The organism is Bradyrhizobium sp. LeoB3, assembly GCF_055456055.1.
The window spans coordinates 1-57,671 of the sequence record NZ_JBVBEF010000045.1 but is presented as its reverse complement, the minus strand read 5'-3'; the positions used below and the strand labels follow the sequence as shown (position 1 = coordinate 57,671).

51 protein-coding genes and 1 tRNA gene (1 of these 52 running past the window's edge) are annotated in these 57,671 nt (G+C 63.1%); 32 read left to right on the top strand and 20 right to left on the bottom strand.

Features of this window, described 5'->3' with window-relative positions; all coding sequences use genetic code 11:
* A protein-coding gene (locus tag ACZXDY_RS25910) for a winged helix-turn-helix transcriptional regulator (protein WP_464347462.1) crosses the window boundary here: on the top strand, positions 1-239 show its 3' portion. Its footprint begins 199 nt before the window's first position; 239 of the gene's 438 nt are visible here — the last part of the coding sequence; its start codon lies off the left edge, out of view; it ends in the stop codon at positions 237-239.
* A gap of 13 nt (positions 240-252) precedes the next feature.
* On the opposite strand, the gene ACZXDY_RS25905 is transcribed toward ACZXDY_RS25910, so the two are convergent.
* The 11 genes from ACZXDY_RS25905 to ACZXDY_RS25855 form a co-directional block, all read right to left on the bottom strand.
* Positions 253-918: an energy transducer TonB gene (locus ACZXDY_RS25905; protein ID WP_464347461.1), complete on the bottom strand. Its 666-nt coding sequence runs from the start codon at positions 916-918 to the stop codon at positions 253-255.
* Positions 919-1,230: 312 nt separating this feature from the next.
* Positions 1,231-2,967 carry a chemotaxis protein gene (locus tag ACZXDY_RS25900; RefSeq protein WP_464347460.1) on the bottom strand — a complete coding sequence of 579 codons (1,737 nt, stop codon included), beginning with the start codon at positions 2,965-2,967 and terminating at the stop codon, positions 1,231-1,233.
* 4 nt (positions 2,968-2,971) lie between these two features.
* Positions 2,972-4,063 carry a protein-glutamate methylesterase/protein-glutamine glutaminase gene (locus tag ACZXDY_RS25895; protein ID WP_464347459.1) on the bottom strand — a complete coding sequence of 364 codons (1,092 nt, stop codon included), beginning with the start codon at positions 4,061-4,063 and terminating at the stop codon, positions 2,972-2,974.
* A 19-nt stretch (positions 4,064-4,082) separates the two neighbouring features.
* Positions 4,083-4,925, bottom strand: coding sequence for a CheR family methyltransferase (locus ACZXDY_RS25890; RefSeq protein ID WP_464347458.1), 843 nt, complete (start codon positions 4,923-4,925; stop codon positions 4,083-4,085).
* Between the two features lie 16 nt (positions 4,926-4,941).
* Positions 4,942-5,427 (bottom strand): chemotaxis protein CheW, encoded by a 486-nt coding sequence (locus ACZXDY_RS25885; protein WP_028167208.1) that lies wholly within the window; start codon positions 5,425-5,427, stop codon positions 4,942-4,944.
* A gap of 117 nt (positions 5,428-5,544) precedes the next feature.
* A complete protein-coding gene (locus ACZXDY_RS25880) occupies positions 5,545-7,338 on the bottom strand; it encodes a methyl-accepting chemotaxis protein (RefSeq protein ID WP_464347457.1) in 1,794 nt (597 codons plus the stop codon).
* A 79-nt stretch (positions 7,339-7,417) separates the two neighbouring features.
* Positions 7,418-9,115 carry a methyl-accepting chemotaxis protein gene (locus tag ACZXDY_RS25875; protein WP_464347456.1) on the bottom strand — a complete coding sequence of 566 codons (1,698 nt, stop codon included), beginning with the start codon at positions 9,113-9,115 and terminating at the stop codon, positions 7,418-7,420.
* A gap of 34 nt (positions 9,116-9,149) precedes the next feature.
* On the bottom strand, positions 9,150-9,620 hold the full coding sequence (locus ACZXDY_RS25870) for a chemotaxis protein CheW (RefSeq protein WP_130577808.1): 471 nt from the start codon (positions 9,618-9,620) through the stop codon (positions 9,150-9,152).
* Entirely contained in the window at positions 9,621-11,657 is a 2,037-nt protein-coding gene (locus tag ACZXDY_RS25865; RefSeq protein WP_464347455.1) for a chemotaxis protein CheA, read from the bottom strand.
* On the bottom strand, positions 11,654-12,019 hold the full coding sequence (locus ACZXDY_RS25860) for a response regulator (RefSeq protein WP_027580048.1): 366 nt from the start codon (positions 12,017-12,019) through the stop codon (positions 11,654-11,656). The genes ACZXDY_RS25865 and ACZXDY_RS25860 overlap by 4 nt, the downstream gene beginning before the upstream one ends.
* Positions 12,019-12,336 (bottom strand): STAS domain-containing protein, encoded by a 318-nt coding sequence (locus ACZXDY_RS25855; RefSeq protein ID WP_028167213.1) that lies wholly within the window; start codon positions 12,334-12,336, stop codon positions 12,019-12,021. Before ACZXDY_RS25855 ends, ACZXDY_RS25860 begins: the two co-directional genes overlap by 1 nt.
* A 289-nt stretch (positions 12,337-12,625) precedes the next feature.
* Here ACZXDY_RS25855 and ACZXDY_RS25850 point away from each other — a divergent pair, with 289 nt between their 5' ends.
* Together ACZXDY_RS25850 and ACZXDY_RS25845 are read left to right on the top strand one after the other, a co-directional pair.
* Entirely contained in the window at positions 12,626-13,708 is a 1,083-nt protein-coding gene (locus ACZXDY_RS25850; protein ID WP_464347454.1) for an HD domain-containing phosphohydrolase, read from the top strand.
* Between the two features lie 319 nt (positions 13,709-14,027).
* A complete protein-coding gene (locus tag ACZXDY_RS25845) occupies positions 14,028-14,288 on the top strand; it encodes a hypothetical protein (protein WP_028167214.1) in 261 nt (86 codons plus the stop codon).
* Between the two features lie 327 nt (positions 14,289-14,615).
* On the opposite strand, the gene ACZXDY_RS25840 is transcribed toward ACZXDY_RS25845, so the two are convergent.
* Positions 14,616-15,362, bottom strand: a complete 747-nt coding sequence (locus ACZXDY_RS25840) for a hypothetical protein (RefSeq protein WP_464347453.1) — start codon at positions 15,360-15,362, stop codon at positions 14,616-14,618.
* A gap of 125 nt (positions 15,363-15,487) precedes the next feature.
* On the opposite strand from ACZXDY_RS25840, the gene ACZXDY_RS25835 reads away from it, so the two are divergent.
* The 9 genes from ACZXDY_RS25835 to ACZXDY_RS25795 all read left to right on the top strand — a co-directional run bounded on the left by ACZXDY_RS25835 (position 15,488) and on the right by ACZXDY_RS25795 (position 30,157).
* Positions 15,488-16,672 (top strand): efflux RND transporter periplasmic adaptor subunit, encoded by a 1,185-nt coding sequence (locus ACZXDY_RS25835; RefSeq protein ID WP_464347452.1) that lies wholly within the window; start codon positions 15,488-15,490, stop codon positions 16,670-16,672.
* On the top strand, positions 16,669-19,782 hold the full coding sequence (locus ACZXDY_RS25830) for an efflux RND transporter permease subunit (protein WP_464347451.1): 3,114 nt from the start codon (positions 16,669-16,671) through the stop codon (positions 19,780-19,782). The genes ACZXDY_RS25835 and ACZXDY_RS25830 overlap by 4 nt, the downstream gene beginning before the upstream one ends.
* Before the next feature lie 129 nt (positions 19,783-19,911).
* Positions 19,912-20,067, top strand: a complete 156-nt coding sequence (locus ACZXDY_RS25825; protein ID WP_165435208.1) for a hypothetical protein — start codon at positions 19,912-19,914, stop codon at positions 20,065-20,067.
* Between the two features lie 244 nt (positions 20,068-20,311).
* A complete protein-coding gene (locus ACZXDY_RS25820; protein ID WP_464347450.1) occupies positions 20,312-21,535 on the top strand; it encodes an MdtA/MuxA family multidrug efflux RND transporter periplasmic adaptor subunit in 1,224 nt (407 codons plus the stop codon).
* Entirely contained in the window at positions 21,532-24,639 is a 3,108-nt protein-coding gene (locus ACZXDY_RS25815) for an MdtB/MuxB family multidrug efflux RND transporter permease subunit (protein ID WP_464347449.1), read from the top strand. The genes ACZXDY_RS25820 and ACZXDY_RS25815 overlap by 4 nt, the downstream gene beginning before the upstream one ends.
* A gap of 3 nt (positions 24,640-24,642) precedes the next feature.
* Positions 24,643-27,930: an efflux RND transporter permease subunit gene (locus ACZXDY_RS25810; RefSeq protein WP_464347448.1), complete on the top strand. Its 3,288-nt coding sequence runs from the start codon at positions 24,643-24,645 to the stop codon at positions 27,928-27,930.
* 85 nt (positions 27,931-28,015) lie between these two features.
* Positions 28,016-29,479: an efflux transporter outer membrane subunit gene (locus tag ACZXDY_RS25805; protein ID WP_464347447.1), complete on the top strand. Its 1,464-nt coding sequence runs from the start codon at positions 28,016-28,018 to the stop codon at positions 29,477-29,479.
* A 55-nt stretch (positions 29,480-29,534) separates the two neighbouring features.
* Complete coding sequence (locus ACZXDY_RS25800; RefSeq protein WP_464347446.1) at positions 29,535-29,831, top strand: hypothetical protein; 297 nt, start codon at positions 29,535-29,537, stop codon at positions 29,829-29,831.
* A gap of 8 nt (positions 29,832-29,839) precedes the next feature.
* The gene (locus tag ACZXDY_RS25795) at positions 29,840-30,157 is read left to right on the top strand and encodes a BA14K family protein (protein ID WP_464347445.1); all 318 of its coding nucleotides are present in this window, start codon (positions 29,840-29,842) and stop codon (positions 30,155-30,157) included.
* A gap of 124 nt (positions 30,158-30,281) precedes the next feature.
* On the opposite strand, the gene ACZXDY_RS25790 is transcribed toward ACZXDY_RS25795, so the two are convergent.
* The gene (locus ACZXDY_RS25790) at positions 30,282-30,527 is read right to left on the bottom strand and encodes a hypothetical protein (RefSeq protein WP_464347444.1); all 246 of its coding nucleotides are present in this window, start codon (positions 30,525-30,527) and stop codon (positions 30,282-30,284) included.
* A 415-nt stretch (positions 30,528-30,942) separates the two neighbouring features.
* Between ACZXDY_RS25790 and ACZXDY_RS25785 the strand changes: the two genes are divergently transcribed.
* The 3 genes from ACZXDY_RS25785 (at position 30,943) to ACZXDY_RS25775 (ending at position 34,307) form a co-directional block, all read left to right on the top strand.
* Entirely contained in the window at positions 30,943-31,245 is a 303-nt protein-coding gene (locus ACZXDY_RS25785) for a BA14K family protein (protein WP_464347443.1), read from the top strand.
* 228 nt (positions 31,246-31,473) lie between these two features.
* Positions 31,474-32,538, top strand: coding sequence for a ketopantoate reductase family protein (locus ACZXDY_RS25780; protein WP_028167223.1), 1,065 nt, complete (start codon positions 31,474-31,476; stop codon positions 32,536-32,538).
* Positions 32,539-33,104: 566 nt separating this feature from the next.
* Positions 33,105-34,307 carry an MFS transporter gene (locus ACZXDY_RS25775; protein WP_464347442.1) on the top strand — a complete coding sequence of 401 codons (1,203 nt, stop codon included), beginning with the start codon at positions 33,105-33,107 and terminating at the stop codon, positions 34,305-34,307.
* Here the strand turns inward: ACZXDY_RS25775 and ACZXDY_RS25770 are convergent.
* Complete coding sequence (locus tag ACZXDY_RS25770; RefSeq protein ID WP_464347441.1) at positions 34,304-34,438, bottom strand: hypothetical protein; 135 nt, start codon at positions 34,436-34,438, stop codon at positions 34,304-34,306. The two genes, ACZXDY_RS25775 and ACZXDY_RS25770, sit on opposite strands and share 4 nt — an antisense overlap.
* Before the next feature lie 179 nt (positions 34,439-34,617).
* Between ACZXDY_RS25770 and ACZXDY_RS25765 the strand changes: the two genes are divergently transcribed.
* From ACZXDY_RS25765 to ACZXDY_RS25750, 4 genes are all read left to right on the top strand, one after another.
* Positions 34,618-35,394 carry an alpha/beta fold hydrolase gene (locus ACZXDY_RS25765; protein ID WP_464347469.1) on the top strand — a complete coding sequence of 259 codons (777 nt, stop codon included), beginning with the start codon at positions 34,618-34,620 and terminating at the stop codon, positions 35,392-35,394.
* Positions 35,395-35,513: 119 nt separating this feature from the next.
* The gene (locus ACZXDY_RS25760; protein ID WP_464347440.1) at positions 35,514-35,939 is read left to right on the top strand and encodes an OsmC family protein; all 426 of its coding nucleotides are present in this window, start codon (positions 35,514-35,516) and stop codon (positions 35,937-35,939) included.
* A 770-nt stretch (positions 35,940-36,709) separates the two neighbouring features.
* On the top strand, positions 36,710-37,606 hold the full coding sequence (locus ACZXDY_RS25755; RefSeq protein WP_464347439.1) for a HamA C-terminal domain-containing protein: 897 nt from the start codon (positions 36,710-36,712) through the stop codon (positions 37,604-37,606).
* Positions 37,603-39,729, top strand: a complete 2,127-nt coding sequence (locus ACZXDY_RS25750; protein ID WP_464347438.1) for a DEAD/DEAH box helicase — start codon at positions 37,603-37,605, stop codon at positions 39,727-39,729. Before ACZXDY_RS25755 ends, ACZXDY_RS25750 begins: the two co-directional genes overlap by 4 nt.
* 427 nt (positions 39,730-40,156) lie before the next feature.
* On the opposite strand, the gene ACZXDY_RS25745 is transcribed toward ACZXDY_RS25750, so the two are convergent.
* Positions 40,157-40,233, bottom strand: a tRNA-Arg gene (locus tag ACZXDY_RS25745).
* A 188-nt stretch (positions 40,234-40,421) separates the two neighbouring features.
* Entirely contained in the window at positions 40,422-41,900 is a 1,479-nt protein-coding gene (locus tag ACZXDY_RS25740; protein WP_130226089.1) for a sensor histidine kinase, read from the bottom strand.
* Between the two features lie 372 nt (positions 41,901-42,272).
* On the opposite strand from ACZXDY_RS25740, the gene rpmH reads away from it, so the two are divergent.
* From rpmH to dapE, 10 genes are all read left to right on the top strand, one after another.
* Entirely contained in the window at positions 42,273-42,407 is a 135-nt protein-coding gene (rpmH, locus tag ACZXDY_RS25735) for a 50S ribosomal protein L34 (protein WP_008542748.1), read from the top strand.
* Positions 42,408-42,433: 26 nt separating this feature from the next.
* Entirely contained in the window at positions 42,434-42,814 is a 381-nt protein-coding gene (gene rnpA / locus ACZXDY_RS25730; protein WP_464347437.1) for a ribonuclease P protein component, read from the top strand.
* 19 nt (positions 42,815-42,833) lie between these two features.
* Positions 42,834-44,681, top strand: coding sequence for a membrane protein insertase YidC (gene yidC / locus ACZXDY_RS25725; protein ID WP_464347436.1), 1,848 nt, complete (start codon positions 42,834-42,836; stop codon positions 44,679-44,681).
* Positions 44,682-44,820: 139 nt separating this feature from the next.
* Complete coding sequence (gene yihA, locus ACZXDY_RS25720; RefSeq protein WP_464347435.1) at positions 44,821-45,474, top strand: ribosome biogenesis GTP-binding protein YihA/YsxC; 654 nt, start codon at positions 44,821-44,823, stop codon at positions 45,472-45,474.
* On the top strand, positions 45,471-45,842 hold the full coding sequence (locus ACZXDY_RS25715) for a DUF423 domain-containing protein (protein WP_464347434.1): 372 nt from the start codon (positions 45,471-45,473) through the stop codon (positions 45,840-45,842). Before yihA ends, ACZXDY_RS25715 begins: the two co-directional genes overlap by 4 nt.
* Positions 45,843-46,059: 217 nt before the next feature.
* Positions 46,060-46,953, top strand: a complete 894-nt coding sequence (gene argB, locus ACZXDY_RS25710) for an acetylglutamate kinase (RefSeq protein WP_028167331.1) — start codon at positions 46,060-46,062, stop codon at positions 46,951-46,953.
* A 152-nt stretch (positions 46,954-47,105) separates the two neighbouring features.
* Entirely contained in the window at positions 47,106-48,098 is a 993-nt protein-coding gene (locus tag ACZXDY_RS25705) for a DUF1036 domain-containing protein (RefSeq protein ID WP_456646638.1), read from the top strand.
* A 142-nt stretch (positions 48,099-48,240) separates the two neighbouring features.
* Complete coding sequence (locus ACZXDY_RS25700) at positions 48,241-48,933, top strand: pyrimidine 5'-nucleotidase (protein ID WP_464347433.1); 693 nt, start codon at positions 48,241-48,243, stop codon at positions 48,931-48,933.
* 170 nt (positions 48,934-49,103) lie between these two features.
* Entirely contained in the window at positions 49,104-49,949 is an 846-nt protein-coding gene (gene dapD / locus ACZXDY_RS25695) for a 2,3,4,5-tetrahydropyridine-2,6-dicarboxylate N-succinyltransferase (protein ID WP_130229722.1), read from the top strand.
* A 204-nt stretch (positions 49,950-50,153) separates the two neighbouring features.
* A complete protein-coding gene (gene dapE, locus ACZXDY_RS25690) occupies positions 50,154-51,308 on the top strand; it encodes a succinyl-diaminopimelate desuccinylase (protein ID WP_464347432.1) in 1,155 nt (384 codons plus the stop codon).
* A gap of 251 nt (positions 51,309-51,559) precedes the next feature.
* Here the strand turns inward: dapE and ACZXDY_RS25685 are convergent, their stop codons facing one another.
* From ACZXDY_RS25685 to def, 4 genes are all read right to left on the bottom strand, one after another.
* Positions 51,560-51,895: a GIY-YIG nuclease family protein gene (locus ACZXDY_RS25685; RefSeq protein WP_464347431.1), complete on the bottom strand. Its 336-nt coding sequence runs from the start codon at positions 51,893-51,895 to the stop codon at positions 51,560-51,562.
* Positions 51,896-51,916: 21 nt separating this feature from the next.
* Entirely contained in the window at positions 51,917-52,654 is a 738-nt protein-coding gene (gene truA, locus ACZXDY_RS25680; RefSeq protein ID WP_464347430.1) for a tRNA pseudouridine(38-40) synthase TruA, read from the bottom strand.
* Between the two features lie 6 nt (positions 52,655-52,660).
* A complete protein-coding gene (fmt, locus tag ACZXDY_RS25675; protein WP_464347429.1) occupies positions 52,661-53,596 on the bottom strand; it encodes a methionyl-tRNA formyltransferase in 936 nt (311 codons plus the stop codon).
* A gap of 141 nt (positions 53,597-53,737) precedes the next feature.
* Positions 53,738-54,265: a peptide deformylase gene (def, locus tag ACZXDY_RS25670; protein ID WP_456646631.1), complete on the bottom strand. Its 528-nt coding sequence runs from the start codon at positions 54,263-54,265 to the stop codon at positions 53,738-53,740.
* A gap of 170 nt (positions 54,266-54,435) precedes the next feature.
* Here def and ACZXDY_RS25665 point away from each other — a divergent pair, with 170 nt between their 5' ends.
* The 3 genes from ACZXDY_RS25665 to ACZXDY_RS25655 all read left to right on the top strand — a co-directional run bounded on the left by ACZXDY_RS25665 (position 54,436) and on the right by ACZXDY_RS25655 (position 57,462).
* Entirely contained in the window at positions 54,436-55,644 is a 1,209-nt protein-coding gene (locus ACZXDY_RS25665; RefSeq protein ID WP_464347428.1) for a DNA recombination protein RmuC, read from the top strand.
* Between the two features lie 56 nt (positions 55,645-55,700).
* The gene (locus tag ACZXDY_RS25660) at positions 55,701-56,000 is read left to right on the top strand and encodes a GIY-YIG nuclease family protein (protein ID WP_456646633.1); all 300 of its coding nucleotides are present in this window, start codon (positions 55,701-55,703) and stop codon (positions 55,998-56,000) included.
* Between the two features lie 91 nt (positions 56,001-56,091).
* Complete coding sequence (locus ACZXDY_RS25655; RefSeq protein WP_464347427.1) at positions 56,092-57,462, top strand: AmpG family muropeptide MFS transporter; 1,371 nt, start codon at positions 56,092-56,094, stop codon at positions 57,460-57,462.
* The last annotated feature ends 209 nt before the right edge of the window (positions 57,463-57,671 follow it).

Genomic DNA, 57,671 nt, shown 5'->3' with positions numbered 1-57,671 from the left:
CGATCCCCGACATCTCCAAGCGCATGCTGACGCAAACGCTTCGCGACCTCGAGCGCGACGGCATGATCACGCGCCGCGTGTTCCCGACCAAGCCGCCGAGCGTGGAGTACGGATTGACAGAGCTCGGCGAATCCCTGCTCGAACCCGTGGCCCAACTCGTCACTTGGGCGGAGACAAGCCAGACCAAGATCGCGATGGCGAGATCGGCGTTCGATGCGGCGGAAGCGTCACGGGGCTAGGTAGCCCCGGATCTCACGACGGATCGAAGCCGAGCGCGACTTCCACTGTCATGGAATCGGGAAGAGCCGGCGGTATCTGCGGCAGCGGCTGGGCGCGGCGAATGGTATCGATTGCGGCCTGATCGAGCACGGCTTGACCGGAGCTGGTCTTGACCCAGGCGCCGAGCAATTTCCCATCGCGGCCGACCGAGAAGACCGCAAGCACCGTTCCCTGCAGATGCTGCCGCTTGGCGGCCCGCGGATAGCGCTGGAATTTGTCGATATGACGCACCAGGATGTCTCTGAACTGCAGCTTCGCGGGGGTTGGCACGGCGTCCGCGGAACGCAGCGGGATCCTGCTCGAAACGGCCGCTTCGGAAGACGACGTCTCTTCGACCGGGAGTGCCGCGAGATTGTTGCGCGACATCTCGGCCGGCGTCTCAGTCGGAGCCTTGCCCGGGTTTGCTGCGTTCACGGCCGTTGACTGCGAAGCTTGGTTCACGGGAATCGGCAGCGGATCCGGACGCGGCAACAGCCGGACCTCGACGACTGCCGTCGGCTCGGCCTGCCCGCCAGCCCTGTGGAGCTGAAGGTGAAGCCAATACACGCCGCCCACGAAAAGTAACCCGACGATCGCCGGAAACAGCATCAGCCGAAAGCCCTGCCCGAACAGCGAGGCATCCGGATCGTCATCGGTCACGAAGGATTTCATCGCGCAGTGCTTACCGTGACGATCGCGCGCACGGGCTGAGGGGCTTCAGCGCCGACATGCGCGCCCAATAGCGAACCCCGCGCCAGCATCCGGTCATCTCGTTCGTGCCTGTCTTCCGTGGAATCATCCGGCCCGCAAAGCGGCTCGCAAGCGGGCGCGGCTTCGGCCGGAAGCTAGCTCATATAGCCTCTTTGTGACAGAAATCTATTCCTGCCAAGCTCCCGGCGAGGCCTATTCGAGCGTGATGAGATGGCTAGAGCATGATCCGGAAAACCGCTTCACGCTTTTCCGGATCATGCTCTAGAACAGCAGCACGCCGTCGTCGTGCACCTCCGGCTCGGGCCGGTGCGGCGTGGATTTTGACATCACACCGAGGCGCTGCAGGACGTCCCGATGGACCTGCCGCTCCCGTTCCATCGTGTACTGCGCGAACAGATCGTCCAGCACCGCCTCATCGCTCGAAGTCAGCGACAGCTTTCCGACCGTTGCGCTCGAGGCCTCAAGGCGCGAGGCAGCAGCCGGGAGGGACGCGGATGCCTCGCCGAGCGTGGTCATCAGATCGTGGGCACCACCCATCAAGGCCTCGAATTCGGCACCCTCGTGGACGAGCCGGTCCATCAACCGATCGAGCCGCGCGTTGCCGGCCTCGATCTCCTGCAGCGTTTGCAGAATCGACGGCTCGAGCCTGGCCAATTGCGCGGGATTTCCATGAGCGCGCAACTCCTTGAGATCGCCGGCAGCGCGCTCGATGCGGTCGAGGATCGGCTTCAGCCTGGAAGCGCCGGCGGAGACCTGATCCGCGGTCATCTTGAGCTCGTTGGCGATCACGACGAACGCATTGCCCTTCACGCCCAGATGGCCGGCCTTGAGGCTGGCATTCATGCCGATCAGGATGATGTCGACGACGGCCTCGCCAAGGCCCGCGATCGCCAGACGAAACTTGCCGAGCGTATCCTCGACGACGGAGAGGGCAGCATCGACCGATCTGCCCGAATTCTCGCAGGTCGCAATCAGCTCCGAGGCCTGCGCCAGCGTTTGCTTGATGACGGCAAGGAATGACGGGGCCTCGCCGTCATGGCCGCCATATACCGAGCGACCTTGCGCAACCACGCCGGTCGCATCGGCAAGGATGGCATTCAGCGAACGGACGATCGCGCCGATATCATCGCCGAACTCGCGATCCGCATCCTTGAGTTGCGCGGCCTGGAGCTGGCAGATGATCTGGGCTCTTCGCGCACTGGCATCCGCTTCGAGCGCCGGAACGGTGCTTACCGCTGCGACAGCGACACGACGCAAGCCGCCGCAGACATGTTCGAGACGTTGCCGCGTGCTGTCGCCCGACTGCAGCGAGATGATCGCGCTGCCGACGGCATCGGCGATCTTCTTGGTGCTCCTGCCCGCCAGCTCGACAAGATGGACGCTCTTGTCCTGCTGCTCGCGCATCCCGCTATAGGCCGAGATCAGACCGGCGCTCGCCGAGAGAAGCTGCCCCCGATAGAGCTTCTCGAATTCCTTCTGCCTGTTGAGCGCAGTTTCGACCGCTACCGAGAGCAGCTTCTGATCGCGCGCGCAGCCTTCGATCGAATGCTGCACCGATTGCCCGAGCTCGAATACCTCCTTTGTGAAATCAAGGAAGCTGTCGCGCTCGCCGTCCAGCGACGCCGCCTCGATGCGCGCGCTCCGCGCGATGATGGAGATCATCTGGATATGCTTGAAGAGCGGCGCGATCTGCGCGGATGCCGCCTCGGCATCCTCGCCGATCCGGCCGAGAAGCGCGCTTTCCGCCGGCAGTGCCTCGGCCAGCGCGTTCAAGCAGCCGGCGATATCCTGAAGCGCGGTCGAGGCGCCTTCGATCTCCGCGCCCGACATTTCGCGCGAGAGGCCGGTGAGCGCGCCCTCGAGCTCCTTGAACAGGGCGTGACCGCGCCCGAGATGATTGCCGACCTTGGCAAAACTATCCTCGATGCGGGACGACACCTCCTCGATGGAGGCAACTGCCGCAGTAACCGTGTCGGTCTGGATGTCGGGAGAGATCATTGCATCATTCCGTCAGGGCAGGTTGTCCGGCCTGGTGCCAGAGCATGATCTCGCGCGCGATGTGGTTGAGCGAAACCACCTTCTCCACGGCGCCGTGCGCGATCGCCTCTTTCGGCATGCCGAACACCACGCAGCTCTCTTCGTCCTGCGCGCGCGTCGCCGCGCCAAGCTTGCGCATCTCCAAAAGGCCCCTCGCGCCGTCGTCGCCCATTCCCGTCATGATGATGCCGAGCGCATTGCGGCCGGCATATTGGGCCGCCGAACGGAACAGGACGTCGGCCGAGGGCCGATGCCGCGACACCGGCGGGCCGTCCTTGATGGCGATGCTGTAACGCAGGCCGGTTCGTTGCAGCAGCATGTGGCGCGCGCCGGGCGCGATATAGGCGCAGCCCGGCTGCACCGGCTCGCCATCCTCCGCCTCTTTCACCGTGATCTGACAGGCGACGTTGAGACGCCGCGCGAACGCCGCGGTGAAGCCCTGCGGCATGTGCTGAACGATCAGGATCCCTGGGCAACTCGGCGGCAGCGCCTCCAGCACGTCGAGCAGCGCCTCGGTGCCACCGGTCGAGACGCCGATGCAGACGATCCGTTCGGTGGTGGGGCGCGAGCGTCCCTGGATCGGCGGCGGCATGATGGCATCCGCGGTCAGCTTCTTTTCGATGCTGCGCCGCTGCTGGCGTGGGCGCACGCGTGCACGCGCGGCCGATTTCACGGCTTCGCGCAGCCGGTTTGAACATTCCAGCAGCGCCTGCCGGGTATCGATCCGCGGCTTGGGAACGATATCGACGGCGCCGGCCTCGAAGGCTTCGAACATCTGGTCCGAGCCCTCTTCGGTGAGCGAGGAGCAGATGATCACCGGGATCGGGCGCTGCGCCATGATCTTGCGCAGGAACGTGATCCCATCCATGCGCGGCATCTCGATGTCGAGGATGATCACGTCGGGCAATTCGTTCTGCAGCCGCCGCGCCGCAGCGAACGGATCGGAGGCGGTCGCCATCACCTCGATATCCGGATCCTCGCTCAGGATGGTCGTGAGAATTTGGCGTACCGACGCCGAATCGTCCACGATCAGCACGCGAAGTTTCTGCTTTGGCATTGCCGTGCGCTCCACGTCGCTAGACTCTAAAAACTGTCGGCTGAACCTGCTTCAACGTCGGCACCGTGTTGTGGATCATCGATTCGGAATGCCCCACCAGCAGATAGCCTCCCGGCCGTAAGTGCGAGCAAAGCTGATCGACGACCTTGCGCTGCGTCTTCCTGTCGAAATAGATCAGGACGTTCCGGCAGAAGATGATGTCGACGTCACGGTCCACAGGATAGCTGGAATCCATTAAATTCATCCGCATGAAATTCGTCAGTCGCCGCAATTCCGGCACCACGCGGACTTCGTTGCTCGATCGGTCCTTCGACGACAGGAAGTAGCGCTTCACGAACTCGGAAGGGACCGGCGCGATGACGTCGCGCGTGTAGATGGCGGCTTTGGCAAGCCGCAGCACCGCAGTCGAGATGTCCGTTCCGAGGATGCGAAACTGGAACCTTGTGCCAGACCTCGTCATGTCGTCGAGAACCATCGCGGTCGTATAGGCTTCCATGCCGGTCGAGCAGGCCGCGCTCCATATCTTCAACCCGTGCGAGCCGCGACCGCGGGGCTTCAGGAGCGCCGGCACCGCGACCTCCTTCAAGAAGGTGAAATGCGCCGGCTCGCGGAAGAAATCCGTCTTGTTGGTCGTGACCACATCGATCAGATGGGTCAGCTCGTTGTCGGGCAGGCCATTGTCGAACAGATGCTCGACATATTCGTTGAGCCCGGAATAGTTGAGCGCGCGGACGCGCTTGTGCAGCCGCCCTTCCAGCATCAGGCGCTTGCCAGCAGGCAGCTTGATGCCGACCTGCCCCTCGATCAATTCAGCGATCGTGCGGAATTGACGATCGGATAAATGTACCCCGGCTCCCAGCATCGCCGATGTCGCAAGTCTAGGCTGCGGCTGATGCGTCGACGCGGGCCTCGTCGGCGGACACTTCCGCGTCGGCCATCAGTCGTGCGAGATCGAAGATGATGACGAACTTTTCTCCCTTGCGTCCGATGCCCGCGATGTAGTCGGATTGCCAGCGTCCGCCGACCGAGGGCACGGGACCGATCGAGTCCTCGTCGATGTCGGTGACCTCGAACACGCAGTCCGCCACGAAGCCGACGCCAACCAGGCGGTCGTTCATCGGCACGTCCAGGATGATGATGCGCGTCGCCTCCGTCGCCGGCACGCTCGGCAGATCGAGCTTCAGGCGGAGGTCGACGATCGGATAACCGCTGCCGCGCACGTCGATCATGCCGAGCATGAAATGCGGCGCGTGCGGCAGACGCGAAATCGGCCGCATGTCGAGGATTTCGCGGACATTGCAGATGCTGATGCCGAAGGTCTCCCCGGCGAGACCGAGCGTCAGATATTGAGCGGTGCCGGCCATGTTGCGTCCTTCCGGTCAGAGATCGCGGGGACTCGCCTCGAAGGCCGGGCCCCGCGTGTTTCTTTTCTGAGCATGATCTTTTCGGAAAACCGGTTCCCCACTTTTCCGGATCATGCTCTAGCGCTGAAAATCGGCGTCGCGATCGTCGCTGTCTTCCATCGCGAAGGCGAAGCCACCGCCGGCGGCGGCCTTGAGCGCACGTGCCGGCTTGGCGACGGGCTTGCGCTCGGCGGCTGCCATGCTCGCGGCTTTCGCGCGGAGCTGGCCGACGGCCCGGTCGATCGGCATCGCAGCCGCGGGCCTGTCCTTTGCCTGGTCGATACGGAAATAGGCGATCGTCGACTGCAACTGTTCGGCCTGGGAGGCCAGTTCTTCCGAGGTCGAGGAGACCTGCTCGGATGCGCTGGCGTTCTGCTGGCCGACCTTGTCGAGCTGCTGGATCGCCTGGTTGATCTGCGCCGAGCCGACATCCTGCTCGCGGCAGGCCGCCGTGATCTCTTCCACCAGCTCCGCCGTCCTCTTGATATCAGGCACCAGCTTGGCCAGCATGCTGCCCGCTTCCTGTGCCACCTTCACGCTCTCCGCCGACAGCGTGCCGATCTCGGCTGCGGCCGCCTGGCTGCGCTCGGCGAGCTTGCGGACTTCGGAGGCGACGACTGCAAAGCCCTTGCCATGCTCGCCGGCGCGCGCGGCCTCGACCGCCGCGTTCAGGGCGAGCAAGTCGGTCTGCCGCGCGATCTCCTGCACAATGGTGATCTTCTCGGCGATCGTCTGCATTGCCTCGACGGCGCGGCCGACCGCGGCGCCGCTGGCTTCGGCATCCTTCGCCGACTGCCCTGCGATCTTCTCGGTCTGGTTGGCGTTCTCGGCGTTCTGCTTCACGTTGGCCGCCATTTCCTCCATCGAGGAGGAGGCTTCTTCGGCCGAGGAGGCCTGCTCGGTCGCGCCTTGCGAGAGCTGTTCGGCGCTGGCCGAGAGCTCCTGGCTGCCGGCCGAGACGTTCTGCGCCGCCGTCAGCGCTTCCGCGACGATCGTGCGGAGCTTCTCGACCATGCGCTCCAGGGCCATGCCGAGCGTATCCTTGTCCGACAGGCGCTTGGCGTCGACGGTGAGATTGCCCTGCGCGATCTCGTTGGCGACAGCCGCCGTTCCGTTCAGGTTCACGGTCATCGCATTCAGCGACTTGACGAGGTCGCCGATCTCGTCGTTGCTGACAACGTCGATCTTCTGGCTGAGATCACCGATCGCAACCGCATCGGCAAGGTTTACGGCACGGCTGAGTCCGCGGCTGATATTGAGCGCAATCCAGGTCGCCGCCACCACCGCGATCACGAGCGAGGTGAGCACCAGGATGACCAACAGCATCTCGGCGCGCGCCCCGTCCTGCCTTGCCTGCTCGGTCTGCTCGGCCATCGCCGACTTGACGAGCGAGATGTAGGCGTTTGCGGCTTCCAGCGCATCGGCCACTACCTTGCGACCTTCGTTCATCGAACGATCAGTCGCCGCCGCCTTGTCGACCTTGGCGAGGCGGACCGTCTCATCCTGATAGGCATTCATCTTGACGTAGGCGGCCGAGAAAGCATCGATCAGCCTTTTGCCCCGGTCGGTCGCTCCGGCATAGATCTCGTCCCTGGTCTTGAGCAGCGGCTCGCGAATCTTCGCCAGGTCGGCAACGAACTGGTCATAGTTCTTTTCCGAAGCGATGATGGAGTTCTTCTCGGCCCGCAGCTGAAGCAGGATGCCCTTTTCGAGTTCGGCGGCCTTGTCCATGCGTCCGGCCCGCGAAACGAGACTCTCGGCCGTGCCGACCATGTCGCTGAGCTTCACGTAGCCCACCGCGCCCGCGACCATGGACAACAGGATGACGAGGCCAAAGGCGCCGGCCAATTTTGCTTTTACGGTAAGTCTCATTTCAGCCCCCAAGAGAATGCTCGAATTGTTGGTCGGACCGCAATCAATCCAACCTGCCAGCCCACCAACGCTTCACTCCTCAGCGCTGAAAATCAGCGTCGCGGTCGTCCCCGTCTTCATCCAGCTCGAAAGCGAAGCCGCCGCCATTGGCAACCTTGAGGGCGCGACGGCCCTGCGGCTTCGCCGCGGCGGCCGACGGCTTCCTGGCGCCGCGATCGGCGGCCGCCATTGTCGCAGCCTTCGAGCGCAGTTGGCTGACCGCCTTGTCGATCGGCGCGGCGGCGGCCTTGCGACCCTGGTCGATGCGGAAGAAGGCGATCGTCGACTGCAACTGCTCGGCCTGGGAGGCCAGCTCTTCCGAGGTCGAGGAAACCTGTTCGGATGCGCTGGCGTTCTGCTGGCCGACCTTGTCGAGCTGCTGGATCGCCTGGTTGATCTGGGCCGAGCCGACATCCTGCTCGCGGCAGGCCGCCGTGATTTCCTGGACCAGGTCCGCGGTTTTCTTGATGTCGGGCACGAGCTTCGCGAGCATGCTGCCCGCCTCTTGCGCGACCTTCACGCTCTCCGTTGACAGCGTGCCGATCTCGGCGGCGGCCGCCTGGCTGAGTTCGGCGAGCTTGCGCACTTCGGAGGCGACCACGGCAAAGCCCCTGCCATGCTCGCCGGCGCGCGCCGCTTCGACCGCGGCATTGAGCGCCAACAGATCGGTCTGCCGCGCGATCTCCTGCACGATCGTGATCTTTTCGGCGATCGTCTGCATCGCTTCGACGGCGCGGCCGACGGCGGCGCCGCTGGCTTCGGCATCCTTGGCCGATTGCGCCGCGATCTTCTCGGTCTGGTTGGCGTTGTCGGCGTTCTGCTTCACATTGGCCGCCATCTCCTCCATCGAGGAGGAGGCTTCTTCAGCCGAGGATGCCTGCTCGGTCGCGCCCTGCGAGAGCTGCTCGGCGCTGGCCGAAAGCTCCTGGCTGCCGGCCGAGACGTTCTGCGCCGCGGTCAGGGCTTCCGACACGATCTGCCGCAGTTTCTCGACCATCACGTTCAGCGACTTGACGAGATCTCCGATCTCGTCGTTGCTGACTACGTCGATTTTCTGGCTGAGATCGCCGTCGGCGACTGCGCCTGCCAGGCCGACTGCACGTCCCAGCGAGCGGCCGATGCTGAATGCGATCCAGAGCGCCGCGCCGAGCCCGACAACGAGCGACGCGATAACCAGGCTTGCCAGCATGACGGTCGCGCGGCGGCCTTCTTCCTTGGCCTGCTCGGCCTGCATAGCCATGGCTTTCTTCGCGTAGCCGATATAGGCATCGGCCGCCTCCATGGACTCAACAACCGCCTGGCGGACAACGGTCATCGATCGCTCGGCGGCCTTGGCCTTGTCGGTTCTTGCGAGTTTGAGCGTCTCGTCCTGCACCGAATTCATCTTGGCGTAGGCGGTGCTGAAGTTCTCGATCAGCCGCTTGCCCTGTTCGCTCGCGCCGGACTGAATCTCGTCCTTGAGCTTCAAGGTGGATCCACGAGTCCTGTCGATCTCGGACAAGAACCGGTCCATGTCGCCTTCGGGCACCAGGATCGCGTTCTTCTCGGCCCGGACCTGAAACAGGACATCCTTCTCGAGCTCGGCTGCCTTTTCCATCCGGCCGGCGCGGGCGACAAGGCTGTCCGTCGTCTCCACCATGTCGTTGAGCTTCATATAGGCCACGGCGCCGCTCACCGCGGACAGCAGGATGATCGCGCCGAAGGCACAGGCCAACTTCGCCTTGACAGTAAATCTCATTTTCAGCCCCTCAAGTCTCGCCCCCGAGACGTCCTCAATTCAGGATACGTTCCATATTCGGTACGATGACGAACTCTTCACGCCACTTGGTGATGAAGCGGATGAACTCCGGCTTCCAATGCATGCCGACGCGCGGCGTCTGCTGCACGTCGGTCCGCGAGATCTCGGTGACCTCGTAGACCTTGTCGGCGGTGACGCCGACCAGGACCGGCTCATTGTCGATGCCGACCTCGATCACGACGATCCGTGTCTCCGTGGAGGCTTCGGTCTGCGGCATCCCGAAACGGATGCGCAGGTCGGCCAGCGGAATGACATTGCCGCGCACATTGATCACGCTGGGCACGAACGAGCGCGAGCCGGCCACTTTCGTCGCGGGAACCGGATCGATGATCTCGCGCACCAGGCCGGCATCGAGCGCGAATTTCTCGTCGCCGAGCCCGATCATGACCACCTGCATCGAACCGTCCTGGACGGTCCCGGCGTCCTGCTGCCGATCTGTCGCCATCTATGCCGCCTCGCTCATCTGCTGCTTCTCCGCACGCGACTGCGCCAGCGCGACGAGCTGCGCCACGTCGAGAATAAGCGCGGCCGTGCCGTCACCAAGGATGGTCGCGCCGGAAAAGATCGTGACGTCGGAATGCAATTTCGAAAGCGACTTGATGACGGTCTGATGATTGCCGATGATCTGGTCGGCAACCAGCCCGACGCGCGTCTCGCCGGTCGAGATGATGATCGTCTTCTGATGCTGTCCGGGCATACCCGACACATCGAGAATGTCGCGGAGCCGCAGGAAGGGCACGAGGTTGCCGCGCACGTTGAGGAAATTGCGCCCACGCGAACGCTCGTCGTCCGCCGTGAGCTCGACGCACTCCTCGACCGCCGGGAGCGGAATGATGTAGCGGCCCTCGCCGACCCGGATCAGCAATCCCTCGATGATTGCAAGCGTCAGCGGCAGGCGCAGCGTGACGCACGTTCCCGCGCCGGGTTTCGTCGACAGATCGATCGAGCCGCGCATGTTCTCGATGGTGCGCTTGACCACGTCCATGCCGACACCGCGGCCGGACAGCGCGGAGATGGTCTGGGCGGTCGAGAACCCCGGATGGAACAGGAATTGATGGATCTCATGATCCGACATCGCGGCACCGGGCGCGATCAGCCCCTGCTCTTCCGCCTTGGCGCGAATGCGCGCGGTGTTGAGCCCGCCGCCATTGTCCTTGACGGTGACGAGAACCTGTGCGCCGGAATGGATCGCATAGAGCTCGATCCGCCCCTGCTCGGTCTTGCCGGCCGCCGCGCGCGTCGCGGAATCCTCGATGCCGTGATCGATCGCATTGCGGATCAGGTGCACGAGCGGATCGGCGAGACATTCGATCATGGTCTTGTCGAGCTCGGTATCCTCGCCCGAGGTGACGAATTCGACCGGCTTGCCGAGGTCGCGGGACAGATCGTGGACCAACCTTCGGAAGCGTCCGAACAGCGAGCCGATCGGGACCATCCGTGCGCCCATGGTGGTGTCGCGCAGGCTTGCCGCCAGCCGCTCGATCTCCTCGGCGATCATCTTGATCGAGAGATCGGAGCCGGCTGCGGCCAACTGGCTGAGCCGCGCCTGGGCGATGACGAGCTCTCCAACCCGGTCCATCAACTCATCGAGCCGTTCGGCCTGGACGCGGACGGTGGCGATGCCGCGCTCTTCTGTCCGCTTCGGCTCCTCGCGCTTCCGTTCCGGCGGCGTCGTCGGCTCCGCCGCAGCGGGGACCGAGGAAGCGGTCGGCGCCGGGGCCGGAGGAGCCACCGGCTCGGCTTCCGCCATTGCGAACGTCGGCGCCGCGCGCTCGACCTGCGCCAGCGGCACCAGCGTCAGCTTCATCTCGTCCTGCACGAACATGAAGACGTCGTCGATAGCGTCCTTGTCGCAACCGCTATGCAGCGTGACGTCCCATTTCAGGTAGCAGTCCTCGGGCTCCAGCTCGTCCAATAGCGGCACGCCATCGGTGACCGGCACGACGAAGCAGGGACCGAGCTTGCAGAGATCATCCAGGAGGTCGAGCGGATTGGAGCCGTTGCGGAGAATATGTGACTCGAATTCGAGGCGCAGTTGCCAGCCCGCCGGTCGGCTCTCGCTTGCCGGCGGGGTGTCGATCTCAGACTCGACCGGCAGGACCTGCTCGACAGATGAAACGAAGCGCTTCAGATCATCCAGGATGGCGTCGCCGATGATCGAATCAACGTCATCGGGCGCTTCGATCAGGGCACGGATATAGTCCTTCGCCGCCAGCGCGACCGCGATCAGCTCCTGGGTCGGCTTGATCTCGCCTTTGCGGACCAGCTCGAAGGCGGTCTCGAATTCGTGGGTGAACGCGGCGACCTTGTCGAAGCCGAACATGGCGCCGGAGCCTTTGATGGTGTGCAGGGCGCGAAACGCCGAGTCGACCAGTTCGCGGTCATCGGGACGCAGGCCAAGATCAAGCAGGGCGCCTTCGAGGGTTTCGAAAAGCTCGCTCGCCTCCTGACGGAATATCTCCGTCGGGTCCATGCTGCTCATGACCGCACCAGCTTGTTGACCACCGCGAGCAATTGCTCAGGCTTGAAGGGCTTGGTGATCCATCCGGTGGCGCCGGCGCTCTTGGCTTCCTGCTTCACCGCGTCGTTGGACTCGGTGGTGAGGAAAACGATCGGCAGGCCGACCTGCGACGGCAGCTTGCGCAGGGCCCTTATCAGTTCGAGGCCGTTCATGACGGGCATGTTGAGGTCGGTGATCACGAGATCAAGCTTGCCCGCCTGCGCCTTCGCCAGGCCCTGCGCGCCGTCGCCCGCCTCGATCACGTTGTGACCGGCCGGCTCGAGCACGACCTTGATCATCTGGCGGATGCTGGGGGAATCATCGACCGTCAGGACCGTAGCCATCACGCGCCATCCTTGTTGTGAAAATGTTGGTCGATCATCGCATCGCTGGAGAAGCCTGCGCGGCGAAGGGTATTGCGGAGGCTTTGCGAGAATGCAGTCAGGACGACCGGGCGGCCCTGCGCCTTGCCGGTCTCCGCGGTGGAAAGCAAAAGCTGGATCGAGGTGACGTCGGCCTTGTCGACAGCGGAGCAGTCGATCTCGAGCCGATCATTGCGGCTGAAGGCCTCGCGGATCGTGTCGTAGACCTGGCGGATCGACGCGATGCTGCAGTCCGGTGGCAACTGCAGCCACCGTTTGGACTCTGTCACGTCAGCCATTCACCGCCCCCGCATTCCCAGAGATTCGCTTTAGCCGGAATGCGAATCTCTTTCGGCCGAAGTATCGGCAGAGATGGTGATTAAGATGTTAATCAACCGCGATTCCGTGCAAGATGACCGTAGGATTACGGTGCGCAGGATTCGACGGGTAGCCTGGTAGGATTCGCGCCTGCATTCACGCGCATCGAACAGGCGGTGCAATCGGCGATTGTCTGGCTTAGGTCGACGTTAAGAGCCTGCACAGTAGCTCTTGGTCTCGTACAACCGACCGTGCGTACCAGGACGTCAGATGCTTACACAAGCGCTTCTCGTTGACGACAGTCGTTCTGTCCTCGACTTCCTCACGCGGCTCCTGGAGGCCGACGGTACCGTGCAGGTCACGGCGTACACCTGTCCGCTGCAGGCGATGACATCGGCGATGCAGCGCCAATATGACATCGTCCTCGTTGACTACGAGATGCCGAGAATGGACGGCGTCACATTCATCCGCGAACTCCGTGCGATCGAGAACTTCGGCAATATTCCGATCGTGATGATCACCTCGGTACAGACGGACGACGTGCGCATGCAGGCGCTCGAGGCCGGCGCCACCGATTTCCTGCCGAAACATCCGCAAACTCTGGAGACCAGGGTCCGGCTGAGAAATCTCATCCGGCTCGGCATTGCCGTTCGGCAACTGAACGACCGCGCAGCCGATCTCGTCCGGGAAGTTGCCAGTGCCACGCAGAAGCTGCAGGAGCGCGAGGAGGAGATCATCCTTCGTCTGGCGCTCGCCGTCGAGTACCGCGACAACGACACCGGCGAGCACACACTTCGGGTAGCGAAATACAGCCGCATCATCGCCGAAGAACTCGGCCTGCCGTCGCGGCTCATCCGCGACATCTATCTTGCGGCCCCCCTGCACGACGTCGGCAAGGTCGCGATACCCGACAGCATCCTGCTTAAGCCGGGCCGGCTGAATGCGGAGGAGATCGCGATCATACGCACCCACGCCGTGATCGGCGGACGCATTCTCGCCGACAGCCATTGCGAGCTGATCCAGCTTGGAGCCGAGATCGCTGCCGCTCATCACGAACGCTGGGACGGCAGCGGCTATCCCAACGGGCTCAGGGAAACCGACATTCCGATCGCGGCCCGCGTCGTCGCAGTCGCCGACGTCTTCGATGCGCTGACGATGAAGCGTCCCTACAAGGACCCGATGCCGCTTGCGGACGCGCGTCGTTACCTCGAAGACAACAAGGCGCGCCAATTCGATCCCGCCTGCGTCGACGCCTTTCTTTCGCGCTGGAATGAAGTCGTGGCGATCGCCACCGCGCAACATACGATAGCACCGTGGCAGGCCGAAATGCGCACGCTTTCGACGGCCGTCTAGCTTCAACTGAAACCAAGCTGCTGGCGCGGGATGATTTTTCCTCGAACCATCATCGCGCTCTATCTTCTTGTTTGAGCATGATCTTTTCGGAGAACCTGTATCCCGTTTTGCGCTAACGCGGCCCTCCGGGTCCGGATCATGCTCTGAGTTGTGTAACGTCGTTGTGAGCGGGCAGCTTCCGCCTGCAACCTGCGCACGAATGTGCTCACGCGGCATTGAGAGAACGTGAGAAGACGCGCTCTTTAAACAGGGTGTCGCGATCCGCACTTCGAAAGGGGAGCCACGCTCCATTGGCTCCGCTTCCTGATGGAGAACACCCATGTCTGCAATCAAGCTCTTGTCGATCGCGCTGGTCGCTGCGGCGACGCTTGCAACTCCCGCGATGGCTCGCGAACACACGCGCCACGCTCTGCGTGCCAATGCCGCTGCCGTTGCGGCGCCGGAGCAGGTCTATGTCGGCGGACCGGGCTGCGTTCCCGCCCCGCGGGTAGGCGCGTTTGCCTCGCAGCCCTGGACCGACGGCAACGTTCCCTGTGAACCCGGCACCGGCTATGGCTATTACAGCTACGGCTATTATTGATCCGGTCGCTTCGGACCACCGTTGAACGAGTATCCTGTCAGTCGAGCTGACGGTCGAAACTGAAGAGGCCGGACCGCTTGTGCGGTCCCGGCCGCTTTTTTATTGGTAGTATCGTAGATTCAAATCCCGCTGTCCTGCGCATGCGCGCATCCGTGGATTAGCGCTGCGCTATTGCTGCGCACCGCGCAGCGCTGCGCAAAAAAAATCCCAAGCGATATCTCACTGCATTCCTAAAGACGAATTTAGTGGATGTGCCGCCGAACGCGCCTACGTTCAACGCGTCGGAGAACCCGGCCGGTTCGGCTGGTGCATTCGAGGCGGGGCGCTTCATTCACGGAGAGGAAGTGTCATGATGAGACGATTGACAGCGATCCTGGCGACCGCCCTTCTTTCTGCATTATTCACAGCGAACGCCGCTGTCGCGCAAGTGACCGGTGCGGCGACCCCGACTCCGACGCTTGACGCAACCTCTCCGCTAGGCAGCGCGGGCGCGCCGGTCTCGCCAACGGGAATTCCGCTGGGCGCGACCGAGCTCTCATCCGCGGGAGTCAGTCCGCTCGCGGCTCCCGCGACGGGTACGATTGCCATTCCAAGCAGCGGCACGGTCTGTTCGACGGTTGGGACAGCGCCGACCCAGATGTTCGGATCGACCGCCACCTTCGACGGCGCCGGAATGGCGGTCGGATCGACCGCGCCTGCAACCGCGGCCATGGCGGGCAATACGGCCGCGACACCGGGCATATCGCCAGTGATTTCACCGACATCGGGCGTGTCGACGACGTCAGGCACGCTGGAGAGCTCGGGCATGGCGACAGCATCCGGCATCATCGACACGTCGGGAACGTCGGGGATGTGCGGCTCGGGCTCGACGAGCGTTATTGCATCATCGACACCGTCATCGACCTCGCCCACGACAATGGGCGGTGTCAATCGAACCGGCATTCCCCTCGACTCGACCGAGATCGGCAACCTCGGCGTCAGCTCGGCGGCGCCGGTGCCGACACCCGGCGTATCGCTCCTTCCAGGCGTCGTAGGACCGGTTGCGGCCCTCCCGACCGTGCCGACGGTTCTCACTCCCGCTCCAACCGCCTCCACCTCCACGATGGCAGGCAGTGCGTGCTCAATCCTCACTGCGGGCAGTGTCACGTCATCGGCAGCTATTCCGGGTTGCTAACAACTCTCTCAGCGAAGCCCAGACCATGAAAAAGAAGATCGTTGTCGGTGCCGTCATGCTGACCGCCGCAGTGGCGACCGGCGCTCTGCTCTACGCCATGCATGACTTCCCGTTCGAGACGGCCGCCGCAGCGCCGGCCCGGCCGTCCCCGGTGCCGATCGTCGCCGGAACGGTCAGCCAGCACGACGTGCCGATCTATCTGACCGGCGTCGGCACCGTGATCGCCTACAACACCGACGTGGTGCGCGCCCAGATCCAGGGGCAGATCTTCGCCATCAACTTCACCGAAGGCCAGCATGTGCATGCCGGCGACCTGCTGGCGCAGATCGATCCGCGCCCCTATCAGGCGCTAATCGATCAATACACCGGAGCACTGGAACGCGATCAGGCACAGCTCGCCAACGCCAATGCCAACCTCGTCCGTTACACCCAGTTGGGGGCCAAAGGCTGGGCGACGCCGCAACTGATCGAAACCCAGAAGGCGCAAGTCGGGCAGTTGGACGGCGCGATCACAACCGACAAGGCGCTGATCGAGGCCGCGAAGGTGCAGCTCAGCTTCACGCGCCTGACCTCACCGATCGACGGCGTGGTCGGGATCCGCCAGATCGACGTCGGCAACATCATCAGCCCCTCGAGCACGAATGGCCTCTGCGTGGTGACCCAGCTCGATCCGATCTCGCTGATCTTCACACTTCCGGAGACGGTCCTGCCGCAAATCCAGAAGCAGCAGCAAATCAACAAGGCGCCGCTCACCGTCCTCGCCTATAACCAGGACGACACGATCGAGCTCGGCCAGGGCCAGCTTGGCCTCGTCAACAACGAGATTCTGCAGACCACGGGCTCAATTCAGCTCAAGGCCAATTTCTCCAACAAGGAGAACAAGCTCTGGCCGGGCGAGCTGGTCAACGCGCGATTGCTGCTCGACACGAGACACAACGGCCTCACTGTGCCTGCGGCGGTGATCCAGCAAGGTCCGAACGGAGCCTATGCGTGGGTCGTCAATCCCGACAACACCGTTGCGATCCGCCAGGTCAAGGTGGCGCAAATCAGCGACGGACAGGCGCTGATCGATTCCGGACTCTCGGCAAATGAGCGGGTGGTGGTCGACGGCCAATACAAGCTGCAGCCGGGCACACATGTGATCGCACTCCATGGCAAGGCGGCCGAGGAAGCCGCCGCGCAGGACGCAATGCAGACGCCAATCCCATGAATATTTCCGCACCGTTCATCCGACGGCCGATCGCGACCGCCCTGCTCATGGTGGGCTTGTTCGTAGCTGGACTGGTCGCCTATCCGCTGATGCCGGTGGCGGCACTGCCGAACGTCAACTACCCCACGCTGACGGTGACCGCGCAGTTGCCGGGCGCCGATCCGCAGACCATGGCGTCCTCGGTGGCATCGCCGCTCGAGCTGCAGTTCGGCGAAATTCCAGGTCTCACCCAGATGACGTCGGCGAGTGCGCTGGGCTACACCCAGATCACGCTGCAGTTCGATCTCAGCCGCCAGATCGACGGCGCGGTGAGCGACACGCTGTCGGCCATCAACGCCGCTTCCCCTTACTTGCCGACGGGCCTGCCGTATCCGCCGACGATCCGCAAGGTCAATCCGGCCGACACGCCGATCCTGGTGCTCGGCATCACCTCGGACAGCCTGCCGCTGACCACGGTGGACGCCTATTCCGAAAACATCCTGCTGCAGAAGATTTCGCAGATCTCCGGCGTCGGCCTCGTCGGCGTCGGCGGTCAGCAGAAGCCCTCCGTCCGCATCCAGGTCGACCCGGAGGCATTGGCCGCCCGCGGCATCAATCTGGAGGATCTGCGGACGGTGCTGGGCCAGGCCAATGTCGATCTGGCGAAGGGCACGCTCAACAGCCCGCGCCAGACCTACACGCTCAACACCAATGATCAACTGTTCAAGCCCGACCAATACGCCGATCTCGTCGTCGCCTATCGCAATGGATCTCCCGTCCGCATCCGCGACATCGGACGCGCGATCAGCGCGCCGGAAAACGACCTGATCGCCGGCTGGTACAACAATCAGAGGGCGATCCTGCTGGCGATCCAGCGTCAGCCCGGCGCCAATGTCATCGACACGGTCGCGCGCATCAAGGCGATGATGCCGGTGCTGCAGGCCTCGATTCCCGCGGGCATCAAGATCAATGTCATTTCCGACCGCACCGATACCATCCGCGCATCGATCGCCGACGTGCAGTTCACGCTGCTGTTGACGATCGGGTTAGTCGTCATGGTGATCTTCATCTTCCTGCGCAGCTTCTGGGCGACCATCATCCCGGCCGTCACCGTGCCGCTGTCGCTGGTCGGCACTTTCGCGATCCTCTACGAAATGGGCTATAGCCTCGACAACCTGTCGCTGATGGCGCTGTCGATTGCGGTCGGTTTTGTCGTCGACGACGCCGTCGTCGAGATCGAGAATATCACGCGGCACATCGAGGAAGGGCTCTCGCCCTATGACGCGGCGATGAAGGGATCCGGCGAGATCGGCTTCACCGTCATGGCGATCACGTTCTCGCTCATCGCCGTGTTCATCCCGCTGTTCCTGATGAGCGGCTATGTCGGGCTGTTGTTCCGCGAGTTCGCGATGACGGTGAGCGTGGCGCTCGTTCTCTCACTGGTGATCTCGCGCACGCTGACGCCGATGATGTGCGCATATCTGCTCAAGCCCGAAAGCAACTCGCACGGCCGGCTCTACCGATTGTCCGAACGCGGATTCGACGCGCTGCTGAGCCTCTATGAGGCTGGTCTGAAGATCGTGCTGCGTCATCGCTTCATCACGCTGATGGTGATGCTCGGCACCATCGTGCTGACCGGTTATCTCTACGTCGTCATTCCGAAGGGCTTCTTCCCGGAGCAGGACACCGGGCTGATCCTCGGTCAGTCGGAGGCGTCGCAGGATATCTCGTTCCAGGCGATGGCCCAGCGCCAGCAAGCCCTGCTCGACGTCATCATGCGCGATCCCGCCGTCGCTTCCGTCGGGGCCGCGGTGGGCGCCGGCGGCGGTGTCTACACGGTCAATGACGGGCGCGTCTATATCCAGCTCAAGCCAGCCGACCGGCGTGATCCGATCGACAAGGTGATCGCGCGATTGCGGACCAACCTCGCCAAAATCCAGGGCGTCACGCTGTACATGCAGCCCGCTCAGGACATCACGATCGGAGCCCGGCTGAACAAGACGCAATTCCAGTACACGATGAACGATGCCGATCCGGGCGAGCTCACCCGTTGGGCGGGCCTGTTCCTCGACAAGATCAGAACGATCCCCTCGATCACCGATGTCACCACCGACCAGCTCAATGCCGGGCCGCTGCTCGACATCACCATCAAGCGTGAAGTCGCCTCGAGCTACGGCATCCTGCCCTTTACCATCGACAACACGCTGGACGATGCGTTCGGTCAGCGCATCGTCTCGACGATCTACACCACGCTGCAGCAGTACCATGTCGTCATGGAGGTCAATCCGAAGTTCCAGTATTCGCCCGATGCGCTTAACGGCATCTATGTGAAATCTTCGAGCGGGCAGCAGGTGCCGTTGTCGACGCTGGTCGATTCGGTCGTGAAGGTCTCGCCGCTCGTCGTCAATCACCAGGGGCAGTTCCCGTCGGTGACGATCTCGTTCAACCTTGCGCCGGGTGCCGCCATCGGCCAGGCCGTGAGCACCATTGATGCAGTGAAGAAGGAGCTGAATCCGCCGCTCTCGCTGCAGACCAGCTTCCAGGGCAACGCCCAGGCCTTCGGCGCCTCGCTGTCGAGCACGCCGATCCTGATCCTCGCCTCGCTGTTCGTGATCTACCTGATCCTCGGCATCCTCTATGAAAGCACGATCCATCCGATCACCATCATCTCGACCCTGCCATCGGCCGGGGTCGGCGCGCTGCTGTTGCTGATGGCGGCCCATTTCGATCTGACCGTGATCGCGATTGTCGGCCTCATCCTGCTGATCGGCATCGTCAAGAAGAACGGCATCATGCTGGTCGACTTCGCGATCCACGCCGAACACAATGAAGGACTCAGCACGGAAGAGGCGATCTACCAGGCCTGCATCAAGCGGTTCAGGCCGATCCTGATGACCACGATGGCGGCAATGCTCGGCGCCGTGCCGATGATGGTGGGCACCGGCGCGGGCTCGGAGATCAGGCAGCCGCTCGGCTATGCCATTGTCGGCGGCCTCGCGGTGTCGCAGATCCTCACGCTGTACACGACGCCGGTGGTCTATCTCTATCTCGACCGGCTGCAGGTCTGGCTGTTCGGCGAGAAGGAGGCGGCAACCTCCCCCGTCCAGCCCCAGGCAACGCCGGCCGAATGAGACGGCGCCGGCCGCCACTATGCAAATTGCGTCGCTTCATACAGATCGCTCACTCCCAACTTTGTGAATTCGGCATCGTGCACCGCGCACCTACATAAGTGTTTGAAACCATGAGTTGCGGAGTTGAGTATGCCGAGCAGAGAATATTCGAGCCCAGCGCAGACCTTGCGCCGGGTCGCGGAAAGCGTGAGCGACCAGGCAGTCGCCGATCGTCTCAAGGTTCTTGCCGAGAGCTATGAGCGGCGGGCCGAAATGGCTTCGCAGGCCGATCTGGCCAAGAATTAGACTGAAGCCGCCGATTGCCGCCTAACGCGCGGAACCATCAGCCTTTGTTGAGCCTCCCTACCGAATGTTAATGGGCTTTCCGGCCCTTAATCGTTCAATATATCGACCTGGAATGTTGCAGGAACCGGGCTGCGGCGACATGCGCCCCACGCGGGTTCGTTTCATGCGCTTTCGCAGGTGACCCATGGATCAGCAGCTAAGAAAGTCGACGGACCCCCCTTCGATTGCGCCTGGGAAAAAAGTCATGCGCCCGGCTCGCGGGCGCATTGGGTTCGCGACCGCCGTTATTCTCCTGCTGGCTGCCGGCATCGTCTGGTGGACGAAGCCCGCAGGCACGCCACAGGAAACAGCCGGCAAGCGAACCGCCCCGCCGATGTCTGTTGTCGCAGAGACTGTCGGCAAGGGCGATATCGGCATCAACCTCAATGGGCTCGGCACCGTCTCTTCACTCGCCACCGTCACGATCAGAAGCCAGATCAGCGGATATCTGACCCGCATCGCGTTCAAGGAAGGCGATGAAGTCAAGAAGGGTGATCTGATCGCGGAGATCGACTCCCGCCCCTTTGAAGCGGCGCTAGCCCAGGCCAAGGGACAGCTTGCGCGCGACCAAGCCATGCTGAAGGGCGCCCAGGTCGATCTTGCCCGCTACCAGGGCCTGGCGAAGCAGAACGCCGTGCCGCACCAACAGCTCGACACGCAAATAGCCCTGGTCGCGCAGAACGAAGGCACGGTTGAAGCGGACCGCGCCTCGGTGCAGGCCGCCGAAGTGAACCTGCGCTATTGCCACATCCTGTCGCCGCTGGATGGGCGCGTCGGATTGCGGCAGGTCGATCAGGGCAACTACGTCACCCCCGGTGATGCCACCGGCATCGTGGTGATCACGCAACTGCAGCCGATCAGCGTCCTGTTCACACTCCCGGAGGACCAGCTTCAGGCGATCGCCACGCGGCTCCGCGAGGGAGCGGTGCTGCCGGCCGCGGCCTACGATCGCAGCGGCACCAACAAGCTCGCCAGCGGGGCGCTGCAGACCTTCGACAGCCAGATCGATCCGACCACCGGCACGATCAAGCTGCGCGCGCAATTCTCGAACGAAGCGCGGACGCTGTATCCCAATCAGTTCGTCAACGTGCGTCTCCTGCTGGACACCCACAAGGACGTGACGACGATATCGACGGCCGGCATCCAGCGCGGCACGCCCGGCACCTTCGTCTATCTCGTCAACGGCGACAGCACGGTCTCGGTGCGCCCGGTCAAGCTGGGCGTCACTGAAGGAGACCGGGTCGAGGTTCAGTCCGGACTTTCCCCCGGCGACCGCATCGTGATCGATGGCGCCGACAAGCTGCGGGAAGGCGCCAGGATCGTCATTCGACCTCCGACGGGGGCGGGCGAGTCGGCCGCTGCAGCCAAGCCGCCGGATTCGAAAGCGGTGGACGGCAAGGGGCGGCGCTCCGGGGGTGGACACGAATGAACCCCTCGCGGCCATTCATCCACAGACCGGTGGCGACAACGCTCTTGATGATCGCCATCATGCTGTCGGGAATGCTGGCATTCCGCTTCCTGCCCGTCGCGGCCCTGCCCGAGGTCGATTACCCGACGATCCAGGTCCAGACCTTCTATCCCGGCGCCAGTCCTGACGTGATGACGTCGTCCGTCACGGCCCCGCTGGAGGTGCAGTTCGGCCAGATGCCGAACCTGAGCCAGATGAGTTCAGTCAGTTCGGCCGGCGCCTCGGTCATCACGCTACAGTTCGGATTGACGATCTCGCTCGATGTCGCCGAGCAGGAGGTGCAGGCAGCGATCAATGCCGCCGGCAATCTGCTGCCATCAGATCTTCCGGCGCCGCCGATCTATGCCAAGGTCAATCCGGCCGACGCTCCGATCCTGACCCTTGGCCTGACGTCGAAGACCATGCCGCTGACGCAGGTCCAGGATTTCGTCTACACCCGCCTGGCGCAGAAGATCTCGCAGTTTCCGGGAGTAGGCCTCGTCAGCATCAGCGGCGGCCAGCGGCCGGCGGTCCGCGTCCGCGCCGACATCCGCAAGCTCGCCGCCTATGGCCTCAATATCGACGACCTGCGCACCACCCTCGGCAATGCCAATGTCAACACGCCCAAGGGCAATTTTGACGGCGCGATGCGCTCCTACACCATCAACGCCAACGACCAGATCCGCGGTGCCGGTGGCTACAAATCCCTGATCGTGGCCTACAAGAACGGCTCTCCGGTCCGTCTCAGCGACATCGGCGACGTCATCGACGGCGCCGAGAACGACAAGCTCGGCGCCTGGATGAATACGACCCCGGCGATCATCCTCAACATCCAGCGCCAGCCCGGGGCCAACGTCATCTCGGTGGTCGAAGGGATCAAGGCGGTGTTGCCGCAGTTGCAGGCGGCATTGCCCGCCGCCATCGACCTGAACATCCTGACCGACCGCACCGTGACCATCCGCGCCTCGGTCAGGGACGTGGAATACGAGCTCTCGCTCGCAGTCGTGCTGGTCGTGCTGGTGATCTTCGTATTCCTGCGCAGTCCGCGCGCGACGCTGATCCCAAGCCTCTCCGTGCCGCTCTCGCTGGTCGGCACCCTGGGGGCCATGTATCTGTTCGGCTTCAGCCTCAACAACCTCTCCCTGATGGCGCTCACGATCGCCACCGGCTTCGTGGTCGATGACGCGATCGTCGTCATCGAGAACATCTCCCGCTACATCGAGGACGGCGAAGCGCCGCTAGCGGCCGCGCTCCGCGGCTCCGAGCAGATCGGCTTCACGATCATCTCGCTGACGGTGTCGCTGATCGCGGTGCTGATTCCGCTGCTGTTCATGGGTGACGTGGTCGGCCGCCTGTTCCGCGAGTTCGCCATCACGCTGTCGGTCACCATCCTGATATCCGCCGTGGTGTCCTTGACGCTGGTTCCGATGGCCTGCGCCAAGCTGCTCAAGGCGGAAGGCGAGGCGCATGAGAACGTGCTCCAGCGCCTGAGCCGCGAAGGCTTCGATCATGTCATCGCGATCTATGCCCGGATGCTGAACTGGGTGCTGGACCGCCAGACCCTGGTGCTGCTGGTGGCGCTCGCCACCTTCGGCTTGACCGCCCTGCTCTATGTCGCGATCCCCAAGGGCTTCTTTCCGCTGCAGGACACCGGCGTCATCCAGGCGATTTCGGAGGCGCCGCAATCGGTTTCATACGCCGCGATGGCCGAGCGGCAGCAGCAACTGGCCGACGTCATCCTGCGGGATCCCGACGTCGAGAGCCTTTCCTCCTTCATCGGCGTCGACGGCACCAACACCACGCTCAACAGCGGCCGCATCCTGATCAACCTGAAGCCGCACGATCAGCGAAAATCCGATATCGCGAGCGTCATGCGCCGTCTCAAGGACAGCACGGCATCGCTGATCGGCGTCGCGCTCTACATGCAGCCGGTGCAGGATTTGACCATCGAAGGCACCGTCAGCAAGGCGCAATATCAGTTCATCCTGCAGGACGCCGACCCGGCCCAGCTCGCCGAATGGGCCCCGAAGCTCGTCGACAGATTGCGGCAGCTTCCCGCGTTCACCGACGTCTCGACCGATATGTCCGCCAAGGGACTTGCGGTCTTCGTCGACATCGACCGCGAGCAGGCGGCGCGGTTCGGGATCACGCCCGCGACCGTCGACAATGCGCTTTACGACTCCTTCGGCCAGCGCATCGTCTCGACGGTGTTCACCAATTCAAACCAGTACCGGGTGATTCTGGAAGCCGATCCGACGCTGCAGAACTCCTTGCAATCGCTGTCGTCGATCTACCTGCCCTCCTCGGTCGGAGGCGCGCCGGTGCCGTTGCCGGTGCTGGCCAAGATGCACGAGGACATCGCGCCGTTGCAGGTTTCGCATCTCGGCCAGTTTCCCTCGGCCACCATATCGTTCAACCTGGCGCCCGACGCGTCGCTGGGAGAGGCAGTCGCCGCCGTCAAACAGGCGCAGATCGACATCGGCCAGCCGCTCGGCATCATCACGAGCTTCCAGGGCGCAGCGCTCGCCTTTCAAGCCTCGCTCTCGAACCAACTGTTCCTGATCCTGGCCGCGATCGTCACGGTCTATATCGTGCTGGGCGTGCTCTATGAGAGCTTCATCCACCCGCTCACGATTCTCTCGACCCTGCCTTCGGCCGGGATCGGCGCACTGCTCGCATTGATGATGGCGGGGCAGGACCTGACGATCGTCGCGATCATCGGCATCATTCTCTTGATCGGCATCGTCAAGAAGAACGCGATCATGATGATCGACTTCGCGCTCGATGCCGAACGCAACGAAGGCCGGTCGCCGCGCGAGGCGATCTACCAGGCGTGCCTGCTGCGGTTCCGGCCGATCATCATGACGACCATGGCCGCAGTGCTCGGCGCGCTGCCGCTGATGCTCGGAACCGGTGCCGGATCGGAGCTGCGGCACCCGCTCGGCATTTCCATCGTCGGCGGCCTTCTGGTCAGCCAGTTGCTCACCTTGTTCACGACGCCCGTGATCTATCTGTGGTTCGACCGGCTCGCCGTACGGCTTGCCGGAGGACCCGGCGGTGCCCGCGAAACACGCGGAGCCCACTGAGCCATGGACCCGTCAACGCCCTTCATCCGCCGGCCGGTTGCGACCACACTGCTGACCTTCGGGCTTGCGGCGGCGGGCGTGGTGGCGTTCTTCAAGCTGCCGGTCTCGCCGCTGCCGCAGGTCGACTTCCCGACCATCTCGGTGCAGGCGACGCTGCCGGGCGCGAGCCCCGAGGACGTCGCGACCACGGTCGCAAGCCCGCTCGAGCGCCATCTCGGCCAGATCGCCGACGTCACCGAGATGACCTCGCAAAGCACAGTGGGCTCGACGCGCATCACCCTGCAGTTCGGTCTGAACCGCGACATCAACGGCGCGGCGCGCGACGTGCAGGCCGCGATCAACGCCGCCCGCGCCGACCTTCCGACCAGCCTGCGCAGCAATCCGACCTACCGCAAGGTCAATCCCGCCGACGCGCCGATCCTGATCCTGACGCTGACCTCCGATACCCTGACTCGCGGCGACCTCTACGACGCCGCCTCCACCGTGCTGGCGCAAAAGCTCTCGCAGGTCGAGGGGATCGGCGAGGTCATTGTCGGCGGCAGCTCGCTGCCGGCGGTGCGCGTCGACCTGGTTCCGCAGGCGCTCTACAAATACGGCATCGGGCTCGAGGACGTGCGCGCCGCGCTCGCCAGCGCCAATGCGCACAGCCCCAAGGGGGGGATCGACGTCGGCGAGCGCCGCTACCAGATCTATGCCAACGACCAGGCCAACAAGGCCGACGACTACAAGTCAATGGTCATCGCCTATCGCAATGGCGCGGCCGTGCATCTCTCCGATGTCGGAGAGGTCACCGATTCCGTGGAGAACCTGCGCAACGCCGGCCTCGCCAACGGCAAGCCCGCCGTCCTGATCATCCTGTACCGGCAGCCGAATGCCAACATCATCAGCACGGTCGATCTGGTCAAGGCGCTGATGCCCCAGCTCAAGGCTTCGGTCTCGCCCGCGATCGACATCGATCTGGCGGTCGACCGCTCGACCACCATCCGCACCTCGCTGCACGACGTCGAGCGGACCCTGGTGCTAGCCGTGCTGCTGGTGATCCTCGTGGTGTTCTCGTTCCTCCGCAACGCCCGCGCGACGTTGATCCCTGTGGTCGCGGTCTCGGTATCGCTGGTCGCGACCTTCGGTGTCATGTATCTGGTCGGCTACAGCCTCGATAATTTGTCGCTGATGGCGCTGACGGTGGCGACCGGCTTTGTCGTCGACGACGCCATCGTCGTGCTCGAAAACGTCACCCGCTATATCGAGCACGGGATGTCGCCGTTTGAGGCGGCGCTGAAGGGCGCTGGAGAGGTCGGCTTCACCGTGCTTTCGATGAGCATCTCGCTGATCGCGGTGTTCATCCCGATCCTCTTGATGGGCGGCATCGTCGGCCGGCTGTTCCGCGAATTCGCGATGACGATCTCGATCTCGATCCTGATCTCGCTTGCGGTCTCGCTCGCGACCACGCCGATGATGTGCTCGGTGCTGCTGCGCCGGGAAAGCAACCAGGTCCACGGCTGGCTCTATCGCGCCAGCGAGCGCTTCTTCGAAGCGATGCTCGGCTTCTATCGCCGGACGCTCTCGGCCGCGCTCGCGCACCCGAGATCCGTGATGCTGATCCTCGCCGCAGTGCTGGGGCTCAACTTCTATCTCTACGGCGTGATCCCCAAGGGCTTCTTCCCTCAGCAGGACACCGGACGGCTGGTCGGCTCGATCCAGGCGGACCAGAGCATTTCGTTCCAGTTGATGCAGCAGAAGCTGACGCAGTTCGTCACCATCATCAAGCACGATCCCGCGGTGGACGCCGTCGTCGGCTTCACCGGCAGCAACCAGACCAATTCCGGCTTCGTTTTCGTCTCGCTGCGCCCGCTCGAGCAGCGCAAAGTCGGCGCCGACCAGGTGATCGCGCGGTTGCGGCGCGAGCTCGCCACCGTGCCCGGGGCAACCCTGTTTCTGCAGTCGGTGCAGGACATCCGCGTCGGCGGGCGGCTATCCAGCGCACAGTACCAGTACACGCTGCAGAGCCCGGCGCTGGAAGAGCTCAACGAATGGACACCGAAGATCACGGCGGCGCTGCAGCGCGAGTCCAATCTCGCAGACGTCAACAGCGATCAGCAGGACAAGGGGCTCGAATCCAATCTGGTCATTGATCGCGACGCCGCGGCGCGGCTCGGGATCACCGTCAGCCAGATCGACAACACGCTCTATGACGCGTTCGGCCAGCGCCAGGTCTCGACCATCTATGTCGCGCGCAACCAGTATCACGTGATCATGGAGGTAGCACCGCGCTACTGGCAGAATCCGCAGACGCTCAAGGATGTCTACATCAGCACCTCCGGCGGATCGGTCGGCGGCTCGCAGGCAACCAACGCGGTGGCGGGAACAGTAGTGACGCCGGGAACATCTGTTACCGCCAACTCGGCCAACGCACAGGCCGCGCGCAATCTTGCGACCAATTCGATCGGGTCGACCGGCAAAGGCGTGGCCTCGACCGGCGCGGCGGTCAGCACCAGCAGCGAAACGATGATTCCGCTTTCGGCGGTCGCGCATTTCGGTCGGGGCGCAACACCGCTCTCCGTCAATCATCAGGGACTTCTCGTCGCCAACACGATCTCCTTCAACCTGCCTCCCAACGTGTCGCTCGGCACCGCGGTCAGCACCATCGAGGCCACCATGAACCGGATCGGCGTGCCCGCGACGATCCGCGGCACCTTCCAGGGCACGGCAAAAGTCTTCCAGGATTCGCTCAGCAATCAGCCGCTGCTCATCCTGGCCGCCTTGGTGACCATCTACATCGTGCTCGGCGTGCTCTATGAGAGCTACATCCATCCCCTGACCATCCTCTCGACGCTGCCGTCCGCCGGCGTGGGCGCGCTGCTGGCGCTGATCGCGTTCCGCACCGAGTTCAGCATCATGGCGCTGATCGGCGTGATCCTGCTGATCGGCATCGTGAAGAAGAACGCGATCATGATGATCGACTTTGCGCTTGACGCCGAGCGCAAGCGCGGCCTCGATCCGCTCGATGCCATCCGCGAGGCCTGCCTGCTCCGGTTCCGCCCGATCATGATGACGACCATGGCCGCACTGCTCGGCGCGGTGCCGCTTGCCATGGGAATGGGGGAAGGCGGCGAATTGCGCCAACCGCTCGGCATCGCCATCGTCGGCGGTCTCATCCTCAGCCAGATGCTGACACTTTATTCGACACCTGTGATCTATTTGTATCTGGACAGGTTCCGGCTCTGGGGCCAACGTCGAAGGGGCAACGCGCCTCCCAACCTGCCCAAGCCCTCACTGCAGCCAGGCGAGTGAGATGTCGAAATCCTCGGTACTACGAGTCCGACACCGAAGTCTGGCCCGGGCGATCTTGCCGTGGGGAGACGGTCGCATCCGCGCGATGTCCGCGTTGATCGTCCTGGCGTTCGGCCCCGGCCTGTCCGGCTGCATCCTGGGATCGGAACGGCCCGAGCTCAATCTCGAAGTCCCGGAGAAATATCGCGCGGCAAGTTCGGCGGGTCCTGACGCCGCGCTCCCGGTCCTGGACTGGTGGCGCGGCTTCGGCTCCGGCGAACTGACGTCACTGATGGACGCGACGCAGATCAACAATCTCGACATTGCAGTCGCGATCGCCCAGGTCGTGCAGGCCGACGCCCAGGTCGGCGTGGCTGGTTCGCCGCTATTGCCGTCCCTGACCGGAGCAGCCAGCGCCGAGCGCGCGCATTTCGGCTCCACAAGCAGCGCCATCAGCAGCGGCAGCAACCTTGGCGGGGGCGTCACCGGGACCGGAGGCGGACGCGGCGGCGGAAGTTCGAACTTCTCACAATTCAGCACCAGCCTCACTGCGAGCTACATGCTCGACTTCTGGGGCAAGAACCAGGCAGCGCTCCATGCAGCGGAAGAGAGCGCGACAGCCTCCCGATATAATCGCGAGGTGGTCACGCTGACCGCGATCGTCACGGTGGCCAACACGTATTTCCAGATTCTGGCGGCTCAGGACCAGTTGCGGGTGACGCGCGAGAACCTCGCAGCGGCCGAGCGAATCCTAGCGCTGATCAAGACGCAGTTCGCCGGCGGAACGGCCTCGCAGCTCGACGTTTCGCAACAGGAGGCGCTGACAGGAACGCAGCGGGCGGCGATTCCTCCTCTCGAAGTCACCATCGGTCAGAACATTGCCGCGCTCGCCGTCCTTGTTGGACGAGCGCCGGCGAATTTCTCGGTGCGGGGCGGATCGACCAGCCGCATCAAAGTGCCTCGGGTGACCCCCGGCCTGCCATCGGAACTGCTTTACCAACGGCCGGACATCCGCCAGGCGGAGGCGCTGCTTGCGGCATCGAACTTCAGCGTCGAGCAGGCTCGCGCGGCCTTCTTTCCGCAGATCCAACTCACCGGCACCGGCGGATTCCAGAGCAGCGCGCTGGCCTCGCTGTTCACGCCGGGGGCGGCGTTCTCCACCCTCACGGCCAGCCTCACCCAGCCGATCTTCGATGGCTTCCTGCTCGAGAGCCAGTTGAAGCAGGCCAAAGGCGTGCAGCTTCAGGACCTGCAGGCCTATCGCAAGGCGGTTCTGTCGGCATTCTCCGACGTCGAGAAGGCGCTCATCGCGTTGCAGAAGTTCACGCTCCAGGAGCGGCTGCAAGCGCAGGTCGTTGCGAGTTCGCGAACGGCGTTCGATGTGGCGGAAAAGCAGTTGCGGGGCGGCACGATCAATCTGATTACCGTCCTGCAGGCCGAACAGACGCTCTTCACCGCGGAGATCACGTTGGTTCAGGTGCGGCTCTCGAAATTATTGGCGGCGACCAGTCTGTTTCAGGCGCTCGGCGGCGGTTGGACGCCAGCCGGGACGCTGGTCTCGCTACAATGATGTCCGCCTTCGCCGCATTGGCTTGCGTTTGCCCTGCCTCAAATGGGTGTCTCGGATGAAGAACACCGGCTTGCTCGTGATGGCGCTCGTTCTGGCAGCACTCGAAGCAACGTCTGCGGCTGCACAGCGAAGCGCTCCCTCACTTCGGTTCGGGATGAAGCCCGATGAGGTAGCGCTCGTGCTCGGCGTACCCTTGACCTATGTGCGGGGACGCCGCGGCAACGAACTCTATCTGGCGCTGCCCAACGTCAAGGGAAGTGCGCTGTCGAGCCGGAGCGACGGGCTCTATCTGCAGTTTCGTCGCGGAAAGCTTGCGGGTTGGAAGGGCGACTGGGGCACGATTCGGCCATAGGAAAGCCAATGAGTAGATTGAAGATCGCAATTTGCGCGACGATCCTGGCAGCGCCCGCGATCTCGCCGGGATCAGCGACCGAGTTTGGGTATCGCGCCATCCGATACGGCCAGACGAGCGGCTGGTTCTATGACAACCGCAACGACAATCGCGACTTCCCGACCAATGGCGTATTTCCCGGCAATTTTGCCGCACAACCCACCGTCGCATGGATCGGCGCCGCGGGCTTCCTCGGGAGCATGCCTCAGCGCTCGGCTTCTGCCTATCCATCGCAAGTCGTGTTCGGCACCGCCAGCCGCAGCAGACGATCGGCCCCGAAGAAGTGACGTCACCTCGGCGGTCGAGGTAACGCCGTCTCGCGTCACTTCAACGACGCGCGAGGTTCGCGCGTCGTTACATTGGAGCGGCACAGTGGCTTTCAAGCAAAGCCGGCTCAACTGCAGCTTTCACTCAGTTGTAACCGCTGGTGCCGGCTGACGAACCGCCGAATTGAGAATCGCCAGTACCGCTCAACGTGGTCGGACCATCCGGATCGCCGTTCGGATTGCCGTAGTTCGGATGCAGCATAACCGGCGGGGCAGCCTCTCTGTATACAGGATAGCTCCTGACCATCGGTTCATGACGCGCCGTATTGGCAAAAGCGTACGTGCTTGAGAGCATGGACGCGGCGACCAATGCTACCATTGCGACTTTCATGGCTTTGTCCTTTCGAGTGGTGACATAAAGAACGTTACACAAGGAAAGGTAGGGTTCTTTCTCGTCGCCCCCACTAAATTCGCGTTTAGGGACGCTGCGCAACCAGCACAAAGAAGTGCTGGCTACCGACATAGCGTGAAAGCACTTTGCTCGCGTTTCGCTGCTTCGTGATGATGGTCACGCCGCGGATTCGGTCGGCGCTCGGCAGCGCTGCCGCCGTCAACTCGAGTTGAGAATCGTAAAGCAGAATTTAGTGGGATGCGCGCGCAGGCCACTTAGATCTTGAATCGAAAGATCCGAGCATTCGGACCACCCAATACGAAAAACTCGCGTTTGACCGCGCACCGCCCGACGGTGCGTCTCGCGGGATCGCGCGCGCCGATCGGGTTTTCGTATCGACCGATGGAGAATTTCGATGACCTCACTCAAGATCCTCGCGGCCGCGGCGATGCTATCGGCAGCAGCCGCAACACCAGTATTTGCTCAGGCCGCCATCCAGGAGCCCGGACTGTACGCGTTCTATCATCCCAATGCAGACATCCTGAACGGCGGCGCGCCCACGCCCGCGGCCAAGCTGGAGTCGGGACCACCTTCTGTTCTGCAATACTATAACGAAGAGGACAGCGGCATCGGCACCTGCGCGCAGCGCCACCGCTCGTACAATCCCGCGACCGGCACATTCCTTGGCCGTGATGGTCACCACTATCGGTGCGAATGATGCAAGCTGAAGCAGAGACTTCTTCTGCGGACTGAAAACGCGAACCGCTGCGTGATTGTAATGCTCGTCAATTGGCGATAGACAGGTATGCTCCTTGCCCGAAGAGGCCGTCCCCGTCTGATGTAAAGGTTCGGCCCGCGCCGTTCCTTCGCCCAAGCGGATACCCGACGAAGATTCGAGACTGGCTTGGGTTGGGGGCGTTGGAGGAAAACCTTTGGGAGAGGGAGCATGGCGCGCAACGTTCTGATCCTTGGAGCCTCGTATGGCTCATTGCTCGCGACGAAGCTGCTGATGGCCGGTCACAACGTGACCTTGGTTTGTCGCAAGAAGACCGCAGAGCTCATCAATCGCGACGGCACCGAAGTTCGCATCAAGCTGCGTGACGAGCCGACGCACCGCTCGATCTTTTCGCGTGATCTGCCCGGGACCCTGGACGCGTCACCGCCTGCAGACGTCGACCTCTCCCGTTACGATCTGGTTGGCCTTGCCATGCAGGAGCCGCAATACACCAACCACACGATCCGGGTTCTGATGATCAAGATCGCCGAGGCGAAGCTGCCTTGCCTTTCGATCATGAACATGCCGCCCTTGCCCTATCTCAAACGGATTCCGGCGCTGGCGGAGATGGACCTCGAAGAGGCCTATACCAATGCGCAGGTATGGGAACGGTTCAAGCCGGGACTGGTTTCGCTGTGCTCGCCTGATCCGCAGGCCTTCCGCCCACCGGACGAGGCGGCGAATGTCCTTCATGTCGGCCTGCCGACAAATTTCAAGGCAGCGGCATTTGCGGATGAGGCACATAACCGGCTGCTTCGCGAACTGGAGGCGGACATCGACGCGGTGAAGCTGGATGGCCAGGACGTTCCGGTGAAGCTCAAAGTGTTCGACTCGCTGTTCGTCCCGCTGGCCAAATGGTCGATGCTATTGACCGGCAATTACCGCTGCATCACGCCACAGGAGCCGCAATCGATCCGCGACGCGGTGCACGCCGACCTGAAGCGCTCGCAGTCGATCTATGAGCACGTCGATGGGATCGCTCGCCGACTGGGAGCCGACCCGAAGGACCAGGTGCCGTTCGAGAAATACGCCAAGGCGGCAGAAAGCCTTCTCAAGCCTTCATCGGCGGCGCGCGCGGTGGCGAGCGGAGCGCCCTTCATCGAGCGGGTCGACCTGCTGGTGAAGCTGATTTCGCATCAGCTTGGCGCGCCCAATGCCGAGATCGACCGAACCGTGCAGATCGTGGATCAGAAGCTGAACGAGAAGATCGTGGAGGGCGGATCCAGCGCGCAGTGACGTGCTGCGATCGCGGTTCGCGATTGGCGTGCCATTCGGAATGGCGTGCCAAATATCTACACCTTCGAAAATCCTGAGATGACTCCCCAGGGCGCTCGGCTGCCCTGACACCGCCGCCGCTTGCTTTGTCGGTCCGGCGTGGGCGCCATGAGAAGCAGGTTGATTTCACGCCGGCGACACCTCTGCTCGCGAGCGATCCAGGACGAAGGGCTGCGTGCCCGATAGCAATGGCTTGGCCGGGACCTGACCGACATCACGCAGGCATTATTTGAATCTGATGGGATGCATGTCTATTTGATCGATGTCATGTAATTTCAGTGTGCCTGCTCTTGCTCAGGTGCCTCTATCCCTCAGGTCTCAACCTCCGATGAATGACGCGCGCTCCAGCCGTGCCGGACGCATGGAATACATGCGTTGCACACCCTCTGAACATCTCCCCACATCCGTTATGGGATTCGATCGCAGGCGGTAACCGTCAATGATCGAGCCACCGCCATCTGATCGAGCCATTCATCCGATCAAGCCTTAGGGCGATTGAATCGGCATTCCAAAAACTCGGGAAAGATATGGAAAAGCAGAATGCCGCCCCTGTAGGGACCGGCCTTGTCCTGTTCGCGTTAGCCATGGGCGGCTTTGCGATCGGCACCACTGAATTCGCAACCATGAGCCTGTTGCCCTATTTCGCGCCGGATCTGCGGATTGATGAGCCGACAGCCGGAAACGTCATCAGCATGTATGCGTTGGGCGTGGTGATCGGTGCGCCCGTGCTTGCTGTACTGACGGCTCGCTTGGCGCGTCGCAACGTCCTTTTGTTGCTGATGGCCATGTTCGCCGTCGGCAACGCGCTGAGCGCGTTCGCGCCCAGCTATCACTGGATGCTGGCGTTCCGCTTCCTGAGCGGCGTCCCGCATGGGGCCTACTTTGGCACGGCGGCCATGGTGGCAGCCTCGCTGGTGCCATTACACAAGCGGACTCAGGCCGTCGGAAAGATGTTCCTTGGCCTGACGGTTGCGACCGTGATCGGTGTCCCGCTCGCGAACTGGCTGGGTCAGGCGGCCGGCTGGCGCTGGAGCTTTGGCGTCGTCGCTGCGCTCGCCATCGCGGCCCTTTCAATGGTTGCATGGTTCGCGCCCGTCGATCACCCGGCCCCGAAGGCAAGCGCGTTGCGTGAGCTTGACGCATTGAGGCGCGGCCAAGTCTGGCTCACGCTCGCAATCGGCGCCATCGGCTTTGGCGGCCTGTTTGCGGTTTACACCTACACCGCGACGACGCTGATGGAAGTGACGCACGTTTCGCCCGCCCTCGTGCCGTTGGTGCTGTCAGCGTTCGGGCTCGGCCTGACCATCGGCAATATTGTCGTGCCACGGGTCGCCGACCGCGCAATCATGCCGACGGCGGGCGGCCTACTGATCTGGAGTTCCGCCGCGTTGGCTGTATTCCCCTGGGCAGCGTTGAACATCTGGACCATGACGATCGACGCATTTCTCATCGGTTTGGGCGGAGCGCTCGGAACTGTGCTGCAGACCCGGCTGATGGATGTGTCGGGCGAAGCCCAGGCCCTTCCGGCCGCCCTCAACCATTCGGCTTTCAACACCGCAAATGCGCTCGGCCCGTGGCTGGGCGGCCTCGCCATCTCTGCCGGCTACGGATGGACATCGACCGGCTGGGTCGGCTGCGGGCTGGCTTTGGCGGGGTTTGCCATATGGCTGCTGGCGGTCGCAGTCGAGGACAAAAGCGATCGAAGCGCGCCGCGATCCGCGGATGCTTAAGATTCGTGCGCTTGACCGGCCATCGCATCGACCCGGTAGCGCGTTTTCACCTCGGCAACGGCGCGGCTCGCGCTGATCAACTTGCTCGGCAACACCAAGCTCCGTGCGATCCCGAAATCCTTCGCCATCATGGTCAACTATCCTCACGACCACTAAAGCATCGAGAACAACCGCGAGGCGTTCGTGCGTGGCACCTTCGCCGCGCATTGGCCCGGCATCGACGCGTTGATGCAGGGACCTGCTTGAGACCGCGCGGCCATTCCGCGCCATCAAGACGATCCCTCTCGTGATCAAAGGAAGCGACATCACGATGATGAACAGACGAGCTTTTTCAACCGCCCTGCTTGCCGGCGCAGCGGCCTCGCTGATCTCCACACGCGGCATGGCCGCAAACGCAACCCCGCCGAAGGCGCGCAACGTCGTGCTGGTGCATGGGCTGTTCGCCGACGGCTCGTGCTGGTCCGAGGTGATCGCGCGATTGCAGACGGCCGGCCTCAACGCGACCTCCGTGCAGAATCCGCTGACCACGCTGCCCGAAGCGGTCGCATCAGCCGAGCGCGTGCTCGCTCGGCAGGACGGGCCGACGGTTCTGGTCGGCCATTCCTTCTCCGGCATGATCGTCACCGAGGCCGGCGTGCATCCGAACGTCTCGGCGCTCGTCTATGTGGCGGCGCGCGCGCCGGACGCCGGCGAGGACTACACGGCGCTCGCCAAGACCTATCCGACTCCGCCGGCGAGCGCCGGCATCGTGTTCGACGGCGATGAAGGACGGCTTTCCGAGGAGGCTTTCCTGCGCGACTTCGCGGGCGACCTGCCGGAGGCAAAGGCCAAGGTGCTCTATGCGGTCCAGCAGCCGTTCCACAAGGCGCTGCTCGCCGGCAAGACCACCAACGCGGCCTGGCGAGCAAAGCCGAGCTATTACGCCGTCTCGACCGAGGACCGAACGATCAATCCGGACCTCGAACGATTCATGGCCAAGCGCATGGGAGCCAAGACCATTGAGGTGAAAGCGAGTCACCTGTCGCTGATCTCTCAGCCTGCCGAGATCACGCAACTGATCCTGGAGGCTGCCGGCCAACGCGCATGAGGTGAACATAGTTGGGACCGCCGTGCTCTCGACATGATCGAGACCGGGAAGAGACGAGCGGCGGCGCTGCCGCGCTCGTAAGCTGCGGGGCATGCACAACAGGAAAGGATTAAAGACCGATGAAACGTTTCGGATCCGCCGCCTGGAATGGCAGCCTGCGCGAAGGCGAGGGTTCGGTCTCGACCGAGAGCCACGCGCTGGACAACCATCCCTACACCTTCTTCAGCCGCTACGGCGAGAAGCCGGGCACCAATCCGGAGGAGCTGTTAGGTGCAGCGCATGCCGCGTGCTTCACCATGTCATTCGTCAGACAGCTCGGTCAGGCGAATTTCGTGCCGGAGCAGGTCGACAGCAAATCAGAAATCACCATCGAGAAGGACGGCGACGGCTTTTCGATCACCTCGGCGCATCTCACCACCACGGCGAAGATACCGGGCATGGATCACGACACGTTCCAGTCGATCGCCGCGAGCGCAAAAGCCGGCTGCCCCGTCTCCAAGCTGATGAAGGTCGAGATTCAATTTAGTGCCACACTCGTTTCGTGAGGCTGCATGATCGCACAACACCTCGTACCGACAGCGGTCATGCAGGGAATCGAGTGCTTGCGGTTTTGTATCGAATAACGGCGAAGCGTCCCATGCGCCCGGGCGGCAAGACGCAGCGCTTCACGACCAAGGGCGTGCGGTTGATGAAGTGGCGAGCAGGAGCCGGATGAGATCCGGTTCAGCCTGCCGCTTTCATGCCCCAAAACAAAAAAGTCGAAAACAACCCCATGCACAGTAGCCGGTGCGTGGCGAAGCGACCAAGTCCTGCATGAGGCGGCGAGAAACTCTGCTCGCAGCGGTAGCGACAATGCCCATTAGAATTCCAGCGCAGCAAAATTGCGAAATTTGGAGAAATGGCGCGCCACACCGGGTGATGGTGAGAACTATGTCTACTCAATAGCCTTCTAAGGCCCTCCTTTTTGCGAGAGACAAGCCTCCATGCTCTCGAACCTGAGCATCGGTTACCTTGGAAAAGCGCCGATCGAATACTGCGACATCACCAACGACGAGAATCTACGTCAAGGTCCTCGACGGCACCGACCGTGAAAGCTCTGGCGGGCTGGGCTGAAAGTAGTGCACCAAACGGCGAAGGCCGCCGAATGTGGAAGAAAAAGCGACGCCATCCCCGACCTTGAAGAAGAATGTTCTTCTTTTGTTCTATTTGTGTTATGAGTGAATTACTGACTGAGAAAGCTCAAAAATGCTTGCGATTCAGAACTTAATCGCCACACCCTACACGGTTCCATTCGACATTTCCCGGCATCAGCTGCTTGGCGATCGTCATCGTTGCAACGGTTGCACAGACAACCGAGACTTTTGGTATGCCGGTCAAGTACCCAGATCCATTTTTGGAAGTTCGCTGTAGCCAGCTCGCCGAGCCGAACCCCGCAACTGGCCTGTGCGCGGGCTATGACGGCGGAGCATGGCGTCACCAGCAACTCGCCGATCACCTGCTTAACTGGCTTCCGTACGCCGCGCTCAACCAAGAGCATCAGATGGGCTTTGCCAGCCACAATTTCGTTGAGCTGCTGCGCAATGCCGCCGCGCACATCTACAAGACCGGCAAGACGGCCAGCCGCGGAGAGCTTGGCGAACTCCTTCTGCATCTCGCTTGCATCCTGCATTTCAAGACGGTGCCCGTGATGTGCAAGCTTGTCCTGAAAAGCTCGTCGAACGACACCGTGAAGGGGTTCGATGGCGTGCACCTTTTGCCGGTGGGCAAAGGCTTTGAACTGTGGCTGGGGGAATCCAAGTTTTATACCGATGCCGAAGAAGGGATTCGCGACGCGATCAAGTCGGTGAAAGAGCATATCCTTCCGGCCTTCCTCGCGACGGAGAAGGCGATGATCTTTGGCCATGTCGGCAAGGACATTCCGCATCGCGAGGCCGTGCTCACTCTCTTCAAGCAGCAGACGTCTGGCGACAAACTGCTTGCCATGTCCGTGTTCCCCATCCTGGTAACGTATGAAAGCTCGTCGGTATCGGCGTTCACGGAAGTGTCCGACGCCTATTTGAAAAGTCTCACCACAGAAGTCGGAAAACTACGGGCTTACTTCGGAGGCCGCGTTACCGACCTCAAGCTGCGCTTCCAGCTGATCTTCGTGCCGCTCGGCAAGAAGAAGGATTTGGTGGATAGCTTCGACAAGCGATTGGGGGCTTTCACATGAGCGAACTCGAAACGCTGCGTGCGCTTCGGCCCGATCAGAAATTAACCGCCGACTCCGTATTCGGGGCGATCTTTGCCGCAGGGTCGGTCTTAAGCGATGACGACCGAGAGTCCGATACGGCGCTTGAGATCGCGATCCGCCTTCTAGAAGCGCGGCGCAACGAGCAAATCCCGCCCGATTGCGAAGAGCCTATCGAAATGCTGGCCGAGGAATGCGGCCTGTATCCGTATATCGATCCCAAACGTTTCAGCTTGCTGACGCAAACTATCATCGAAGCCCATGCAGTGGAACTGCGCGAGAAGCTTTACCTGCATTCGAAGCAAATGCAGGTACTGCTCTGGTTGCTGGACGGCGACAACGTGATCTTAAGTGCGCCGACCAGCTTCGGGAAAAGTCTGCTGGTCGATGCCTTCCTGGCCCGTAAGAAGCCTCAGGTCGTCGTGGTCATCCTGCCGACCATTGCGTTGATTGATGAGTGCCGCAGGCGGTTCTCGCGAACATTCGGCCCCGACTATCGCATCATTACGACGGTGTCGGATGCGTATATCGCCGATCAACCGACCATCTTCGTCCTGACTCAAGAGAGATTCCTGCAGCGTGGAGACGATGTGCAGATCGATTTCCTTTTTATTGATGAGTTCTACAAGCTCGATCCTGACCGCGGCGACCAGCGTTATGAAACTCTGAATCTCGCCCTGTACAAAGCGCTACCGCGTGCACGTCAGACGTTCATGGCCGGCCCGCACATCCGCGACATCAATCTTGGCGCGCGGTGGAAAGGAAATTTCCGCTTTCTGCGGACCGACTATCGCACTGTGACCGTCAATGTCATCGACCGAACTGACGGCGAGCAACGGTTGACCACGTTTTTGTCCGACCTCAAGGAGGTCGGCGATGACGCGTCACTTGTGTTCACGGCAACGCCCGGCACCGCGCAGACGCTCATGAGCGAAATTCTCGACGCGGATATGAGCTACACCACAAATCTGGGCCGGGACTTAGGGCAATGGATCGCGCGCAATTATCATGCAGAATGGCCTGTCGCTCATGGAAATGAGCACGGTATCGCCATTCATCATGGACGCTTGCCACGGTCGCTCGGCCAGCTCTTCGTACACTTGTTCAACGAAAACGAAATCAAAGTACTAATCTGCACGTCGACGCTGATCGAAGGCGTGAACACCTCGGCGGCAAACGTTTTTGTGTACGACAAGAAGATCGCGCGCGACGATTTCGACTTCTTTTCCTTCGCTAATATCCGCGGGCGTGTCGGGCGCATGATGCGCCATTTTGTTGGCAATGCCTTCCTGTATCACGAGCCGCCGCGCGAGATCGAAACGAAGGTCGAAGTCCCCATCCTTTCGGACCCGGGCAACGCGAGCGATTTCATCGTCATGAATGTGCCGCACGCCGAGCTTTCACCGGCCGGGCAGGCCCGGCAACGGCGCCTGCCGTTCGATACCGGGATCAGCGCTGACGTGCTGAGGGATCATGGGACTATCGGCGTCGAGTTACTGCAGCGTCTCAGCCAACGTATCGATGAGATGCTTGAGGAAGACTCGAGTTCGCTGCTGTTTAATCGCTTTGCGCAGAAGGATCAGCGCATTGCGATCGCCGAGCTCGTTTTGATGGTCGCGCATGCGAAGCGCACGCCGACCGGCATCCATACACCAAAACAGGTTGGCTGGGCGTGGTCACAGCTCCTGTTCTTCAAGTCATCGATGCCGGGCTTCCTGAAATGGTTTGCGGGTACGTTCTTCAAAGATGACATTCCCGCCGGCATTGACGCTGCCTTTCAATTCTTGCAAGCGAACGAATTTAGCTTCCCGCGCACTCTTGCCGCGGTCGAGGCACTCGTTCGGCACAAGATGCCCGACGCCGATTTCAGCTACACAGCCTATATCGCTGCACTCGAATGCTGGTTCAGGCCACCGTGGATGAAGGAACTGGATGAAGCGGGCATTCCGCTTCCATTGGCCGAGCGCCTGTCGCCGTATGTCGGGAATCCTACGGGCCGTCACGACGCCATGAACGCCATCAGGGCCATGTCGCCAACGGCGAGGCAGCGGTTCGATGCTATTGACCATTTTGTTCTGGATCTTGCATTGGCTTGGGTCCGGTAGGTGCAATCTCTATGGGCGGGTCGGCGGATGCACCGTTTAAACAGCCGAAACGCATATGAAGGAGCGGCGTGCATCTTGCACCGATCGCCGCCATGCTTTGAGGCGAATGACCGCCCCGCATGATTCTTAAAGGGCGCGACGAAAGACTGATTTTTCTTTTAGCAACGGGCTGGCCGGTCGAGCGGTGCTTTTAGCAGAAATCAGCTTGTGACGACGGCCTATTCCACGACCTCAAGGGGGCGCGTAGCTACCATACAGAGCCTCATGCGCGACGTCTTTAAGTAGGGGCAAAATCTATCAATCGACCGGAAGCGATTCGAACTTTTCCACCGCCAAACGCCGCCGTTTCTACGCTCCTTCGCACACAGGCTACCGCCCGCGTAGTTTCGGCGGCTCTAGCGTGCTGTGGAGGACAATCGGCGGTATTTGGCGCGCCCGGAACGATTCGAACGTCCGACCCTCAGATTCGTAGTCTGATGCTCTATCCAGCTGAGCTACGGGCGCGTTTTCGCGTGAGGGGCTTGGCCCAAGGTGCATCCGAGGAGGCTCGGGCGCATCAGCGAAAGAGCGCTCTAGCTACAGGGTCCCGGCCCGGTTGGCAAGGTCCGGGATGGCGGTTCGCTGGGTTGATTTGAGCCAAAAGTGGGCCCAGGGAGGTGAAAGTCCGGAGTTTCCCGCTATTCCGGCCCGCCTCACGCCCGTGCGCGCTCGGTGCGGACGATCTGGAGTTCCACCGGGCGGTCGGGGATGGCGATGCGGAAGGTGGCGCCGATGGTGCCTTCGACGAGGTTGATCTCGCCGTCATGGGCGCGGATCAGTTCGGCGGCGATCGCGAGGCCGAGCCCGCTGCCGCCGGGGCGGCCGGACGTCTGGAACGCCTCGAACAGGTGATCGCGGGTCTTCTGGGGAACGCCGGGGCCGGTGTCGGAGACCTCGATGATCGCGACCGTCCCCTCGCGGCGGCCGGTGATGCGGATCTGCTGGGCGCCGCCGTCGGTTGCCGGACGGCTCTCCAGCGCCTGCGCCGCGTTGCGCACGAGGTTGAGCAACACGCGGAACAGCTGGTCCGGATCGGCGTCGATCGCAAGCCCGCGTTCGATGGCGCTGATCCAGGTGATCGAAGCGTCCGAGGCAAGCCCTGCCGATTCGCGCACCTCGACGACGACGGGCTCGACCAGGATCATGCGGCGGTCGGGCGCGGCCTCCTGGGCGCGGCCGTAGGACAATGTCGACTGGCAGAATGCGATGGCGCGCTCGAGTGAGCGCAACAGTTTCGGCGCGAAGCGCTGCACCCTGGGATCAGGGACGCTTGCGAGCTGGTCGGACAGAAGCTGCGAGGAGGCAAGCAGGTTGCGCAGATCGTGATTGATCTTCGAGACGGCGAGGCCCAGCGCCGCCAGCCGGCTTTTCTGATGCAGCATCGAGACCAGGTCGCGCTGCATGTCGGACAGCTCGCGCTCGGCGACGCCGATCTCGTCGCCGCGTTGGCTCGGCACGATGATTCGCGCCGAACTTTCGGGGTTTTCGTGGAAACCGATCAGGCTCGCGGTCAGCCGCCGCATCGGGCGCACGAACAAATAATGCAGGGCGAGATAGACCAGGCCCGCGGTGAGCCCACCGATCAAGAGCGCGACGATCAAGACGTTGCGTGAGAAGCGGTACATCGCCTGCCGCAGCGGCTTCTCGTCGATCACGACCTCGATGAACTGCGCCTGGCCCGGCGCCGGCCCGACCACGCGGATGGTCTGGTCGCCATGCTCCAGCATGATCTGGAACGCATCGACGATCGCCGACCACACCGACATCTCGCGCATGTCGACGTCATGATCGATCGCAGCCGGCAGGTCGGCGCTGGCGAGCAGCCGCCGCTGCTGGCCCATCTTGATCGCCACCGCACGGGCGCCGATGCTGGTCAGGATCTGGCGCGCCAACGATTCCGGGACGTAGCCGGACGGCGCGGCATCGAGCACCAGCGCCGCGGTGTTGGCCGCGGCCAGCCGGTCGTTCAGCCGGTTCATCCGGAAGTTGGCGATCGCGGGCACATAGATCAGCATCCCGGCGATCATCACCAGGGGGATCGTGAGCAGCAGAAGCTTGCCGGACAGGCCAAGCCGGTACACCGGCTGCGCCCGAGACTTCTCCGTCGTCGGCTGATCGTCGGTCACTGACACGATATAGGCCTTCTTTGGCGCATGTTCAGCATGCTGCCGTGCACCATCGCCGGTCAAATTACGGATCGCTAATGTAAGCCGGTTCCATGTGCCCCGGATGCAGCCGGCTAACGCCGGGCCACATAGACAACAACCCCACAGAATCAGGACTATTTCCGCGAATTACGACCTTTCGAAGAACCGCTTTTGCCGCGCTGGCCGACATTGACGAAAAGGAGGCGCTCCCGTATAAGCCGCGCAAATTGTCCGCGATGGCCCGGTTTTGCCGGGGGCGGCTCATTTGGGGCCGCGAATGGCCCATTCTGGGCCGGCCAGCGTCATCGGACCTATCTCAATTCATCGGCAGATTGCCTGTTCAGCGGAGAACGACCCGTGAAGCGGACTTATCAACCCAGCAAACTGGTGCGCAAGCGCCGCCACGGCTTCCGCGCCCGCCTCGCCACGGCCGGTGGCCGCAAGGTCCTCGCCGCGCGCCGCGCGCGTGGCCGCAAGCGTCTGAGCGCCTGAGCCCGGGCGTCTTCCGGAGATTCTAAATGGATCGGCTAAGGCAGCGGGCGGACTTCGTCGCCGTTGCCAATGGCGCGCGGGCGACCAGCCCGGCCTTTGTGCTGCAAGGCCGCGCCCGTGATGATGACGGCCCGATCCGCGTCGGCTTCACCGTCACCAAAAAGAACGGCACCGCTACCGAGCGCAACCGCATCCGGCGCAGGCTTCGCGCGCTGATACAGCGGCTCGACGTCATACCGATGCGGCCACATCATGATTATGTGTTAGTGGGCCGCCGGGATGCACTAACCCGCGACTTCGCGGCCATGCTCGACGACCTCCGCACAGCGCTCCGCCGCCTCGACCGGCAACCGGCCAAAAGCGGCGGCAGCCAGAATAACATAAAGAGCGGCGGCAACCGGAATTGAATGACGAGACCTTGAAGAGATGACCGACAACCGCAACACCATCATCGCCGTCATTCTATCCGGCCTGGTGCTGATCGCCTGGCAATATTTCTACAACGTGCCGCAGATGGAGAAGCAGCGCGCACAGCAGCAGACGCAGGCTGAACTGCAGAAGCAGCAGACGCCGCCGGCGCAGCAGACAACTCCGGGCACCGCGCCGCAGCCGGGATCGGCGCCTTCGCCGTCGAGCGCGCAACCGGCCTCCGGCGCGCCGGTCGTCAGCCGCGAAGCCGCGATCGAGGCCAGCCCGCGCGTCAAGATCGACACGCCCACATTGTCAGGCAGCATCTCGCTGAAGGGCGCGCGTATCGACGATTTGTCGCTGGAGAAATTCCGCGACACCGTCGACCCGAAATCACCACCGATCGTGCTGTTCTCGCCGTCGCAGACCGCCGCACCCTATTACGCGGAATTCGGCTGGGTGCCGGCGACCGGCGCCACGGTGCGGATGCCTGATGCGACCACGGTGTGGCAGCAGGAGGGTTCCGGCACGCTGACGCCAACTAGTCCGGTCACGCTCAAATACGACAATGGCGAAGGCCTGACTTTCCGCCGCACCATCGCGGTCGATGACCGTTATCTCTTCACCATCAAGGATGACGTCACCAATGCCGGCAGCGCCCCAGTCACGCTCTATCCCTTTGCGCTGATCTCGCGCCACGGCACGCCGCAGGTTTCCGGCTATTACATCCTTCATGAAGGCCTGATCGGCTATCTCGGCGATCATGGCCTGCAGGAATTCGGCTACAAGAAGATCGACGACGCCAAGCGGGTGAACTTCAGCGCCACCGACGGCTGGCTCGGCATCACCGACAAATACTGGGCTTCCGCACTGCTGCCGGACACCTCGGCCAAGCTGCAGGCGAGCTTTTCCTCCGATCTGGTCAACAACAACAGAAGGTACCAGACCGATTATCTGCTGGAGCCGCAAACTGTCGCGGCCGGCGCCACCGTCACCGCCAATGCGCGGCTGTTCGCCGGCGCCAAGGAAGCTGGCGTCGTCGGCATCAACTTCCCGCTTGGACCGGGCGGCTACAACCGGCAGCTCGGTCTCAATCATTTCGATCTGCTGATCGACTGGGGCTGGTTCTACTTCATCACCAAGCCGATGTTCCTGGCGCTCGACTGGTTCTACCGCCTGTTCGGCAATTTCGGCGTCTCGATCCTGCTGGTGACGGTGATCGTGAAGCTGTTGTTCTTCCCGCTCGCCAACAAATCCTACGCCTCGATGGCGAAGATGAAGTCGATCCAGCCGCAGCTTGCCGCGCTGAAGGAGCGCTATCCGGACGACCGGGTGAAGCAGCAGCAGGAGATGATGGAGATCTACAAGAAGGAGAAGATCAACCCGATCGCGGGCTGTCTTCCCATCGCGCTGCAGATCCCGGTGTTCTTCTCGCTCTACAAGGTCCTGTTCGTCACCATCGAGATGCGGCACGCGCCGTTCTTCGGCTGGATCAAGGACCTGTCGGCGCCGGATCCGACCAACCTGTTCACCCTGTTCGGCCTGATCCCGTTCGACCCCACCACGATCCCGGTGTTCGGCCATTATCTCTGGCTCGGCATCTGGCCCATCATCATGGGCATCACGATGTGGTTCCAGATGAAGCTCAATCCGACGCCGCCGGACCCGACGCAGAAGATGATCTTCGACTGGATGCCCTTGATCTTCACCTTCATGCTGGCCGGTTTCCCGGCAGGCCTGGTGATCTACTGGGCCTGGAACAACCTGCTTTCGGTGGCGCAGCAGAGCTACATCATGCACCGGAACGGGGTGAAGGTAGAATTGTTCGACAATCTCAAGGCCACCTTCGCGAAGAAGGCGACGTAGCGTTACCTCGCCCCTCATCCTGAGGAGCGGCCGCGAGGCCGCGTCTCGAAGGATGGCCGCGGGCACCGGGGCCTCATGGTTCGAGACGCCGCTTGTGCGCGGCTCCTCACCATGAGGGGCCGACCTTAGGGCTTCCCACATGACCGCCGAAACCGATGCGGAGCTGATCGAAGCGGGGCGAAAACTGTTCGCCGGCGACTGGCATTTCATCTGGGCCGCGCCGTCGATCGAGACGCTGCCGCCTATGGTGGGGCTCGAGGTTGCCTTTGCCGGTCGCTCCAATGTCGGCAAGTCGAGCCTGATCAACGCCCTCACCGGCCGCAGCACGCTGGCGCGCACCTCGCACACGCCGGGACGCACACAGGAACTGATCTTCTTCGAAGGCCCCGAGAAAGCGGGCTTCCGTTTGGTCGACATGCCCGGCTATGGCTATGCCTCCGCACCCAAGGCCAAGGTCGCGTCCTGGACCGCGCTGATCCATAAATTCCTGCAGGGCCGCGCCACCCTGGCGCGGGTCTATGTTCTGATCGATGCCCGCCATGGCATCAAGGATGTCGATCTCGATGTCCTGAAGACGCTCGACAAATCGGCCGTCAGCTACCAGGTGGTGCTGACCAAGGCGGACCAGGTGAAGGCCTCCGAACTCGCCGCCCGCATCGCAGAGACCGCGGCCGCGCTGGCGAAACACCCGGCCGCCTTTCCGGATGTCTTGGCGACCTCCTCGCGCACCGGCACCGGCATGCCGGAATTGCGTGCCGCGATGGTGCGCCTGCTCGAAGAGCGCCGCGGATGAACAGCCTGCATCGAATCCTACTGGTCCTGGCCGGCATCATGGGCGCCTGTGGCGTGATGCTGGCGGCCGGATCCGCCCATCTCGCCGATGCGACGCGGCTTGCAGCCGCCTCGTCGATGCTGCTGTTTCATGCCAGTGCGGTGCTCGGGGCAATCGCCCTCGTCGGGCGCGGCCTGCTGAACCGCACGATCGGGACTGCCTCGGCGATCGGCTTCGTCATCGCCGCGTCATTGTTCGCCGGCGATCTCTGCCTGCGCCAATATGCCGGTCACGGCCTGTTTCCAATGGCCGCGCCGACCGGCGGGACGCTGTTGATCGTGAGCTGGCTGGTGCTGGCGCTTGCGGCAGCATGGCCGCGGCGGACTTAACCCTTCTCCCCTTATGGGAGAAGGTGGCGTGGACGCAGTCCACGCCGGATGAGGGGTCTCTATCCGCGGAGACAGACCCCTCACCCGGCTTCGATGCTTCCGCATCGAAGCCACCCTCTCCCACAAGGGGAGAGGGTGAACAGCGCTTTGCGCCTCGCCCGCCAATCAGATAGAACCGCGCCCGACGCCGCTTTCTGGGAATAGCGAGACCCGCTCCATGACCGACACGAAGATCAGCCCGCTCGACCAGGCCCGCATCCTGTCCGAGGCGCTGCCGCATATGCAGGAATATGACGAGGAAACCATCGTCATCAAATATGGCGGCCATGCCATGGGCGCGGAGGACACCGCCAAGGCGTTTGCGCGCGACATCGTGCTCCTGGAGCAGACCGCGATCAATCCGGTGGTCGTGCATGGCGGCGGGCCGCAGATCGCGACCATGCTCAAGCGCCTCGGCATCCAGTCCGAATTCGCGGCGGGCCTGCGCATCACCGATGCGGCGACGATCGAGATCGTCGAAATGGTGCTGGCCGGCTCGGTCAACAAGCAGCTCGTCGGCTATATCAACGAGGCCGGCGGCAAGGCGGTCGGCCTCTCCGGCAAGGACGGCAACATGGTGAAGGCGTCGAAGACGACGCGCACCATGATCGATCCGGGTTCCAACATCGAGAAGGCGATCGATCTCGGCTTCGTCGGCGAACCGGAGAAGGTCGACCTGACGCTGCTCAATCAGCTCATCGGCTATGAGCTGATCCCGGTGCTGGCGCCGCTGGCGACATCCAAGGACGGCCAGACGCTGAACATCAATGCCGACACCTTCGCCGGCGCTGTGGCCGGCGCCTTGAAGGCTAAGCGCCTGCTGCTGCTCACCGACGTGCCGGGCGTGCTCGACAAGTCCAAGAAGCTGATCCCGGAACTGTCGGTAAAGGATGCGCGCAAATTGATCGCGGACGGCACCATTTCCGGCGGCATGATCCCGAAGGTCGAGACCTGCATCTACGCCCTGGAGCAGGGCGTGCAGGGCGTCGTCATCATCGACGGCAAGACGCAGCATGCGGTCTTGTTGGAGCTGTTCACCGATCAGGGGACAGGCACGCTGATCCATAAGTGACCAGGTCCTACTATTCACCGTCATGGCCGGGCTCGTCCCGGCCATCCACGTCTTTTCAGCAGCAACCGCGTGCGAAAGGCGTGGATGCGCAGGTCAGGCCCGGGCATGACGAGGCGAGGGTGAGGAGATCGCGCCGGTCCCTTCTAGCTCAAGTGCTGACGGCGGTGCCGGCCGCGGCGCTTTCGTTCTTGCTTTCCTCCGCGCCGGCGCGCGCCGACCTGAAGCTCTGCAACCGCATGAGCTACGTGGTCGAGGCCGCGATCGGGATCGATGAGAAATCGGCGACCGCGACGCGCGGCTGGTTCCGCATCGATCCCGCCGCCTGCCGCGTCGTGGTGCAGGGCGCGCTTACCGCCGACCGCGTGCTGCTGAATGCGCGCGCGCTCGGCGTCTACGGCGCCTCGCCAATCCCGCAAAACGGCACCGACACGCTCTGCGTCGCGCAGGATAATTTTGTCATCGCCGCCGCCCGCCAGTGCCGCAGCGGCCAGACGCCCGCGCAATTCACGCAGATAACGCCGACGCAGTCCGAGGACGGCAACCTCGTCGCCTATCTCGCCGAAGGCTCCGAATATGACGAGGAGCAGGCGCGGCTTGCCGGCATCCAGCGCTTGCTCGTGATCGCCGGCTATGATGCCGCGCCGATCGACGGCGTCGACGGGCCGAAGACGCAAGGAGCGCTGTCGGCATTCCTCAAGAGCCGCGGCCTCTCCAGCGACGTCGTGCAATCGCCGAATTTCTTCACCACCATGATCGATGCCGTGCAGAAGCCATCCGCGACCGGACTGACCTGGTGCAACGACACGCCGCACAAGGTCATGGCGGCGGTGGCGACCGACGACGGCAAGGCCGTCACCAGCCGCGGCTGGTATCGCATCGATCCCGGCAAGTGCCTGCATCCCGACGTCACCGGCCAGCCGAAGCAGATATTCTCCTTCGCCGAAGCCGTCGATGCCGAGAACCGCACCATCCGCTTGAAGGACAAGCCGCTAAACTGGGGCGGCGCGACGCAGCTCTGCACCCGCGAGAGCAAGTTCGAGATCGCCGAGCAGGGCGATTGCGCCACCCGCGGGCTGGCCGCGGTTGGCTTTGCGCCGGTCGACATGACCAGCGGCGGCAAGACACTGCGCTTTGCGATGCCGTGATAATGGCGTCGTGGACCCGCATACTCAGACGTCATCACCCGCGAAAGCGGGTGATCCAGTATTCCGCGCCGCCTGTCGTATCCCTCGTCCGCCGCCATATACTGGATGCCCGCTTTCGCGGGCATGACGGAAAGTAGGCATCATGGCTCCCCGCGCCTTCGACCATATCGACACCTGGGTGTTCGACCTCGACAACACGCTGTACCCGCATCACGTCAACCTGTGGCAGCAGGTCGATGCGCGGATCGGCGAGTTCATGAGCAACTGGCTGGGCGTCACGGCGGAAGAAGCCCGCCGCATCCAGAAGGACTATTACCTCCGCTACGGCACGACGATGCGCGGCATGATGACCGAGCACGGCGTCCGCGCCGACGACTACCTCGCCTATGTCCACCAGATCGATCACTCGCCGCTGGAGCCGAACCCGGCGATGGGCGCTGCGATCGCAAGGCTGCCCGGCCGCAAGCTGATCCTGACCAACGGCTCGACCGACCATGTCGGCGCAGTGCTCGCGCGTCTCGGCATCGGCGCACATTTCGAGGCGGTGTTCGACATCATCGCCGCCGAGCTTGAGCCGAAACCGGCGCCGCAGACCTATCAGCGCTTCCTGGCGCTGCACGACGTCGATCCCGCCAGGGCCGCGATGTTCGAGGACCTCGCGCGCAACCTGGTCGTACCGCATCAGCTCGGCATGACCACGGTGCTGGTGGTGCCCGACGGGACGCAGGAGGTGGTGCGCGAGGACTGGGAGCTCGAGGGCCGCGACGCCGCTCATGTCGACCATGTCACGGACGATCTGACGGGGTTTTTGCAGAGGTTACGCGCCACAGGCTGAAAGCGTAGCCCGGATGGAGCGAAGCGCAATCCGGGGTTCTCGCAAGCGGAAACCAGTCCCGGATTGCGCTTCGCTCCATCGCGGCTACGGCAGAACCAGCCTTGACTCCGCCGCGCCAAATCCCGAAAAAGCTCCAAATACCCTCCCCGCCCGCTTCAAGGAATCGCCCGATGTCGCTGTCCGCCCTCGAGTCCATCGTCAACGCCGCGTTCGAAGCCCGCGACGGCATTTCGACCTCGACCACGGGCGAGGTGCGCGAGGCCGTGGATTACGCGCTCGAACTGCTCGACAAGGGCGAGACGCGCGTTGCCGAGCGCGAGACGAGCGGCAAATGGAAGGTCAACCAATGGCTGAAGAAGGCGGTGCTGCTGTCGTTCCGCCTCAACGACATGGGACAGATTCCCGGCGGTCCCGGCAAGGCGTCGTGGTGGGACAAGGTGCCGTCGAAGTTCGATGGCTGGGGCGAAAACCGCTTTCGCGACGCGGGCTTTCGCGCGGTGCCGGGCGCGATCGTGCGCCGTTCCGCCTTCATCGCCCGCAACGTCGTGCTGATGCCCTCCTTCGTCAATCTCGGCGCCTATGTCGATGAAGCGACCATGGTCGACACCTGGTCGACCGTCGGCTCCTGCGCGCAGATCGGCAAGCGCGTGCACATCTCCGGCGGTGTCGGCATCGGCGGCGTGCTCGAGCCGCTGCAGGCCGAGCCCGTGATCATCGAGGACGATTGCTTCATCGGTGCCCGCAGCGAGGTCGCCGAAGGCGTGATCGTGCGCAAGGGCGCGGTGCTCTCGATGGGCGTGTTCCTGGGCGCATCCACCAAGATCGTCGATCGCGAGACCGGCGAGACCTTTGTCGGCGAAGTGCCGGAATATGCCGTCGTCGTGCCCGGCACCTTGCCGCCCAAGCCGATGAAGAATGGACAGCCGGGCCCGGCCACCGCCTGCGCCGTCATCGTCAAGCGCGTCGACGAGCGCACCCGCGCCAAGACCAGCATCAACGAATTGCTGCGGGACTAGAGCGTTTTCGAGCGAAGTGGACACCGGTTCGCGTGAAGAAAACGCGTCAAAACAAGAATCTAGAGCTTCGGTTCTGATTCCATCAGAACCGAAAATGCTCTAGCTCACGCGCGCGGCATCGCACCGCACGGGCGACAACACGAAACCGAAATCGCGCCGCGCAAGGCTGGCCCGCCGCCGCGGTGGCGTGTTAAGTCCGGAAGCATGACCGATGCCATCTCCATCACGCGCGACCTTGTCCGCTGCCCTTCCGTCACGCCCGCCGACGCCGGCGCGCTCGGCGTGCTCGAGACCGTCCTGAAAGCCGCCAGCTTCGAGGTGCACCGCGTCACCTTCAGCGAGCCCGGCACCGCCGACATCGACAATCTCTATGCACGCATCGGCGATCAGGCGCCGCACATCACTTTTGCCGGCCATACCGATGTGGTCCCGCCGGGCGACGAGTCCGCCTGGACGCATGGCCCGTTCTCGGGCGACGTGAAGGACGGCTTCCTCTATGGCCGCGGCGCCGTCGACATGAAGGGCGGCATCGCCTGCAGCGTCGCCGCGGTGCTCGAATATCTCAGGGACAATGGCGGCAGGCCAAGGGGTTCAATCTCATTCCTGATCACGGGCGACGAGGAGGACGTTTCCATCAACGGCACGATCAAGCTGTTGAAGTGGGCGGCCGAGCGCGGCGAAAAGTTTGATCATTGCGTGCTCGGCGAGCCATCCAATGTCGAGGTGCTCGGAGACACCATCAAGGTCGGCCGCCGTGGCTCGCAATCCGGCACGCTCCATGTCGAGGGCGTGCAGGGCCATGTCGCCTATCCGCACCGCGCCTCCAATCCGGTGCCGGACATCTCGCGGTTGATCGTGGCGCTCAGCGACGAGCCGCTTGATAACGGCAGCGCACAATTCCAGGCGTCCAACCTCGAATTCACCTCCGTCGACGTCGGCAATGCCGCGAGCAACGTCATCCCCGGCCAGGCGCGGGCGAAATTCAACATCCGCTATAACGACAATCACACCCAGGAGAGCCTGCGCAAGCTGGTGGAGGAACGCCTCGTCGAAGCCTGCGGCAACCGGATCCGCGCCCGCATCGTCTGGGAGCCATCGAACTCGAACGTGTTCGTCACCAAGCCCGGCCCGTTCACCGACCTTGCGGTGGCGGCGATCGAAGCAGTGACGGGACGCAAGCCGGAGCTCTCGACCTCGGGCGGCACGTCGGATGCGCGCTTCATCTCGAGCTATTGCCCGGTAATCGAGTTCGGCCTGGTCGGCCAGACCATGCACCAGATCAACGAACGCACGCCGATCGCCGATCTGGAAAAACTGACGCAAGTCTATCGCGGCGTGCTGGACAGGTATTTCGCGTAAGCGCTGAGACTTTCCTCGGCCTTAGCTCCCCACTCCACCGACGCCACTCACTCCGCCGTCATGGCCGGGCTTGTCCCGGCCATCCACGTCTTTCTTTGTCGGAGGCTGGAAGAACGGCGTGGATGCCCGGCACAAGGCCGGGCATGACGATGAAGAGGTTTCCAAACGGAGAAACGTGGATGGCCGGGACAAGCCCGGCCATGACGCGAGTGGAAGCAGTTCACCAACAATCGGGAGCAACAAGCCCCGCACTACTGTGTGATCGTGTCATACAGATCATTCCACTCGGGATTGCCGGCCAGGATCAGCCTAACCTTCCACTTGCGCGGCCAGTGCTTCATATTGTGCTCGCGTTGGATGGCAGTTTGGATGTCTTCGTACCGTTCGAAATACACCAAGCGCTTCACCGAATATTTCTTGGTGAATCCAGGGACCAAGCCGTTTCGGTGCTCGTAGATGCGGCGAACGAGATCGTTCGTCGCGCCGACATACAGGATGCCGTTCGGTGCACTTGCCAGAATGTAGACGTAGGCCCCACGCATGGTCGCATGTTGACGCACGTGGATGGCCGGGACAAGCCCGGCCATGACGGCGGCGTAGCGTCGGCCCTAATACTCCACCCGCACCAGATAGAGCCCCTCCGGCGGTGCCACCGGGCCGCAGGCGGCGCGGTTGCGGGCGGCGAGCGCTGCGGCGAGATCGTCGGCGGTCCAGCGGCCTTCGCCGACCCAGACCAGCGAGCCGACCATCGAGCGCACCTGGCTGTGCAGGAACGAGCGCGCCGAGGTGACGATGCTGACCGCATCGCCGCTGCGCGTAACGTCAAGCTGGTCGAGCGTTTTCAGCGGCGATTTGGCCTGGCATTCGGTGTCGCGGAAGGTCGTGAAATCGTGCTTGCCGATCAGGCGCTGCGCGGCTTCATGCATCGCGTCCGTATCGAGACGGCGCGGCACGCGCCAGACGCGGCCGATGTCGAGCGCGAGGTTCGCGCGCGTGCTCCGGATACGATAAAGATAATGACGCTTCTTCGCGGAGAAGCGCGCCTCGAAATCATCCGGCACGATCTCGGCTGCGAGCACCGCAACCGGATGCGGGCGCAGATGCGCGTTGAGACCATCGCGCAGGCGGTCCGGCGGAAACGGCTTTGCGATGTCGCAATGGGCGACCTGTCCGAGCGCATGCACGCCGGCATCGGTGCGGCCGGAGCCATGGACGCGCACGTCCTCACCGCACATCGCCTTCACCGCGGCCTCCAGCGCGCCCTGCACTGTCGGCGCCGTCTCCTGGATTTGCCAGCCGGAGAACGGTGTGCCGTCATATTCGATGGTGAGCTTGTAGCGGGGCATGACGGCTTAAGTGAACCGCGCGCCGGCCTTCAGCGGCGTGCCGCGCAGGAAGTCGACCGACTTCATCCGTGCCTTGCCTTCGCGCTGCAGCTCGAGAATGCGGATGGCGCCCTCGCCACAGGCGATCGCGAGATTATCGTCGAGCACCGTGCCGGATGTGCCCGAGCCGCTCGCCAGTTCGCAGCGAAGAATCTTGATGCGGACCGGTTCGCTATCGGCTGACAACTCGGCCCAGGCGCCGGGGAATGGGGAGAGGCCGTGGATGTGCCGCAGCACGGCGTGCGCAGGCCTGTTCCAGTCGATCCGCGCTTCCGCCTTCTCGATCTTGGCGGCATAGGTGACGCCGTCCTCGCTCTGCCTGGTGAGTTGCAGCGCGCCGCCTTGCAGCGCGGCCATCGCCCGCACCATCAGGTCGGCACCGAGCGGCGCCAGCGCATCGTGCAGATCGGCCGCCGTCATCCGGTCGGTGATCGCAAGCCGCTCGGCCATCGCGACATCGCCGGTGTCGAGGCCGACATCCATCTTCATCACCATCACGCCGGTCTCGGCATCGCCGGCCATGATGGCGCGGTTGATCGGCGCGGCGCCGCGCCAGCGCGGCAGCAGCGAAGCGTGCAGGTTGTAGCAGCCAAGCCTTGGTGCATCGAGGATCGCCTGCGGCAGGATCATGCCATAGGCAACCACGACGGCCGCATCCGCCTGATGCGCGCGAAATTCCTCCAGCGCTTCCGGTGTCTTCAACGTCTTCGGCGTCAGCACGGGAATGCCGAGCCGCCGCGCCTCCTGCTCGACGGGCGTCGGTTGCAGTTGCAGGCCACGCCGCCCGCCCGGCTTCGGCGCACGGGTATAGACGGCAGCGATCTCGTGGCCGTGGCCGGCCAGCTCGAGCAGCGTCGGCACGGCGAAATCGGGCGTGCCCATGAAAATCAGGCGGAGCGGCATGGGGCGGGTTACCTCGGCTAAAGGCAAAAGTACTCGTCATGGCCGGGCTTGTCCCGGCCATCCACGACCTTCGTGCTCGCGGCGCCAAAGGACGTGGATGCCCGGCACAAGGCCGGGCATGACGGCGGAAATGGTGGTGCCTTACTCCACCGCGCGCTTGGCGGCCTTGGCGAACTTCTTCAGCACTCGGTCGCGTTTCAGCTTCGACAGATAGTCCACGAACAGGATGCCGTTCAAATGGTCGATCTCATGCTGGATGCAGGTGGCGTAGAGGCCCTCGGCATCCTCTTCATGCACCTTGCCGTCGATGTCGGTGAAGCGCACGCGCACCCGCGCCGGCCGCTCGACCTCCTCGTAATATTCGGGGATCGACAGGCAGCCCTCTTCGTAAACCGACGTCTCCTCGGACGCCGAGATGATCTCCGGGTTGATGAAGACGCGCGGCTTCGGCGTGGTCTCGCCGTTCTCGTCCTTTTTCGCGAGATCCATGGTGACCAGCCGCAGCGGCTGCGCGACCTGGATCGCGGCCAGCCCGATGCCGGGCGCCTCGTACATGGTCTCGAACATGTCGTCGACCAGCTTGCGGATCTCAGGCGTGATCTTTTCGACGCGTTTGGAAACCAGCCGCAACTGCTTGTCCGGCAGGATGATGATTTCTCTCAAGGCCATGGCGGGCGATTTAAGCGCTTGATATGCCGCGGTCAATGCGATCCGGAACCGGTTAAGACGGCCTTAACCATGTTTCTTCAGACATTGTTAACCACGAAACTTCACGGCTTGTTAACCATAAATGTTCCACTTTCGTTCGCAGCCGCCTGCGAATCGGCTATAGCGCTTGCATGAACGAGATTCTCTTCATGGTCGGCGACTGGCCGGTCCGCGTCGCGGACGCCTTGGTTGCGTTCGGCGTGCTCGTGCTCATCCTGCTCCTGACGATCGCCATCGTGATCGCGCGGTCTTCCCGGCGCGGCGCGGAACTGGCTGTCGCGCAGACCATCCGCGCCGATGAGCTGGAAGAGCGGCTGAGCGAGGTGCTGCGCGCCCAGAGCGAGGCGAGCGGCCGGGTCGATGCGATGACGCAGGCGCTCGCCGGCCGCCAGGCCGAGATGGCGCGCGCCGTCAATGAGCGGCTGGATTCGGTCACCCACCGCGTCGGCCAATCCATGGAACAGACCACGCGCCACACGATGGACAGCCTGCGCCATCTGCATGAACGGCTCGGCATCATCGACAACGCGCACAAAAACCTCACCGACCTGACGACGCAGGTGACGACGCTGCGCGACGTGCTCGCCAACAAGCAGTCGCGCGGTGCCTTCGGCCAGGCGCGGATGGAGGCGATCGTCCAGGACGGACTGCCGAAGGGCTCCTTCGAATTCCAGTTCACGCTCTCGAGCGGCAAGCGGCCGGACTGCGTGGTGTTCCTGCCGGACCAGCGCCCGCTCTGCATCGACGCGAAATTCCCGCTGGAGGCGATGACCGCGCTGCACGACGCACGCAGCGATGAGGAACGCAAGATTGCCAGCCAACGCCTACGCAATGACGTGATGAAGCATGTCAGCGACATCGCGGAGAAATACCTGATCGCCGGCGAGACCCAGGACACCGCGCTGATGTTCGTGCCGTCCGAGTCGGTCTATGCCGAGATCCATGACGGCTTCGACGATGTGATCCAGAAGGCCTACCGCGCCCGCGTAGTGCTGGTGTCGCCGTCGCTATTGATGCTCGCGATCCAGGTGATGCAGCAGATCATGAAGGACGCACGGATGCGCGATGCAGCCGACCAGATCCGCACCGAGGTGATCAAGCTCGGCGACGATCTGTCGCGGCTGCGCGACCGCGTGCTCAAGCTGCAGAACCATTTCTCGCAGGTGAACGAGGACGTACGCCAGATCCTGATCTCCGCCGACAAGATCGAAAAGCGCGCTGGCCGGATCGAGGAACTCGATTTCAGCAAGTCAGACGCCCCGGTGGAACTGCCGCGGATCGTGACCAGCGGAAGACCCGAATTGTTTCCTGCCCCGCCCAAGCTGCAGGCGGGGGAGTAGGCAACCATTGTCATCGCCCGGCTTGACCGGGCGATCCAGTATTCCAGAGACGGCAGTTGGGCACGCGCAGCTATTACGTCTATATTCTCGCAAGCCGCATCGGAGGCACGCTCTACATTGGCGTAACGAATGATCTCGTGCGCCGCATCGCCGAACATAAGCTGAAGATCGCTGAGGGCTTCACCAAGCGCTATGAGGTGAGCCGCCTAGTCTATTTTGAGGTCTTTGAGGAGATCGAGCATGCGATTCATCGGGAAAAGCGACTGAAGAAGTGGCCGCGGGCCTGGAAGATCTCATTGATCGAAAAAGGTAATCCGGATTGGATCGATCTCTATCCCGAGATTGCGGGAACTTAAGAGTAATTCGAATAGGTCTCTGGAATACTGGATCGCCCGGTCGAGCCGGGCGATGACAGTCTTTCTTGGCCGAATCTGCTAACACGACTCCATGACCGCGCCTGAAGCGACAGCCGCCGCGACCGAGAAAGCCGAGCCTGCCGCCACCTCCTGGCGCGACAGCCTTGCCGTCTATCTGCAGCCGCGCGTGCTGATCGTGCTGGTGCTGGGCTTCTCGTCGGGCCTGCCGCTGGCGCTGTCGGGGTCGACGCTGCAGGTGTGGATGCGCGAGGTCGGCGTCGATCTCGGCACCATCGGCCTACTGGCGCTGGTCGGCACGCCCTACACGCTGAAATTCCTCTGGGCGCCGCTGGTCGATGCGCTGCACGTGCCGTTCTTCACGCGACATTTCGGACGGCGCCGCGGCTGGCTCTTGTTCTCGCAATTGTTGCTGATCACCACGATCCTGCTGCTCGCGATCGCCGATCCCGCACGCTCGCCCTGGTTCGCCGCCTTTGCCGCGCTGCTGGTCGCCACCACCTCCTCGACGCAGGACATCGTCGTCGATGCCTTCCGCGTCGAGAGCCTGCCCGAGAGCGAGCAGGCCGCCGGCATGGCGTCCTATGTCGCGGCCTATCGCATCGGCATGCTGGTCTCGACCGCCGGCGCGCTGTTCATGGTCAGCGGATTCGAGTCCTACGGTCTGGTTCGGTCGTCGGCCTGGATGTGGGGCTATGTGGCAATGGCCGCCCTGGTCGTGATCGGGATGATCACCGCGCTGGTCGCGACCGAGCCGGCGCAGTCAAAGGACGCCGAAGCGGCCACGGCCGCGCAAACAGCGTTCTCCCGCGTGATCCAGGCAGCGGTCGGAGCGTTCTCCGAGTTCCTGAGCCGGCGCGATGCCATTGCGGCGCTTGCCTTCGTCGTGCTGTTCAAGTTCACCGACGCATTCTCGGGCACGATGACGGCGCCGTTCGTGATCGACATCGGCTTCAGCAAGGTCGACTACGCCGCAATCGTCAAGGGCGTGGGACTGGCCGCTACCCTGATCGGCGGCTTTGCGGGCGGCTTCGTGGCGCGGCGCTATTCGCTGGCAACGAGTCTCTGGATCGGCGGCATTGTGCAGGCGCTCGCCAACCTCTCCTTCTCATGGCTGGCGCTGGTCGGCGTCAATCAGTGGGCGCTGGCGCTCGCAATCACCTGCGAGAACTTCACCAGCGCAATCGGCACCGTGATCTTCGTTGCCTATCTCTCGGCGCTGTGCCGCAATCCCCTGCACACGGCGACGCAATATGCCCTGCTGACGGCGCTTGCCGCGGTGGGGCGCACCTATCTGTCGTCAGGCGCGGGCTTCGTCGCCAAGGCGACAGGATGGCCCTTGTTCTTCGCGATCTGCGTGCTGGTCGCGATCCCGAGCCTGATCCTGCTCGCCTGGCTGCAGCGCCGCGGCCATTTCGATGAATTAGGGCCGGTGAAGGTTTGATCCCTCACCGTCGTCCCGGCCAAGCGAAGCGCGAGCCGGGATCCATAACCGCAAGCCTCTGTGATAGGCAGAGCTGTAACCACTTGTGCGCGCCACAACACCGTTCGGTGGTTATGGGTCCCTGCTTTCGCACTAGGGAGTGTACAAATCTCGGAGCGCCCATCCCTTGGCCATGGTCTGCAATGTGTCGAGGCCGTGCTTGAAGGTGA

Excerpts from the sequence above, each read along its gene's own strand:
- ACZXDY_RS25665 (WP_464347428.1), top strand. The coding sequence starts at position 54,436 with ATGAACGAGATTCTCTTCATGGTCGGCGACTGGCCGGTCCGCGTCGCG.
- yidC (WP_464347436.1), top strand. The coding sequence starts at position 42,834 with ATGACCGACAACCGCAACACCATCATCGCCGTCATTCTATCCGGCCTG.
- ACZXDY_RS25815 (WP_464347449.1), top strand. The coding sequence starts at position 21,532 with ATGAACCCCTCGCGGCCATTCATCCACAGACCGGTGGCGACAACGCTC.
- ACZXDY_RS25860 (WP_027580048.1), bottom strand. The coding sequence starts at position 12,019 with ATGGCTACGGTCCTGACGGTCGATGATTCCCCCAGCATCCGCCAGATG.
- ACZXDY_RS25865 (WP_464347455.1), bottom strand. The coding sequence starts at position 11,657 with ATGAGCAGCATGGACCCGACGGAGATATTCCGTCAGGAGGCGAGCGAG.
- ACZXDY_RS25820 (WP_464347450.1), top strand. The coding sequence starts at position 20,312 with ATGCGCCCGGCTCGCGGGCGCATTGGGTTCGCGACCGCCGTTATTCTC.
- ACZXDY_RS25770 (WP_464347441.1), bottom strand. The coding sequence starts at position 34,438 with ATGATGGCGAAGGATTTCGGGATCGCACGGAGCTTGGTGTTGCCGAGC.
- ACZXDY_RS25810 (WP_464347448.1), top strand. The coding sequence starts at position 24,643 with ATGGACCCGTCAACGCCCTTCATCCGCCGGCCGGTTGCGACCACACTG.
- ACZXDY_RS25795 (WP_464347445.1), top strand. The coding sequence starts at position 29,840 with ATGAGTAGATTGAAGATCGCAATTTGCGCGACGATCCTGGCAGCGCCC.
- ACZXDY_RS25850 (WP_464347454.1), top strand. The coding sequence starts at position 12,626 with ATGCTTACACAAGCGCTTCTCGTTGACGACAGTCGTTCTGTCCTCGAC.
- ACZXDY_RS25685 (WP_464347431.1), bottom strand. The coding sequence starts at position 51,895 with ATGGCCGGGCTTGTCCCGGCCATCCACGTGCGTCAACATGCGACCATG.
- ACZXDY_RS25775 (WP_464347442.1), top strand. The coding sequence starts at position 33,105 with ATGGAAAAGCAGAATGCCGCCCCTGTAGGGACCGGCCTTGTCCTGTTC.
- ACZXDY_RS25785 (WP_464347443.1), top strand. The coding sequence starts at position 30,943 with ATGACCTCACTCAAGATCCTCGCGGCCGCGGCGATGCTATCGGCAGCA.
- ACZXDY_RS25800 (WP_464347446.1), top strand. The coding sequence starts at position 29,535 with ATGAAGAACACCGGCTTGCTCGTGATGGCGCTCGTTCTGGCAGCACTC.
- ACZXDY_RS25885 (WP_028167208.1), bottom strand. The coding sequence starts at position 5,427 with ATGGCCGGCACCGCTCAATATCTGACGCTCGGTCTCGCCGGGGAGACC.
- ACZXDY_RS25655 (WP_464347427.1), top strand. The coding sequence starts at position 56,092 with ATGACCGCGCCTGAAGCGACAGCCGCCGCGACCGAGAAAGCCGAGCCT.
- ACZXDY_RS25760 (WP_464347440.1), top strand. The coding sequence starts at position 35,514 with ATGAAACGTTTCGGATCCGCCGCCTGGAATGGCAGCCTGCGCGAAGGC.
- ACZXDY_RS25875 (WP_464347456.1), bottom strand. The coding sequence starts at position 9,115 with ATGAGATTTACTGTCAAGGCGAAGTTGGCCTGTGCCTTCGGCGCGATC.
- ACZXDY_RS25890 (WP_464347458.1), bottom strand. The coding sequence starts at position 4,925 with ATGCTGGGAGCCGGGGTACATTTATCCGATCGTCAATTCCGCACGATC.
- def (WP_456646631.1), bottom strand. The coding sequence starts at position 54,265 with ATGGCCTTGAGAGAAATCATCATCCTGCCGGACAAGCAGTTGCGGCTG.
- ACZXDY_RS25880 (WP_464347457.1), bottom strand. The coding sequence starts at position 7,338 with ATGAGACTTACCGTAAAAGCAAAATTGGCCGGCGCCTTTGGCCTCGTC.
- ACZXDY_RS25780 (WP_028167223.1), top strand. The coding sequence starts at position 31,474 with ATGGCGCGCAACGTTCTGATCCTTGGAGCCTCGTATGGCTCATTGCTC.
- ACZXDY_RS25830 (WP_464347451.1), top strand. The coding sequence starts at position 16,669 with ATGAATATTTCCGCACCGTTCATCCGACGGCCGATCGCGACCGCCCTG.
- yihA (WP_464347435.1), top strand. The coding sequence starts at position 44,821 with ATGACCGCCGAAACCGATGCGGAGCTGATCGAAGCGGGGCGAAAACTG.
- ACZXDY_RS25825 (WP_165435208.1), top strand. The coding sequence starts at position 19,912 with ATGCCGAGCAGAGAATATTCGAGCCCAGCGCAGACCTTGCGCCGGGTC.
- ACZXDY_RS25900 (WP_464347460.1), bottom strand. The coding sequence starts at position 2,967 with ATGATCTCTCCCGACATCCAGACCGACACGGTTACTGCGGCAGTTGCC.
- truA (WP_464347430.1), bottom strand. The coding sequence starts at position 52,654 with ATGCCCCGCTACAAGCTCACCATCGAATATGACGGCACACCGTTCTCC.
- ACZXDY_RS25715 (WP_464347434.1), top strand. The coding sequence starts at position 45,471 with ATGAACAGCCTGCATCGAATCCTACTGGTCCTGGCCGGCATCATGGGC.
- fmt (WP_464347429.1), bottom strand. The coding sequence starts at position 53,596 with ATGCCGCTCCGCCTGATTTTCATGGGCACGCCCGATTTCGCCGTGCCG.
- ACZXDY_RS25805 (WP_464347447.1), top strand. The coding sequence starts at position 28,016 with ATGTCCGCGTTGATCGTCCTGGCGTTCGGCCCCGGCCTGTCCGGCTGC.
- ACZXDY_RS25895 (WP_464347459.1), bottom strand. The coding sequence starts at position 4,063 with ATGCCAAAGCAGAAACTTCGCGTGCTGATCGTGGACGATTCGGCGTCG.
- ACZXDY_RS25750 (WP_464347438.1), top strand. The coding sequence starts at position 37,603 with ATGAGCGAACTCGAAACGCTGCGTGCGCTTCGGCCCGATCAGAAATTA.
- rnpA (WP_464347437.1), top strand. The coding sequence starts at position 42,434 with ATGGATCGGCTAAGGCAGCGGGCGGACTTCGTCGCCGTTGCCAATGGC.
- ACZXDY_RS25790 (WP_464347444.1), bottom strand. The coding sequence starts at position 30,527 with ATGAAAGTCGCAATGGTAGCATTGGTCGCCGCGTCCATGCTCTCAAGC.
- dapD (WP_130229722.1), top strand. The coding sequence starts at position 49,104 with ATGTCGCTGTCCGCCCTCGAGTCCATCGTCAACGCCGCGTTCGAAGCC.
- ACZXDY_RS25845 (WP_028167214.1), top strand. The coding sequence starts at position 14,028 with ATGTCTGCAATCAAGCTCTTGTCGATCGCGCTGGTCGCTGCGGCGACG.
- ACZXDY_RS25835 (WP_464347452.1), top strand. The coding sequence starts at position 15,488 with ATGAAAAAGAAGATCGTTGTCGGTGCCGTCATGCTGACCGCCGCAGTG.
- argB (WP_028167331.1), top strand. The coding sequence starts at position 46,060 with ATGACCGACACGAAGATCAGCCCGCTCGACCAGGCCCGCATCCTGTCC.
- ACZXDY_RS25765 (WP_464347469.1), top strand. The coding sequence starts at position 34,618 with ATGATGAACAGACGAGCTTTTTCAACCGCCCTGCTTGCCGGCGCAGCG.
- ACZXDY_RS25700 (WP_464347433.1), top strand. The coding sequence starts at position 48,241 with ATGGCTCCCCGCGCCTTCGACCATATCGACACCTGGGTGTTCGACCTC.
- ACZXDY_RS25870 (WP_130577808.1), bottom strand. The coding sequence starts at position 9,620 with ATGGCGACAGATCGGCAGCAGGACGCCGGGACCGTCCAGGACGGTTCG.
- ACZXDY_RS25855 (WP_028167213.1), bottom strand. The coding sequence starts at position 12,336 with ATGGCTGACGTGACAGAGTCCAAACGGTGGCTGCAGTTGCCACCGGAC.
- dapE (WP_464347432.1), top strand. The coding sequence starts at position 50,154 with ATGACCGATGCCATCTCCATCACGCGCGACCTTGTCCGCTGCCCTTCC.